Annotated in this window: 60 protein-coding genes (2 of these 60 only partly in view); 37 read left to right on the top strand and 23 right to left on the bottom strand. The window is 72.1% G+C overall.

The features are described 5' to 3' along the window. A protein-coding gene (locus tag ACFQVC_RS10955) for a D-Ala-D-Ala carboxypeptidase family metallohydrolase (protein WP_381829451.1) crosses the window boundary here: on the top strand, positions 1-35 show its final stretch. 703 nt of this gene lie to the left of the window's left edge; the window shows 35 of its 738 coding nt (coding positions 704-738); its start codon lies beyond the left edge, outside the window; the stop codon is at positions 33-35. A 19-nt stretch (positions 36-54) separates the two neighbouring features. On the opposite strand, the gene arsB is transcribed toward ACFQVC_RS10955, so the two are convergent. Continuing rightward, positions 55-1,170: an ACR3 family arsenite efflux transporter gene (gene arsB / locus ACFQVC_RS10950; RefSeq protein WP_381829449.1), complete on the bottom strand. Its 1,116-nt coding sequence runs from the start codon at positions 1,168-1,170 to the stop codon at positions 55-57. After that, a complete protein-coding gene (locus tag ACFQVC_RS10945) occupies positions 1,167-1,475 on the bottom strand; it encodes an ArsR/SmtB family transcription factor (protein WP_381829447.1) in 309 nt (102 codons plus the stop codon). Before ACFQVC_RS10945 ends, arsB begins: the two co-directional genes overlap by 4 nt. Positions 1,476-1,648: 173 nt before the next feature. On the opposite strand from ACFQVC_RS10945, the gene ACFQVC_RS10940 reads away from it, so the two are divergent. Both ACFQVC_RS10940 and ACFQVC_RS10935 read left to right on the top strand, forming a co-directional pair. Beyond that, positions 1,649-2,068, top strand: a complete 420-nt coding sequence (locus tag ACFQVC_RS10940; RefSeq protein WP_381829445.1) for an arsenate reductase ArsC — start codon at positions 1,649-1,651, stop codon at positions 2,066-2,068. 126 nt (positions 2,069-2,194) lie between these two features. Continuing rightward, on the top strand, positions 2,195-2,959 hold the full coding sequence (locus ACFQVC_RS10935) for a hypothetical protein (protein WP_381829443.1): 765 nt from the start codon (positions 2,195-2,197) through the stop codon (positions 2,957-2,959). A 118-nt stretch (positions 2,960-3,077) separates the two neighbouring features. Here ACFQVC_RS10935 and ACFQVC_RS10930 read toward each other — a convergent pair whose 3' ends face one another. Further along, positions 3,078-3,476: a DUF6223 family protein gene (locus tag ACFQVC_RS10930; protein ID WP_381829442.1), complete on the bottom strand. Its 399-nt coding sequence runs from the start codon at positions 3,474-3,476 to the stop codon at positions 3,078-3,080. A gap of 236 nt (positions 3,477-3,712) precedes the next feature. Here ACFQVC_RS10930 and ACFQVC_RS10925 point away from each other — a divergent pair, with 236 nt between their 5' ends. The 5 genes from ACFQVC_RS10925 to ACFQVC_RS10905 all read left to right on the top strand — a co-directional run bounded on the left by ACFQVC_RS10925 (position 3,713) and on the right by ACFQVC_RS10905 (position 9,490). Continuing rightward, entirely contained in the window at positions 3,713-4,828 is a 1,116-nt protein-coding gene (locus ACFQVC_RS10925) for a sensor histidine kinase (protein WP_381829440.1), read from the top strand. After that, positions 4,825-5,490, top strand: a complete 666-nt coding sequence (locus ACFQVC_RS10920; RefSeq protein ID WP_381829438.1) for a response regulator — start codon at positions 4,825-4,827, stop codon at positions 5,488-5,490. The genes ACFQVC_RS10925 and ACFQVC_RS10920 overlap by 4 nt, the downstream gene beginning before the upstream one ends. Positions 5,491-5,657: 167 nt before the next feature. Next, positions 5,658-7,007: a hemolysin family protein gene (locus ACFQVC_RS10915; RefSeq protein WP_381829436.1), complete on the top strand. Its 1,350-nt coding sequence runs from the start codon at positions 5,658-5,660 to the stop codon at positions 7,005-7,007. Then, complete coding sequence (locus ACFQVC_RS10910; RefSeq protein ID WP_381829434.1) at positions 7,004-8,023, top strand: hemolysin family protein; 1,020 nt, start codon at positions 7,004-7,006, stop codon at positions 8,021-8,023. The genes ACFQVC_RS10915 and ACFQVC_RS10910 overlap by 4 nt, the downstream gene beginning before the upstream one ends. Before the next feature lie 309 nt (positions 8,024-8,332). Further along, positions 8,333-9,490 carry an acyltransferase family protein gene (locus tag ACFQVC_RS10905; RefSeq protein WP_381829432.1) on the top strand — a complete coding sequence of 386 codons (1,158 nt, stop codon included), beginning with the start codon at positions 8,333-8,335 and terminating at the stop codon, positions 9,488-9,490. A 28-nt stretch (positions 9,491-9,518) separates the two neighbouring features. Here ACFQVC_RS10905 and ACFQVC_RS10900 read toward each other — a convergent pair whose 3' ends face one another. Continuing rightward, positions 9,519-9,992 carry a hypothetical protein gene (locus ACFQVC_RS10900; protein ID WP_381829430.1) on the bottom strand — a complete coding sequence of 158 codons (474 nt, stop codon included), beginning with the start codon at positions 9,990-9,992 and terminating at the stop codon, positions 9,519-9,521. Positions 9,993-10,075: 83 nt separating this feature from the next. Here ACFQVC_RS10900 and ACFQVC_RS10895 point away from each other — a divergent pair, with 83 nt between their 5' ends. Continuing rightward, a complete protein-coding gene (locus ACFQVC_RS10895; RefSeq protein ID WP_381829428.1) occupies positions 10,076-10,417 on the top strand; it encodes a PadR family transcriptional regulator in 342 nt (113 codons plus the stop codon). Between the two features lie 14 nt (positions 10,418-10,431). Further along, positions 10,432-11,112, top strand: a complete 681-nt coding sequence (locus ACFQVC_RS10890) for a permease prefix domain 1-containing protein (protein ID WP_381829570.1) — start codon at positions 10,432-10,434, stop codon at positions 11,110-11,112. A 22-nt stretch (positions 11,113-11,134) separates the two neighbouring features. On the opposite strand, the gene ACFQVC_RS10885 is transcribed toward ACFQVC_RS10890, so the two are convergent. Then, entirely contained in the window at positions 11,135-11,608 is a 474-nt protein-coding gene (locus ACFQVC_RS10885; protein WP_381829426.1) for a MarR family winged helix-turn-helix transcriptional regulator, read from the bottom strand. Positions 11,609-11,729: 121 nt separating this feature from the next. On the opposite strand from ACFQVC_RS10885, the gene ACFQVC_RS10880 reads away from it, so the two are divergent. Further along, a complete protein-coding gene (locus tag ACFQVC_RS10880) occupies positions 11,730-12,098 on the top strand; it encodes an HGxxPAAW family protein (RefSeq protein ID WP_381829424.1) in 369 nt (122 codons plus the stop codon). Positions 12,099-12,177: 79 nt separating this feature from the next. Here the strand turns inward: ACFQVC_RS10880 and katG are convergent, their stop codons facing one another. Then, complete coding sequence (gene katG, locus ACFQVC_RS10875; RefSeq protein ID WP_381829422.1) at positions 12,178-14,409, bottom strand: catalase/peroxidase HPI; 2,232 nt, start codon at positions 14,407-14,409, stop codon at positions 12,178-12,180. Between the two features lie 406 nt (positions 14,410-14,815). Between katG and ACFQVC_RS10870 the strand changes: the two genes are divergently transcribed. After that, positions 14,816-15,226 (top strand): Fur family transcriptional regulator, encoded by a 411-nt coding sequence (locus tag ACFQVC_RS10870; RefSeq protein ID WP_381829420.1) that lies wholly within the window; start codon positions 14,816-14,818, stop codon positions 15,224-15,226. A 35-nt stretch (positions 15,227-15,261) separates the two neighbouring features. Here the strand turns inward: ACFQVC_RS10870 and ACFQVC_RS10865 are convergent, their stop codons facing one another. The 3 genes from ACFQVC_RS10865 to ACFQVC_RS10855 form a co-directional block, all read right to left on the bottom strand. After that, the gene (locus ACFQVC_RS10865) at positions 15,262-16,035 is read right to left on the bottom strand and encodes a sulfite exporter TauE/SafE family protein (RefSeq protein ID WP_381829418.1); all 774 of its coding nucleotides are present in this window, start codon (positions 16,033-16,035) and stop codon (positions 15,262-15,264) included. A gap of 1 nt (position 16,036) precedes the next feature. Beyond that, positions 16,037-17,383 carry an enolase C-terminal domain-like protein gene (locus ACFQVC_RS10860; RefSeq protein WP_381829416.1) on the bottom strand — a complete coding sequence of 449 codons (1,347 nt, stop codon included), beginning with the start codon at positions 17,381-17,383 and terminating at the stop codon, positions 16,037-16,039. Positions 17,384-17,475: 92 nt separating this feature from the next. Continuing rightward, entirely contained in the window at positions 17,476-18,813 is a 1,338-nt protein-coding gene (locus tag ACFQVC_RS10855; RefSeq protein WP_381829414.1) for a gluconate:H+ symporter, read from the bottom strand. A 263-nt stretch (positions 18,814-19,076) separates the two neighbouring features. On the opposite strand from ACFQVC_RS10855, the gene ACFQVC_RS10850 reads away from it, so the two are divergent. After that, positions 19,077-19,838, top strand: a complete 762-nt coding sequence (locus tag ACFQVC_RS10850; RefSeq protein ID WP_381829568.1) for an IclR family transcriptional regulator — start codon at positions 19,077-19,079, stop codon at positions 19,836-19,838. An 82-nt stretch (positions 19,839-19,920) separates the two neighbouring features. On the opposite strand, the gene ACFQVC_RS10845 is transcribed toward ACFQVC_RS10850, so the two are convergent. Beyond that, positions 19,921-20,097, bottom strand: a complete 177-nt coding sequence (locus tag ACFQVC_RS10845) for a hypothetical protein (RefSeq protein WP_381829412.1) — start codon at positions 20,095-20,097, stop codon at positions 19,921-19,923. A gap of 244 nt (positions 20,098-20,341) precedes the next feature. Here ACFQVC_RS10845 and ACFQVC_RS10840 point away from each other — a divergent pair, with 244 nt between their 5' ends. Beyond that, positions 20,342-20,797: a tellurite resistance TerB family protein gene (locus ACFQVC_RS10840; protein ID WP_381829410.1), complete on the top strand. Its 456-nt coding sequence runs from the start codon at positions 20,342-20,344 to the stop codon at positions 20,795-20,797. Between the two features lie 93 nt (positions 20,798-20,890). Here the strand turns inward: ACFQVC_RS10840 and ACFQVC_RS10835 are convergent, their stop codons facing one another. The 3 genes from ACFQVC_RS10835 to ACFQVC_RS10825 all read right to left on the bottom strand — a co-directional run bounded on the left by ACFQVC_RS10835 (position 20,891) and on the right by ACFQVC_RS10825 (position 23,164). Beyond that, on the bottom strand, positions 20,891-21,877 hold the full coding sequence (locus ACFQVC_RS10835; protein ID WP_381829408.1) for a M56 family metallopeptidase: 987 nt from the start codon (positions 21,875-21,877) through the stop codon (positions 20,891-20,893). Positions 21,878-21,883: 6 nt separating this feature from the next. After that, a complete protein-coding gene (locus ACFQVC_RS10830; protein ID WP_381829406.1) occupies positions 21,884-22,285 on the bottom strand; it encodes a BlaI/MecI/CopY family transcriptional regulator in 402 nt (133 codons plus the stop codon). Between the two features lie 156 nt (positions 22,286-22,441). Continuing rightward, on the bottom strand, positions 22,442-23,164 hold the full coding sequence (locus tag ACFQVC_RS10825) for an ArsR/SmtB family transcription factor (RefSeq protein WP_381829404.1): 723 nt from the start codon (positions 23,162-23,164) through the stop codon (positions 22,442-22,444). A 386-nt stretch (positions 23,165-23,550) separates the two neighbouring features. Between ACFQVC_RS10825 and ACFQVC_RS10820 the strand changes: the two genes are divergently transcribed. Continuing rightward, positions 23,551-24,303, top strand: a complete 753-nt coding sequence (locus ACFQVC_RS10820; RefSeq protein ID WP_381829566.1) for a sulfite exporter TauE/SafE family protein — start codon at positions 23,551-23,553, stop codon at positions 24,301-24,303. A gap of 813 nt (positions 24,304-25,116) precedes the next feature. Here the strand turns inward: ACFQVC_RS10820 and ACFQVC_RS10815 are convergent. Further along, entirely contained in the window at positions 25,117-26,088 is a 972-nt protein-coding gene (locus tag ACFQVC_RS10815; protein WP_381829402.1) for a hypothetical protein, read from the bottom strand. A 2-nt stretch (positions 26,089-26,090) separates the two neighbouring features. Further along, positions 26,091-26,531 carry a hypothetical protein gene (locus tag ACFQVC_RS10810; protein ID WP_381829400.1) on the bottom strand — a complete coding sequence of 147 codons (441 nt, stop codon included), beginning with the start codon at positions 26,529-26,531 and terminating at the stop codon, positions 26,091-26,093. 195 nt (positions 26,532-26,726) lie between these two features. On the opposite strand from ACFQVC_RS10810, the gene ACFQVC_RS10805 reads away from it, so the two are divergent. Further along, a complete protein-coding gene (locus tag ACFQVC_RS10805; RefSeq protein ID WP_381829398.1) occupies positions 26,727-27,152 on the top strand; it encodes an STAS domain-containing protein in 426 nt (141 codons plus the stop codon). Between the two features lie 7 nt (positions 27,153-27,159). On the opposite strand, the gene ACFQVC_RS10800 is transcribed toward ACFQVC_RS10805, so the two are convergent. After that, complete coding sequence (locus tag ACFQVC_RS10800; RefSeq protein WP_381829396.1) at positions 27,160-27,678, bottom strand: MarR family winged helix-turn-helix transcriptional regulator; 519 nt, start codon at positions 27,676-27,678, stop codon at positions 27,160-27,162. A 221-nt stretch (positions 27,679-27,899) separates the two neighbouring features. Between ACFQVC_RS10800 and ACFQVC_RS10795 the strand changes: the two genes are divergently transcribed. The 6 genes from ACFQVC_RS10795 to pcaB all read left to right on the top strand — a co-directional run bounded on the left by ACFQVC_RS10795 (position 27,900) and on the right by pcaB (position 33,574). Next, positions 27,900-28,658, top strand: a complete 759-nt coding sequence (locus ACFQVC_RS10795) for a CoA transferase subunit A (protein WP_381829394.1) — start codon at positions 27,900-27,902, stop codon at positions 28,656-28,658. Then, positions 28,655-29,401 carry a CoA transferase subunit B gene (locus ACFQVC_RS10790; protein ID WP_381829392.1) on the top strand — a complete coding sequence of 249 codons (747 nt, stop codon included), beginning with the start codon at positions 28,655-28,657 and terminating at the stop codon, positions 29,399-29,401. Before ACFQVC_RS10795 ends, ACFQVC_RS10790 begins: the two co-directional genes overlap by 4 nt. Before the next feature lie 2 nt (positions 29,402-29,403). Further along, entirely contained in the window at positions 29,404-30,606 is a 1,203-nt protein-coding gene (locus ACFQVC_RS10785; RefSeq protein ID WP_381829564.1) for a thiolase family protein, read from the top strand. Positions 30,607-30,775: 169 nt separating this feature from the next. Further along, the gene (gene pcaH, locus ACFQVC_RS10780) at positions 30,776-31,516 is read left to right on the top strand and encodes a protocatechuate 3,4-dioxygenase subunit beta (RefSeq protein WP_381829562.1); all 741 of its coding nucleotides are present in this window, start codon (positions 30,776-30,778) and stop codon (positions 31,514-31,516) included. 1 nt (position 31,517) lies between these two features. After that, positions 31,518-32,108 carry a protocatechuate 3,4-dioxygenase subunit alpha gene (gene pcaG, locus ACFQVC_RS10775; RefSeq protein WP_381829390.1) on the top strand — a complete coding sequence of 197 codons (591 nt, stop codon included), beginning with the start codon at positions 31,518-31,520 and terminating at the stop codon, positions 32,106-32,108. Beyond that, on the top strand, positions 32,105-33,574 hold the full coding sequence (gene pcaB / locus ACFQVC_RS10770) for a 3-carboxy-cis,cis-muconate cycloisomerase (RefSeq protein ID WP_381829388.1): 1,470 nt from the start codon (positions 32,105-32,107) through the stop codon (positions 33,572-33,574). Before pcaG ends, pcaB begins: the two co-directional genes overlap by 4 nt. Positions 33,575-33,598: 24 nt before the next feature. Here the strand turns inward: pcaB and ACFQVC_RS10765 are convergent, their stop codons facing one another. Further along, positions 33,599-33,727, bottom strand: a complete 129-nt coding sequence (locus tag ACFQVC_RS10765) for a hypothetical protein (RefSeq protein WP_381829386.1) — start codon at positions 33,725-33,727, stop codon at positions 33,599-33,601. A gap of 51 nt (positions 33,728-33,778) precedes the next feature. On the opposite strand from ACFQVC_RS10765, the gene pcaDC reads away from it, so the two are divergent. The 5 genes from pcaDC (at position 33,779) to ACFQVC_RS10740 (ending at position 40,231) form a co-directional block, all read left to right on the top strand. Beyond that, positions 33,779-34,936 carry a bifunctional 3-oxoadipate enol-lactonase/4-carboxymuconolactone decarboxylase PcaDC gene (pcaDC, locus tag ACFQVC_RS10760; protein ID WP_381829384.1) on the top strand — a complete coding sequence of 386 codons (1,158 nt, stop codon included), beginning with the start codon at positions 33,779-33,781 and terminating at the stop codon, positions 34,934-34,936. Positions 34,937-35,267: 331 nt separating this feature from the next. Then, a complete protein-coding gene (locus tag ACFQVC_RS10755) occupies positions 35,268-36,647 on the top strand; it encodes an MFS transporter (RefSeq protein WP_381829382.1) in 1,380 nt (459 codons plus the stop codon). A 75-nt stretch (positions 36,648-36,722) separates the two neighbouring features. Next, on the top strand, positions 36,723-37,574 hold the full coding sequence (locus ACFQVC_RS10750; RefSeq protein ID WP_381829380.1) for a shikimate dehydrogenase: 852 nt from the start codon (positions 36,723-36,725) through the stop codon (positions 37,572-37,574). Positions 37,575-37,686: 112 nt separating this feature from the next. Continuing rightward, on the top strand, positions 37,687-39,480 hold the full coding sequence (locus ACFQVC_RS10745) for a bifunctional sugar phosphate isomerase/epimerase/4-hydroxyphenylpyruvate dioxygenase family protein (RefSeq protein WP_381829378.1): 1,794 nt from the start codon (positions 37,687-37,689) through the stop codon (positions 39,478-39,480). Positions 39,481-39,562: 82 nt separating this feature from the next. Beyond that, entirely contained in the window at positions 39,563-40,231 is a 669-nt protein-coding gene (locus ACFQVC_RS10740) for a TetR/AcrR family transcriptional regulator (RefSeq protein ID WP_381829376.1), read from the top strand. A 35-nt stretch (positions 40,232-40,266) separates the two neighbouring features. Here ACFQVC_RS10740 and ACFQVC_RS10735 read toward each other — a convergent pair whose 3' ends face one another. Together ACFQVC_RS10735 and ACFQVC_RS10730 are read right to left on the bottom strand one after the other, a co-directional pair. Next, positions 40,267-41,742, bottom strand: a complete 1,476-nt coding sequence (locus ACFQVC_RS10735; RefSeq protein WP_381829374.1) for a flavin-containing monooxygenase — start codon at positions 41,740-41,742, stop codon at positions 40,267-40,269. 102 nt (positions 41,743-41,844) lie between these two features. After that, entirely contained in the window at positions 41,845-42,789 is a 945-nt protein-coding gene (locus ACFQVC_RS10730) for an AurF N-oxygenase family protein (RefSeq protein WP_381829321.1), read from the bottom strand. Positions 42,790-42,868: 79 nt separating this feature from the next. On the opposite strand from ACFQVC_RS10730, the gene ACFQVC_RS10725 reads away from it, so the two are divergent. Together ACFQVC_RS10725 and ACFQVC_RS10720 are read left to right on the top strand one after the other, a co-directional pair. Continuing rightward, positions 42,869-43,618, top strand: coding sequence for a TetR/AcrR family transcriptional regulator (locus ACFQVC_RS10725; RefSeq protein ID WP_381829319.1), 750 nt, complete (start codon positions 42,869-42,871; stop codon positions 43,616-43,618). Between the two features lies 1 nt (position 43,619). Beyond that, positions 43,620-43,982, top strand: coding sequence for a DUF4873 domain-containing protein (locus ACFQVC_RS10720; RefSeq protein WP_381829317.1), 363 nt, complete (start codon positions 43,620-43,622; stop codon positions 43,980-43,982). Positions 43,983-44,065: 83 nt separating this feature from the next. On the opposite strand, the gene ACFQVC_RS10715 is transcribed toward ACFQVC_RS10720, so the two are convergent. Next, complete coding sequence (locus tag ACFQVC_RS10715; protein WP_381829315.1) at positions 44,066-45,721, bottom strand: alpha-amylase family glycosyl hydrolase; 1,656 nt, start codon at positions 45,719-45,721, stop codon at positions 44,066-44,068. A 201-nt stretch (positions 45,722-45,922) separates the two neighbouring features. Here ACFQVC_RS10715 and ACFQVC_RS10710 point away from each other — a divergent pair, with 201 nt between their 5' ends. The 8 genes from ACFQVC_RS10710 to ACFQVC_RS10675 all read left to right on the top strand — a co-directional run bounded on the left by ACFQVC_RS10710 (position 45,923) and on the right by ACFQVC_RS10675 (position 51,675). Beyond that, the gene (locus tag ACFQVC_RS10710; protein ID WP_381829313.1) at positions 45,923-46,792 is read left to right on the top strand and encodes an AraC family transcriptional regulator; all 870 of its coding nucleotides are present in this window, start codon (positions 45,923-45,925) and stop codon (positions 46,790-46,792) included. Between the two features lie 173 nt (positions 46,793-46,965). After that, positions 46,966-47,484, top strand: a complete 519-nt coding sequence (locus tag ACFQVC_RS10705) for a tyrosine-type recombinase/integrase (protein ID WP_381829311.1) — start codon at positions 46,966-46,968, stop codon at positions 47,482-47,484. 126 nt (positions 47,485-47,610) lie between these two features. Beyond that, positions 47,611-47,886 carry a hypothetical protein gene (locus ACFQVC_RS10700; RefSeq protein WP_381829309.1) on the top strand — a complete coding sequence of 92 codons (276 nt, stop codon included), beginning with the start codon at positions 47,611-47,613 and terminating at the stop codon, positions 47,884-47,886. Then, on the top strand, positions 47,879-48,487 hold the full coding sequence (locus tag ACFQVC_RS10695; RefSeq protein WP_381829307.1) for an RNA polymerase sigma factor: 609 nt from the start codon (positions 47,879-47,881) through the stop codon (positions 48,485-48,487). The genes ACFQVC_RS10700 and ACFQVC_RS10695 overlap by 8 nt, the downstream gene beginning before the upstream one ends. A 2-nt stretch (positions 48,488-48,489) precedes the next feature. Beyond that, positions 48,490-49,149: a hypothetical protein gene (locus tag ACFQVC_RS10690; RefSeq protein WP_381829305.1), complete on the top strand. Its 660-nt coding sequence runs from the start codon at positions 48,490-48,492 to the stop codon at positions 49,147-49,149. 195 nt (positions 49,150-49,344) lie between these two features. Next, positions 49,345-50,016 carry an ABC transporter permease gene (locus tag ACFQVC_RS10685; protein ID WP_381829303.1) on the top strand — a complete coding sequence of 224 codons (672 nt, stop codon included), beginning with the start codon at positions 49,345-49,347 and terminating at the stop codon, positions 50,014-50,016. A gap of 40 nt (positions 50,017-50,056) precedes the next feature. Beyond that, positions 50,057-50,734, top strand: a complete 678-nt coding sequence (locus ACFQVC_RS10680) for an ABC transporter permease (RefSeq protein WP_381829301.1) — start codon at positions 50,057-50,059, stop codon at positions 50,732-50,734. Continuing rightward, positions 50,731-51,675 carry an ABC transporter substrate-binding protein gene (locus tag ACFQVC_RS10675; protein ID WP_381829299.1) on the top strand — a complete coding sequence of 315 codons (945 nt, stop codon included), beginning with the start codon at positions 50,731-50,733 and terminating at the stop codon, positions 51,673-51,675. The genes ACFQVC_RS10680 and ACFQVC_RS10675 overlap by 4 nt, the downstream gene beginning before the upstream one ends. A 47-nt stretch (positions 51,676-51,722) precedes the next feature. On the opposite strand, the gene ACFQVC_RS10670 is transcribed toward ACFQVC_RS10675, so the two are convergent. From ACFQVC_RS10670 to ACFQVC_RS10660, 3 genes are all read right to left on the bottom strand, one after another. After that, positions 51,723-52,883 carry an ABC transporter ATP-binding protein gene (locus ACFQVC_RS10670; RefSeq protein WP_381829297.1) on the bottom strand — a complete coding sequence of 387 codons (1,161 nt, stop codon included), beginning with the start codon at positions 52,881-52,883 and terminating at the stop codon, positions 51,723-51,725. 36 nt (positions 52,884-52,919) lie between these two features. Continuing rightward, positions 52,920-53,552, bottom strand: coding sequence for a LutC/YkgG family protein (locus tag ACFQVC_RS10665; protein WP_381829560.1), 633 nt, complete (start codon positions 53,550-53,552; stop codon positions 52,920-52,922). Positions 53,553-53,626: 74 nt separating this feature from the next. Further along, positions 53,627-53,900: the 3' portion of a lactate utilization protein B gene (locus ACFQVC_RS10660; protein WP_381829295.1), read on the bottom strand. 1,205 nt of this gene lie beyond the right edge of the window; 274 of the gene's 1,479 nt are visible here — the last part of the coding sequence; its start codon lies beyond the right edge, outside the window; the stop codon is at positions 53,627-53,629.

The raw sequence follows: 53,900 nt of genomic DNA, 5'->3' as shown, positions 1-53,900 counted from the left end.
GCCGCTACTGGTCCGCTTCGAGCTGCGGCATCTGAGCGAGGTGCGCGTGCCGGGTCATGAACCCGGCCGGCCGGCGGTCCCGGAGAGCCTGGCGGTGGTGAACTTCCGCCGCCAGGCAAGGGACACGTGGACGAGCGCCACGAGCACCGGCACCTCGATCAGCGGGCCGACGACCCCGGACAGCGCCTGGCCCGACGTGACGCCGAAGGTGGCGATGGCGACGGCGATGGCCAGCTCGAAGTTATTGCCCGCGGCCGTGAACGCGAGGGTGGCGGTGCGGCCGTAGTTCAGGCCGATGACCTTGCCGAGGGCGAAGGTCCCGAACCACATGAGCGCGAAATAGACGAGCAGCGGCAGCGCGATGCGGACGACGTCCAGCGGCTGTGAGGTGATCGTCTTCCCCTGCAGCGCGAAGAGGATGACGATGGTGAACAGCAGTCCGTAGAGCGCCCAGGGGCCGATCTTCGGCAGGAACGTGGCCTCGTACGCCTCGCTGCCCAGCCTCTTCTCGCCGATACGGCGGGTCAGGAACCCGGCGAGCAGAGGGACACCGAGGAAGATGACCACGTTCAGGGCGATCTTCCACATGGAGATGTCGAGGGTCTCGCCCTGCCCGAGGCCGAGCCATCCGGGCAGGATGTCGAGGTAGAACCAGCCCAGGAGGCCGAAGGCCAGGACCTGGAAGACCGAGTTGAGGGCGACCAGGACGGCGGCGGCCTCGCGGTCGCCGCAGGCCAGATCGTTCCAGATGATCACCATGGCGATGCAGCGGGCGAGCCCGACGATGATCAGGCCGGTGCGGTACTCGGGGAGGTCGGGCAGGAAGGTCCAGGCGAGCGCGAACATCACCGCCGGGCCCACGACCCAGTTGACGGCCAGCGACGCGGCCATGAGCCTGCGGTCGCCGGTGACGGCGTCGAGCTTGTCGTAGCGGACCTTGGCCAGGACCGGGTACATCATGATCAGCAGTCCGACGGCGATGGGCAGCGAGATGCCGCCGATCTCCAGCTTCGCCAGGACATCGTTCAGGCCGGGGACCAAGCGGCCGAGTCCGAGCCCGAGGGCCATCGCCGCGAGGATCCACGCGGCCAGGAAGCGGTCGAGCGTCGAGAGCTTCGCGACGACCGAGGGTTCGTCCTCGACGGTCGCGGGTGTTTCGGTGCGGGTCACGGACAGGCCCTCTTGTTGGTGCCGGCGGTACGGGCGGTCTCGGCCAGCTCGGCGAACCGGTCGGCGAGCGAGGCGATGACGTCGGGGCGGAGCCTGTAGTAGGTGAAGCGCCCGCACGGCTCGGTGTCGACGACCCCGGCCTCGCGCAGCACCTTCAGGTGGTTGGAGAGATTGGTCTGCTTGGCGCCCGTCTCCTCTACGAGATGCGTGGTGCACAGCGTCTCGTGGGCGAGCAGGGTCACGATCCGCAGTCTGAGCGGGTCGGCGAGCACTCGGATCAGATCAGCTTCGACTGATGTCAGCATGGGCTGATACTGTCACATCAGTCAAGCCTGATGCCAGTCGGCGCTGATGCGTTCGGATCCTTGCTCGTCCCTGCGGATCCTTGCTCGTCCCTGCGGATCCCTGCGGATCCCTGCGGATCTCTACGGATCCACGCGGACCTGCCGGCTGCGCCCCCGCCGTGAAGGAAGTGGCCATGTCCTCCGCCCCGCTCGCCTCCGTGCTCTTCGTCTGCGTCCACAACGCCGGCCGCTCCCAGATGGCCGCCGGATTCCTCGGCCACCTGGCCGGTGACCGCATCGAGGTCCGCTCCGCCGGTTCCGTACCGGCGGACCAGGTCAATCCGGCCGCCGTCGAGGCGATGAAGGAGGTCGGCATCGACATCGGCGACCAGAAGCCCAAGGTGCTGACCACCGAGGCCGTGCAGGCGTCCGACTACGTCATCACCATGGGCTGCGGCGACGCCTGCCCGGTCTTCCCCGGCAAGCGCTACCTCGACTGGGCCCTGGAGGACCCGGCGGGCCAGGGCGTCGCGGCCGTGCGGCCGATCCGCGACCAGATCAAGGACCGGATCGAGGCCCTGATCGCCGAGATCGACGCGGCGCACAAGGCGTGACCGCCGCGTAGACCCGGGGCCGAGGCGCCTCAAGAGTCCAACTCCCGCCCCGTGTTCGTCCATGGCGGTCTCCCGCCTGCGCGGCCAGCCTGTCCTCAAGCTCTCCCCCACAGAGAGGACCTGTGCATGTCCGTTCTGACCTTGCGTCGATGTGCGGCAGTCGGCGCGGCAGCGGGGCTTTTGCTGTTCGCGGCCCAACCGGCGTCCGCGGACGTCGGTGGCGGCAATGTGTCCGTCGGCTGGCAGATGTCCGGCACCCCCTCCGCCGGACTGACCGACATCACTTTCCCGATCACCGTGAACCCCGCGACCGCCCACAAGAGCGGGATCTACTTCGCCCAGCAGTTCGGCTTCACCAACGCCCCTGACGTCGGCTACACCGGTCTGCAGCCGCGGGAGAACAGCGGCGGCAGCGAGCGGCTGTCCGCCCGGTTCTCCAGCTTCGTCGCGGGCTCGACCACCTCCGACCCGCTCTGCCACGAGGGCGCCGACGGCGGGCCCGGTGTGACCTGCGCGGTGGACTTCGACGCCGTCTACGGCCACCGGTACGACATCAAGGTCGAGCGGACCGGGAACGACACCTGGACCGGAACGGCCCGGGACACGGTCAGCGGCAAGGAGACCCACCTCGGCGCCTGGACGCTGCCCGAGGGAAGCGGCAATCTCCAGGGCTCCCAGGGCGGCTTCGTCGAGTACTACGCGGGGATTCCCAGCTGCGCGGAGATGCCGCGGTCCGACGTCGTCTTCGGGGGACCCACGTCCACCAACAGCGGCGGCCTGAGCGGCACTTCCAGGGCCAACTACGAGTACAGCGACTGCGTCGGCGAGTCCGGCTACCAGGCACAGGACGACGGAGCGGGCACGCACATCACCCGCGGCTTCGTCTCCTGAGCACCCTGGTGACTGGGCACCCGTGCGGCCTGCCCCCTGGGTATCCGTGCGGCCTGTGCCCCGCGCACCCATGCGGTCCTGTGCCCCGCGAAGTCGTGGGGCACAGGGCTCCGCACCGTCAACTGGGGCCCCCGCCACGGCGGGAGCGGGCCAGCGCGAGACCGCCGGCGGCCAGACCGATCGCCCCCACGACCAGGGCCACGACGCCCCCGGCGAGACCGTTGCCGGTACCGACACCGCCGTCGGCGGTGGCCACGACAAGGGCACCGAGGACCATGCCGACGACCGCCGCCGTCAGGGCCACGACGGCGCCCCTCCGCGCGGAGCCGATACCGATCCCGATCCGGCCGGCGGGGCGGGCGAGCGCCCGGCCGCCGATGACCGCACCGGCGAGCGCCACCAGGGCGCCGACGGTGGCCCCGAGGCGGCCGGTGCTCATGTCGTACACACTGGCGGCGGCCGGCTGGGCCGAGACGTACGCGGTCACGGGTGCGGCGAGCACGGATGACACTGACATGACGGGCTCCGTAAGTGGTCGGGCGGCCCGGGAGGGCCGGTTGTGGATGTGGTCCGAGCATGTCGGCCGGGGCCACCGCCGGTCGTCCGGCAGACGCGGACGATCCGTCCTGCCACCGCTGCCGCATCCGGCTGCCGCGGCCGCCGCAGGAACCGCGCGGATACCACGGATGCGGTAGCCGCCCGATCGCCCGCAGGCAGGACTCGCACGCGCGGGCATCCCGCTAGGGTGCGCGCATGGGCAGGGGGCGGGTGGGCGCGAGCGACTGGGCGATCGCCGTCGGCATGGCGGTGATCCTGCTGGTCACAGGGGTGTCGGAGGGGAAATCCGGCCCCCGTGTCGACCTGCTCGGCTATGCGCTCCTGGCGGCCGGCGGCCTGGCGCTCGTCGCGCGGCGCCGCGCTCCGGTGCTCGTCCTGGCCGGCACCGGACTGTGCGTGGTGGGGTACCAGGCGGCGGGTTTCGACGTGCCGGCCGTCGCGTACCTGTTCGCGGTGTACGCCGCCGTACGCGAGGGGCACCGCACCTTCACGGTGGCGGCGAGCGTGATCATGCTGGCGGCGCTGCCGTTCGCGGCCCTCGCCTCGGGTCTGCACGACACGGGGGAGGCGTTCGCACAGGCCCGCGGCGCCCTCGAACTGGCCTGGCTGGTCGCCGCCGGTGCCGCGGGGGAGGCGCTGCGGCAGGCGGAGCGGCGTGCGGACGAGGCCGAGCGCACCCGGGAGGAGACGGCGCGGCACCGCGCGGACGAGGAACGGCTGCACATCGCGCGGGAGTTGCACGATTCGCTCACCCACCAGATCTCGATCATCAAGGTGCAGTCCGAAGTCGCCGTCCATGTCGCGCGCAAGCGGGGCGAACAGGTGCCGGAGGCCCTGCTCGCCATCCAGGAAGCGGGCCGTGAGGCGACCCGGGAGCTGCGGGCGACCCTGGAGGCGCTGCGCGACGACGACACCATCCCGCCGCGCGGGCTCGCCCACGTCCCCGAGCTGGTGGAACGGGCCCGCTTCAGCGGTCTGGACGCCACGCTGACGATCGAAGGGCGACGAGGCGACGTACCCGCGGCCGTGGACCGGACCGGCTACCGGATCGTCCAGGAAGCGCTCACCAACATCGCCCGGCACGCGGACGCCGCCACCGCGTCGGTACGGATCGACTGGCGTCCGGACGTCCTCGCGATACGTGTCGACGACGACGGCAGGGCCACACCGGGCACCGCACCGACACCCGGCGTCGGCCTGCTCGGCATGCGGGAACGGGTCACCGCCCTCGGCGGCCGGCTGCGCGCACAGCCGCGCGACGAGGGCGGCTTCACCGTGCAGGCCGAACTCCCCGTGGAGCGGACCTCGTGATCCGCGTCCTGCTGGTCGACGACCAGCCGCTCCTGCGCAGCGGATTCCGCGCCCTCCTCGACCTCGAGGACGACATCGAGGTGGTGGCCGAGGCCGCCGACGGACAGGAGGGCGTGGCCCTGGCCGGGCGGCATCTACCCGATATCGCCCTCATCGACATCCGGATGCCGGTCGTCGACGGCATCGAGGCGACCCGGCGGATCGCCGCGGACCCGGCCCTCGCGCAGGTGCACGTCGTCATCCTGACCAACTACGGCATGGACGAGTACGTCTTCAACGCGCTGCGCGCGGGCGCCGCCGGGTTCCTCGTCAAGGACATCAGGCCCGAGGACTTCCTGCACGCCGTACGCGTCGCCGCGCGCGGCGACGCCCTGCTCGCGCCCGCCATCACCCGCAAGCTGATCAACCGGTATGTCACCCAGCCCCTCACTCCCGCCGTCGAGACGGGCCTCGAAGAGCTGACCAACCGGGAACGCGAGGCTGTCGCCCTGGTCGCCCGCGGTCTGTCCAACGACGAGATCGCCGACCGTATGGTGATCACGCCGATGACCGCGAAGACCCATGTCAACCGGGCCATGACCAAGCTCCATGCCCGTGACCGCGCGCAGCTAGTGGTCTTCGCGTACGAAGCCGGTCTGGTGGCCCCGGGCAACAACTCATGACGTCCCGATGTGGCGGGGGAACTCGCCCGCGCCGAGAATCGTTGCTTGAGTCCAGTTCGAGAACGGAGTCATGAGTTGTCCGCCAGACCGACGGACCCTCCGGGGCACAGTCCCGGACCATCCCGCCTGATGAAGGCTGATCGCGGCACGCGGCGGGGTGGTGTTCGATGAGTGCCGCACTCGGCCTCCTGGCCGTACTCGTCCTCACCGTGGGCACCGGCTATTTCGTCGCCCAGGAATTCGCCTATGTCGCCGCCGACCGGCTCGCCCTCGCCCGAGAGGCGGCAGCCGGGGACAAGCGGGCGGCCCGCGCCCTGAAGGTCCTGGAGCGGCTTTCCTTCATGCTGTCCGGCGCGCAGCTCGGCATCACCGTCACCGGCCTGGTCGTCGGTTTCCTCGCCGAGCCGTCGGTGTCCGCGCTGCTCACCCCCGCCCTGGACGGCACCGGCATGTCCGATGCCGCGGTCTCGACCCTGTCCGTCATCGCGGGCTTCGTGGTCGCCACGGTGCTGCAGATGGTCGTCGGCGAGCTCGCCCCGAAGAACCTCGCCCTGGCCGTCCCCGAACGCCTGGCGAAGTCCCTCGCCGCCTCCACGCTCGCGTATCTGAAGGTGGTCGGGCCCGCCGTGCACATCTTCGACGGCGCGGCCAACAAGATCCTGCGCAAGGCCGGCATCGAGCCCGTCGAGGAACTGCACCACGGCGCGAGCCTCGAAGAGCTCGGCCACCTCATCGGCGAGTCCCACGAGGAGGGTCATCTGCCGCGGCACACGGCCGAACTCCTCGACCACGCCCTGGAGTTCTCCGAGCGCACCCTGGACGAGGTGATGGTGCCGCGCGCGGACGCCGTCTTCGTCCGCGAGGGCGCGAGCGCCGCCGAGGCCGTGGAGCTGATCGCCAAGCACGGCCACTCGAACTACCCCGTCTTCGGCGACCACCCCGACGACATCACCGGCGTGCTCGGCGTCCGTGAGCTGATGCGGCTGCCCGCCGCCCGCTTCGAGCGCGCCCTGGCCGGGGAGGTGGCCCGGCGGCCGCTGCTCCTGCCCGACACGCTCCACCTGCCGGGCGCCGTGGCGCAGATGCGCGAGCGGGACGACGAGTTCGCGGTCGTCCTGGACGAGCACGGCGGCGTCGCGGGCATCGTCACCTACGAGGACATCGCCGAGGAGCTGGTCGGTGACATCGCCGACGAGAGCGACCGCGTCGTGCACATCGCCGTCCCGGACGGCGACGGCTGGCTCGTGGACGCAGGGCGCCGCCTCGACGAGATCGCCGACGCCACCGGCATCGACCTGCCCGAAGAAGAGGACTACGACACCGTGGCCGGCCTGGTCGTGGACCGCCTCGGCCGCTTCCCGGCCATCGGCGACCGGCTCACCGTCGCCCTGTCCGACGGCGACGAGGCCGCCATCGCCGTACTGCGCCTCGACCGGCATGTGCCCGAGCGGGTCCGTATCGAGCGTCTGTCGCGGCACCGCACGCACAGCTCCGCGGACGGGGAGGCCGGCGTATGAGCTTCCCCATGGCCCTTTTCGTGACGCTGCTCCTGCTGATCGGCAGTGGCTTCTTCGTCGCCGCCGAGTTCGCGCTCGTCGCCGCCAAGCGGCACCGTATGGAACAGGCCGCCGCCCAGGGCAGGCGCGGCGCCAAGGCCGCGCTCGCCGGGATGCGGGAGCTGTCGCTGATGCTCGCGGGCGCCCAGCTCGGCATCACCATCTGCACGCTTGGCCTCGGCTCGGTCTCCAAGCCGGCGATCTCCCATGCGGTCGACCCGCTCCTGGTGAAGCTCGGCCTGCCCGCCGGGCTCAGCTACGGCATCGCCTTCGCCCTCGCCATGATCGTGGTGGTGTTCCTGCACATGGTGCTCGGCGAGATGGCCCCCAAGTCCTGGGCCATCGCGCACCCCGAGCGGTCCGCGATGCTCCTCACCCCGGCGTTCCGCGCCGTGGTCACGGCGGTACGCCCGCTGATCTGGGTGCTCAACAAGGTCAGCAACGGCCTGGTGCGGCTGTGCCGGGTCACCCCGCGCGACGACCTCGCCTCGGTGCACAACCGCGAGCAGCTCACCCAGCTCGTCGAGGAGTCCGAGCGGCTCGGCCTGATCAGCAAGGCCGACTCCGGCCTGATCACCAGCTCGCTCACCGAGCCGCAGACCCCGGTGGCCGACCTGGTGACACCCGCCGGCCGGATCACCGCGGTCCCGGCGGCGGCCGATGTCGAGGAGATCCTGCGGGCCACCGCGGGCAGCGACCGCACCCGGCTCCTCGTCCTCGACGGCAACACCGTCCTCGGCTCGGTGCACGCCCGTGACGCCCTGGTCGCCCGCGCCGCGGGACGGCGGCTCGACGCCCGTCATCTGGCCCGGCCCGTACCGGAGCTGGGGCCCGGGGACACCGTCGCCCAGGCCGTCGACGAACTGCGCAAGCGCCGTGCGACGCTGGCCGTCATCTGCGACGACTCCGGCCGTCTGGCCGGCCTCGTCAGCCTCGACGACCTGCTCGCCCGCCTCATGGAGCCGCGCGCGGCCTGACGCCGGCTGCGCCGGTCCCGGCCTCCGCCCCGTCGCTCCGGGGCCGCCCCGGGTTCGACCCGCCGCCCCGGGTTCCGGCCCGGGGCGGCGCCGCGGACAGCTCGTGCCGGTGGCTGATTTCCACGGCCGGTGGCCGGTTTCTACAGGAGTGTCAAATTCCACATGCGACAGGGTTGTACGGCCCCCGGGCCCTGTGTCTAGGGTGCGGGGGATGTCTCTCAATCACTCCATGCCCGCAATCCCCGTAAGACGCAGGCGCACCCCGCTGGGTTGCCTGCGTGCCGAATCGGATTGCCTGTGGGAGGACTTGTGAGCGACACGCTGCGCCCGGCCGGACAGCGGAGCGCCCCGCTTCCCGCCGCCCGCACCGCCCCGCAGGCGGAACGCGCCCCGGCCACGGGGGAGCGCACCGCCGCCACCACGGGCCCGGCCGAGCCCGCCAAGCAACGCGACGCGTTCTTCGACAACGCCAAGTACCTGGCGATCGTCCTGGTCGCGATGGGACATGCCTGGGAGCCGCTGCGCGACGAGAGCCGTGCCGCCGCCGCGCTCTACATCACGGTCTATACGTTCCACATGCCGGCGTTCATCATCATCTCCGGCTACTTCTCGCGCAGCTTCGACGCCCGCCCCGACCGCCTCAAGCGCCTGGTCACCGGCATCGCCGTCCCGTACGTACTCTTCGAAGTCGCGTACTCGCTGTTCAAGAAGTGGGCCGACGACGATCCGGGCCACCCCATCAGCCTGCTCGACCCCTGGTATCTGACGTGGTTCCTGGGGGCCCTGTTCATCTGGCGGCTCACCACGCCGCTGTGGAAGCTGGTCCGCTGGCCCCTGCCGCTCTCCCTCGCCATCGCGGTGCTCGCCTCGGTGTCACCCGACATCGGTGACGACCTCGACCTCCAGCGGGTCCTGCAGTTCCTGCCGTTCTTCGTGCTCGGCCTGTGCCTGAAGCCCGAGCACTTCCAGCTGGTACGCCGCCGCGAGGCCCGCATCCTGTCCGTCCCGGTCTTCGCCGTCGCCCTGCTCTTCGCCTACTGGGCGGCCCCGCGCATGAACGCCGCCTGGTTCTACCGCCGCGACAGCGCCCAGGAACTGGCCGCGCCCGCCTGGAGCGGCGCCCTGATGACCCTCGCGATGTTCGGCTGCTCGATGGTCCTGGTGGCCTGCTTCCTGGCGTGGATTCCCCGGCGGCACATGTGGTTCACGGTGCTCGGCGCGGGCACGCTGTACGGCTATCTCCTGCACGGCTTCCTCGCCAAGGGCTCCCGCTTCTGGGACTGGTACGAGGTCGACTGGGTCCACACCCCGCTCGGCGCGATCGCCCTCACGCTCATCGCGGGCGCCGTCATCACGGTGCTGTGCACCCCGCCGGTGCAGCGCATGTTCCGCTTCGCCATGGAGCCGAAGATGGAGTGGGCGTTCCGGCGGGACGCGACGGCCATCGCGCGCGGCACGTCGAAGTAGCCCCTGGCCGACGGCGTACGCAAGGGGCTTACGCCGAGGTCGTGGACCCGGGGCGGACGATCATCAGGACGGTCACGACCGCCCAGAGGACGTTGAAGATCCCGGTGAGCATGGTCAGCCTGCTCGCCAGGGGGCGCGCGCCGTCCTGTCCCTCCGGGGCCTCGATCAGGGCGAGCAGATCCTCCTGGCCCGGCAGCACGGCCAGGGCGAGGAGGGCCCCGGCGCCCATGGTCAGCACGAGCGAGACGATCAGCCAGGCGTCGCCGAGTACGCCGAGTGCGGCGCCGGTGGCGAGCCCGAAGACCGGTACGGCGATCCCGGCGACGGCATAGCCGCGGCAGATCTTGTGCAGGACCGCGGCGATCGAGGCGGCCTTGCCGTCCGGGTCCCCGGAGTCGGAGGCCTGGAGCGCATAGCGCGGGAACATCGAGGCGGCCACGGTGATCGAACCGACGGCCAGGATCGCCACCAGGACATGCAGGGACAGCAGCAGCTTCGTCATGCGAACGCCTCCAGGGCTGACATGAATATATTGGCTACCAATACATACACTGTCTACGGTGTTCATGGGTAGGCTGTCTACCCATGAAGGCGGATGCGGTGCGAGGGCACCTGGACGGACTGTTGCTCGCGGTGCTCGAACCGGGCCCGTTGCACGGATACGCGATCATCGCCGCGGTGCAGCAACGCAGCGGCGGCGCACTGGAGTTGCGTACGGGCACGATCTATCCGGCCCTGAACCGGATGGAGCGCCTCGGTCTCCTGAGCAGCAGCTGGCAGGCCACGGGGGAGCGGCGACGGCGGTGCTACGAACTCACCGACGCGGGCCGGCGCAATCTGGCCGACGCGCGGACCGCGTGGAGCGAGTTCACCACCGCGATCGGCGCGGTCCTCAACCCCGCCGGGCCGGCCGGAGCCGCCCTGTGAACGCCACCGGCGAGATGACCGCCGGCCCCATCGACGACTATGTCGCGACTCTGACCGCCGCCCTGCGCGGCCCGGCCCGCGCCAAGGCCCGGCTGGTCGAGGAGATACGCGACGGCCTCACGGACACGCAGGCCGCGTACACGGACGCGGGCATCCCCGCGCAACGCGCGGCCCGCCTGGCGGTACGCGAGTTCGGCACCCCCGAGGAGCTGGTGCCGAGCTGCCAGCGCGAACTGACCATCGCCCAGGCGCGGCACACCGCCCGTACGGTCGCCCTCACCGCCCCGTTCCTGCTCGCCTGCTGGTATCTGGCCCGGACCGCCGGGCACGAACTCTCCGGACTGCCGCGCGCGGCTCAGCTGCCCGTCGTTCTCCTGGCCACTGTCGCCACCGTCGCCGCCCTGCTCTCCGCGGCGGCCCTCGCTGCCACCGGCGGGGCCCTCGCGCGCCGCCTTCCCACCCCTGACCGACTGCCCCTCGCGGTCGCGTGGGCGGGCACAACCGCCGGTGCGGCCATGGCGGTTGCGACCCTCGCGCTCGCCACCGCCGCCGTCCTGGCCACCGACTGGCCGCTGCTCGCCTGCGCCGGTGTGCTCGCGGCGGCGGCGCACGCCGTGGTGGCGGCATCGGCCCGCGACTGCCGCCGGTGCGTTCGGCGGCCGGCCGCGGAGCCCGCAGTCCGGGCGCGCGCCTGACCGTGTCCTCAGCGGCGGCCGCTCAGGGCGCGCACGACTCGTCGAGATAGACCCGTGCCAGATCGGCGGCGCGCGTGAACCAGTCGGCGATGACGGCGACTTCGTCGGGGGTGTAGTCCGCGAAGAGCTCCGTGAGCAGTGCGTTGTAGGGCTCGTAGACGGCGCGTACGCGCTCCGCGGCGGCCGGGACGGCGATGACGTGCACCCGGCGCCGGTCGGCAGGGTCGGGGCGGCGGGTCACGAACCCGCCGCGTTCCAGGCGGTTGAGAATGCCGGTCACCGCCCCCGTCGTGACCTGTGCCCGCTCGGCCAGGTCACCGGCGGTGACCGGGGTGTCCCCGGCCTCCAGGACATGCGCGAAATAGGCGAGGTCCGTGACGCTGAGGCCCAGATTCCGGGCGAACTCCTCACGCCCCGCGACATTCGTGGCCACGAGACCGTCCAGTGCCCTGAGCGCTTCCGAAGGGGTGGCGGCGGGGCGGGGCTTGCCCTCCATTGAAATTCCCTTAGCTTCTAAGATAAATTCCTCACTTACTAAGACATCGTAAGCCCGGAGCGAGAGCCGGCGGGCAGGCATCGTCCTGCCCGCACACCGGGCCTGCCCGAGGAGGCGGCGTATGAGCGGACAGCACGACGAAGGACACACCATCGCGGGCTGGGCGGGCTGTGCCACGGCCACGGCGGGGGCCGCCGTCACCGGTGCGGGCATCTGCGTCTGGAGCCCCGGAATCCCGCTCGGCATCGGCGTCATGGCGGTGGCCGTCCTCGTCACGTGGGTCCTGCACCTCTCCGGCTGGGGCAAGCCCCCCGGCCCGCGCCCCACGGACCAGCGACGCCTCACGGTCCGGGACCGCAGCGCGCTCAAGGGGCACGCCGACTGCGTCTCCTGCCGCCTCGCCGGACGCCGCCCCGCACCCGCCCCGGTGTCCGACCCTGTGGTGAGCGCCCCGAGCGGCGACAACGTGGCGGTGTCAACGGGGAGTTGAGACGGCCGATGCCGCCCGGACCGGCCGCGTGGGCCGGTCCGGACGGCATCGGAGAAGAGCCGGGCGGATCAGGAGTGGATCAGGACAGGTCGAACCGGTCCAGGTTCATGACCTTGTCCCACGCCGCCACGAAGTCCCGCACGAACTTCGCCTTGGAGTCGTCGCTCGCGTAGACCTCGGCGAGCGCACGCAGTTCGGAGTTCGAACCGAAGACGAGGTCGGCACGGGTGCCGGTCCACTTGACCGCGCCGGTGGCGCTGTCACGGCCCTCGAATGTGTTCTGGTCCTCGGACGTTGCCTTCCATGTCGTACCCATGTCGAGCAGGTTGACGAAGAAGTCGTTGGTCAGGGAACCCGGGGTGGTGGTGAACACGCCGTGGGCGGACTGCTGGTGGTTCGCGCCCAGGACGCGGAGGCCACCGACCAGGACGGTCATCTCGGGGGCGCTCAGGTTCAGCAGGTTCGCCCGGTCGAGCAGCAGATACTCGCCCGGAAGGCGGTTGCCCTTGCCGACGTAGTTGCGGAAGCCGTCGGCGGCCGGCTCGATCGCGGCGAACGACTCCACGTCCGTCTGGTCCTGCGAGGCGTCCACGCGGCCCGGCGTGAACGGGACCTCGATGTCGAAGCCCGCGTCCTTGGCGGCCTGCTCGACGCCCGCGGCACCGGCGAGCACGATCAGGTCGGCGAGCGAGACCTGCTTGCCGCCGCTCTGGGCCGAGTTGAAGGACTGCTGCACGCCCTCCAGGGTGCGCAGGACCTGGGCCAGCTGGTCGGGGTTGTTGACCTCCCAGCCGCGCTGCGGCTCAAGGCGGATCCGGGCGCCGTTGGCGCCGCCGCGCTTGTCGCTGCCGCGGAAGGAAGCCGCCGACGCCCATGCGGTGGAGACGAGCTGGGACACCGAGAGGTCCGTGGCGAGGACCTGGCTCTTGAGCGCCGCGATGTCCTCGGCGTCGATCAGCTCGTACGTCCGCTCGGGCAGCGGGTCCTGCCACAGCAGCGTCTCGGAGGGGACCTCCGGGCCGAGGTAGCGCACGATCGGGCCCATGTCGCGGTGGGTCAGCTTGAACCACGCGCGGGCGAAGGCGTCCGCGAACTCGGCGGGGTTGTCCTTGAAGCGCCGCGAGATCTGCTCGTAGACCGGGTCGAACCGGAGCGAGAGGTCGGTCGTGAGCATCGTCGGCGCGTGGCTCTTCGACCCGTCGTGGGCGTCGGGCACGGTGCCCGCACCCGCGCCGTCCTTCGGCCGCCACTGGTGGGCGCCCGCGGGGCTCTGGAAGAGCTCCCAGTCGTAGCCGAAGAGGATCTCGAAGAAGCTGTTGTCCCAGGTGGTCGGGGTGTTCGTCCAGATGCCCTCAAGGCCACTGGTGATCGCGTCGCCACCCTTGCCGGTGCCGAAGGAGTTCTTCCAGCCGAGGCCCTGCTCCTCGATCGAGGCGGCCTCGGGGTCGTTGCCGACGTGGTCCGCGGGGCCCGCGCCGTGGGTCTTGCCGAAGGTGTGACCGCCCGCGATCAGGGCGACCGTCTCCTCGTCGTTCATGGCCATCCGGCGGAACGTCTCGCGGATGTCGCGGGCCGCGGCGATCGGGTCCGGATTGCCGTTCGGGCCCTCGGGGTTGACGTAGATGAGGCCCATCTGCACCGCGCCCAGGGGGTTTTCGAGCTCCCGGTCGCCGGTGTAGCGCTCGTCGCCCAGCCAGGTGGTCTCGGGGCCCCAGTAGACGTCGTCCTCGGGCTCCCAGACGTCCTCGCGGCCGCCGGCGAAGCCGAAGGTCTCGAAGCCCATCGACTCCAGGGCGACATTGCCGGTGAGGATCATGAGGTCGGCCCAGGAGAGCGCCTGGCCGTACTTCTTCTTCACCGGCCAGAGCAGCCGGCGGGCCTTGTCCAGGTTGCCGTTGTCCGGCCAGCTGTTGAGGGGGGCGAAGCGCTGCTGGCCCGCGCCCGCGCCGCCGCGGCCGTCGCTGATGCGGTAGGTGCCCGCGCTGTGCCAGGCCATACGGATCATGAGCGGGCCGTAGTGGCCGAAGTCCGCGGGCCACCAGTCCTGCGAGGTGGTCAGGACCTCCGCGATGTCGCGCTTCACGGCCGGCAGGTCGAGGGTCTTGAACGCCTCCGCGTAGTCGAAGTCCTCACCCAGGGGATTGGCCACGGCCGGGTTCTTCGCGAGGATCTTCAGATTGAGGCGCTCCGGCCACCACTGGCGGTTGCCGCCGCCCTGGGTGGGGTGCGGGGCGCGCGTATGCGCGACCGGGCAGCCGCCTGTGTCCTCCGTCTTGGGGTCGGTCACAATTGCATCAGGGTTCTCAGCCATGGGAATCCTTCCGGACTAGGCGGATCACGGTGCCCCGGTACTGCGGGCGGTGGAACTGTCGGGGCGCGGGCCCCGGTTGACGGCGTGGGCCTCGCCGGAGGAGAAGCCTCGGTCGTCGCAAGCGGTCAGGCAGGGGGCCTCGCAGAGTGTGCAGTAGACGTCGGTGACGGCACCGCGCGACGCGCGTACGCCTACGCGATCCGGTGACACATCCGGTACCTCGGAGACGAGCCTCCCGGCACCGAGGCGGTCGCCGTCCCGGACCCCTGCCCGTACTGGAGTCTTCCTGTCCCTTGGCTATCGCAGGACCCGATCCTACGATGGACAGGATCCAAGTCAAGAAGTATGTGATACGTCCACCGGTGAACTTCGGACTTCCCGCCGGAACTTGAATAGGTGAGCCGATATGAGTGACCTGCTGGAGCGACTGCGGGGGCGTGGCTGGCGGATGACGTCCCAGCGACGCGTTGTTGCCGAGGTCCTCGACGGCGACCATGTGCATCTGACAGCCGACGAAGTGCATGCCCTGGCGGTACGCCGACTGCCGGAGATTTCCCGGGCGACCGTCTACAACACCCTGGGCGAAATGGTCTCCCTCGGCGAGGTCGCGGAGGTCTCCACCGTGGGCCGCGCCAAGCGCTACGACGCCAACGCCCACAGGGCGCACCAGCACTTGGTGTGCTCCGGCTGCGGGACCATCCGCGATGTCCATCCGCACGGCGATCCGCTGGACGACCTGCCGGTGGAGGAGCAGTTCGGCTTCACGGTGTCCGACGTCGAGGTCACCTACCGAGGGCTCTGCCCGTCCTGCGCCTAGGAGTTGGGGGCGTCGCACACGGCCGCCCGTATCTGTCAGGCCGCCCCCGCCTCGTACCAAAGGGACGCGGCGAGCCCGAGTCCGGCGACGGCGATGGCGATCCGCAGCGGCTTCTCCGGCAGCCGCCGTACGAGCACCGGACCGAGGCGGCTGCCGGCCAGGCAGCCGAGGGCGAGGGCCGCGGCGGCGCCCCAGTCGACGGGGGCGAGGAAGGCGTAGGCCACGGCGGCGGTGACGTTGGCGGCGCCGGTCGCGATGTTCTTGACCGCGTTGGTCACCGGCAGCGGTTCGCTCGCGGACAAGGAGAGCACCGCCAGCATCAGGACGCCCGCCGCGGCGCCGAAGTACCCTCCGTACAGGCCGACAAGCAGCACCGTGCCGGCCAGCGCCGGTGAGGTGCGCGCGCCCGGGGCGGCGAGGCGGGGCAGCCGCGCCGCCCACCGGCGCAGCGGCTCGCGCACCAGGATCAGCACCGAGCCGAGCGCGATCAGCCACGGCACGATGAACTCGAACGCCGCCGACGGGGTGCCGAGCAGCAGCGCCGCCCCGAGCGAACCGCCCACCGCCGCAAGGACCCCGAGGCGCAGCAGGCGGCGGCCCTGGCCCCGCAGTTCGGCCCGCGAACCGGCCGCCGTGCCCAGCGTGTTGCTGAACAGGGCGACGGTGTTGGTCACATTCGCCGCCACCGGCGGAAGTCCGGCGGCGAGCAGCGCCGGGTAGCTGAACAGCGACGCCAGGCCCGCGACCGAACCGGCGAGCCCCGAGGCCGCGCCCGCCGCGACGAGCAGGGCGGCCGAGCCGTACTCCACGTCAGCGCACCAGGCAGGGCCGCTTGCCGTCGAACTGCCAGCCGGGGACGAGGTATTGCATCGCCGCGCCGTCGTCCCTGGCCCCGAGTGCCTTGTCGTTGTACAGCTCGTGCGCGGCGAGGAGCCGGTCCATGTCGAGGGTGACGCCAAGGCCCGGCGCGTCGGGAACGGCGATCTCGCCGCCGGTGATGCGCGGGGGCGTGACGGTGAGCCGCTCCATGCCCTCCTGCCAGATCCAGTGCGTGTCGAGGGCGTTGTACTCGCCGGGTGCCGCGGCGCCGCAGTGCACCACCATCGCCAGCGAGATGTCGAAGTGGTTGTTGGAGTGGCAGCCCCAGGTCAGACCCATCGCGTTGCACAGCTGGGCCACCCGCACCGAGCCCTGCATGGTCCAGAAGTGCGGGTCGGCGAGGGGAATGGAGACGGACTGCAGGCTCAGGGCGTGGGTCAGCTGCCGCCAGTCGGTGGCGATCATGTTGGTGGCCGTGGGCAGTCCCGTGGCGCGCCGGAACTCGGCCAGGATCTCGCGCCCCGAATAGCCGTCCTCGGCGCCGCAGGGGTCCTCGGCGTAGGCGAGCGTGCCGACGAGCGGGCGGCACAGCTCCACCGCCTCGCGCAGCGACCACGCACCGTTGGGGTCGAGGGTGATACGGGCCCCGGGGAAGCGGTCCTTGAGCGCCCGGACCGCCGCCACCTCCTCGTGGCCCGCCAGGACGCCGCCCTTGAGCTTGAAGTCGCGGAAGCCGTACAGGTCGTGGGCGGCCTCGGCCTGGCGCACGATCGCCTCGGGGGAGAGGGCCTCCTCGTGCCGGATGCGGTACCACTCCACCTCCGCGTCGGGCTCGCGGGCGTACTCCAGGTCGGTGCGGTCCGGGTCGCCGACGTAGAAGAGATAGCCAAGGACCCGTACGGACGCGCGCTGTTGGCCGTCGCCGAGCAGGGCGGCGACCGGTACGCCGAGGTGCTGGCCGAGCAGGTCGAGCAGCGCCGACTCGACGGCGGTGACGGCGTGCACGGTGGTGCGCAGGTCGAAGGTCTGCCGACCCCGGCCGCCGGCGTCGCGGTCGGCGAAGCGGGCACCGATCTCGCGCAGCACGCGCTTGTAGTCGCCGACGCGCGCCCCCACGACCAGGGGCCCGGCGTCGCGCAGCGTCCGGGTGATCTTCTCGCCGCCCGGGACCTCACCGAGCCCGGTGCGGCCCTCGGAGTCGGTGACGACGACGATGTTGCGGGTGAAGTACGGGCCGTGGGCGCCGGAGAGATTCAGCTCCATCGAGTCACGGCCCGCGACGGGGTGGACGGCGAACGCGGTGACGGTGGGCTGGGTGCGGGGTGTCGCGGTGTTCATCAAGGTCCTTGCGGCTCAGGTCGGTTGGGGCCGGATCGGATCGGCTCGGGTCGGTGCGGGTGGCCCGGGTCTGTGTGCCGGTGCGAAGGGCATCAGAGGCCGAGGGCGTTGAGCACCCCTTCGAGGGCCAGCACCCCGCCCAGGCCCAGGACCGCGAGCACGGTCGTATAGGTGGTGCGGGCCTTGATCGCGTCGATCACGGAGAGGTTGAAGTACTCCTTGAACATCCAGAACCCGGGGTCGTTGACGTGCGAGAAGGCGATCGAACCGCAGGAGACGGCGAGCACCATGACCTCCGGCTGCACGCCGCTGCCCGCGAGCAGCGGAAGGACCACGCCCGACGCGGTGACGACGGCGACGGTCGCCGAGCCGAGTGCCACACGCAGGATGGCGGCTATGAGCCAGGCGAGGATGACCGGTGAGATCGACCAGCCGTCGGTGGCGTCCTTGATGTAGTCGGATATCCCGCCGTCGACGAGCACCTGTTTGAACGCGCCGCCGGCCCCGATGACGAGCAGGATCATCGCCATCGCCGATGCCGCCGACTTGCAGGAGTCGGCGACCTCCGACAGGCTGCGGCCGATTCGCGGACCGAACGCCCACATCGCGAGGAGCAGGGTGAGCAGCAGCGCGATGGGCGCGGAGCCGATGAAGGCGACGAAGTGCAGGAACGGATTGCCGTGCCCGGCGGCCATATCGGTCACGGCGGCCCCGGCGATCAGCACCACGGGGAAGAGCGCCACGGACAACGACCAGCCCATGCCGGGCATTTCGGAGTCCTCGAAGACCCGCTCACTGACCAGGCCCTTGGGCAGCTCCGGGTTCATCCGCCGTACGAAGGGCAGCCGCGGCCAGACCAGGGCGATGAGCGCGCCGATCGGAACGGCGATGAACAGGCCGTAGAACAGCGTCAGTCCGGCGGAGGCATGGAAGGTCGCGGCGACGGCGGTGGGCCCGGGGTGCGGCGGCAGGAAGCTGTGCATCGTGGACAGGGCGATCGACATCGGCAGGCCGACCCACAGCAGACTGGCCCCGGTGACCCGGACCAGGGTGAACGCGACCGGGACGATGATGACGAAGGCGACCTCGTAGAACATCGTCACGCCGATGAGCATGGCCGCGACGACCATCGCCACCTGCACCCAGCGCGGGCCGAAGGAGTCGAGGAGCCGGCCGGCGATGCGCTGCGCCGCACCCGAATCCCCCATGACGCGGCCGACCATGGCGCCGAGCCCGATGGTCAGCATGGTGTCGCCGATCTGGCCCCCGATGCCCTCGGAGAGGACCTCGGGGATCTCGGCCACGGGGATGCCACGCACCAGGGCGACGCCCACCGCCACCAGGAGCAGAGCGGCGAAGCCATTGAGTTTCAGCCGGGTCATGAGCAGCAGCAGGACCACGACGCTGATCCCGACGACGAGCAGAGGCAACGTCAGTTCTCCTTCGAACATGGCGCAGGCCCGCAGATCGCGGGCTCGATTCCATCCGGATATCCAGACGGCGTCTATATATGGGAACGGAGATTAGATTCGTGAACCTGACGGGGTCAATGGGTGTGCGGCGGCCGATTTACGATCGGTCCATGACGCAGAGCAGGGGGGCGCGGCCCGCGACGGAGAACGCGGGGGCGCGTGCGGGAAGTGCGGGCCCGCGTCCGCGAGGTGCGCGTGCGGAAGGTGCCGGGGCGCGTGCGGTGAAGTCGGCGGCGCGCACCGTCGCCCTGCTCGAACTCCTCGCGGAGCGGGGCGATCGGCCCTCGCGCCTGGACGAACTGGCCGAGGCGCTCGGGGTGCCGCGCAGCAGCATGTACGAACTGCTCCGCACCCTCATCGACTGCGGCTGGGTGCGCACCGACACCACCGGCTCGCTCTACGGCATCGGTATCCGGGCGTTGCTCACCGGCACCAGCTATCTCGACAGTGACCAGCGTGTCCGGGCGATCCGCCCCTATCTCGACGAGGCCTCGGACGCGCTCGGCGAGACCATCCACCTGGCCCGGCTCGACGGCTCCGACGTCGTCTACCTCGCCACCCGCGAGTCCCACGAGTACGCGCGCACGCTCAGCCGGGTCGGCCGGCGGATCCCCGCCCACGCGGGCGCCCTCGGCAAGGCGCTGCTCGCGGAGCGACCCGACGGTGAACTACCCCTGCCCGCCGACCCGTTGGCGGCCCGCACCGAGAACACCCACACGGACCGGGCCGCCCTCGTCGCCGACCTGGCCCGGATCCGTGCACGCGGCTACTCCGTCGACCGCGAGGAGACCGTGACCGGTATCGCCGGCTTCGGCTTCGCCCTGCGCTATACGGCGCCCGCGGTGGACGCGATCAGCTGCTCGGTGCCGGTGGCACGGCTCGACGCGGACCACGAGGCCCGGATCGTTGCCGTCATGCGGGAGATCCGGACGAAGATCGAGGCGGCGCTGCCGCCGGTCAACGGCGCGCCCGACTGGCGCTGAGCGCCCCGGCCCAGGCCGAGCACCTCCGGCCCGCTCCGGGCGCCTCCGGGTCACGTCGAGAGCCCCCGGCCCCCGACTGCCGTCATTCCGCGACGAGTTCGGCCAGAGCGAAGAGCCCCCGCATGAACGCCGCGGTGAACACCAGGGCGGCCACGATGACCGCCGCGAGCACCGCGGTGTCGTAGCGGGTGCGCCGCACCTTGGCGACCGGCACCCGCGAGAACAGCCCCGCGCCGCCCGGTACTTCGTCGTCTTCCATGGTGCGACTCACTCCAGCGATCTCTTGGCAGGGGACCGGAAACGGCGTCCGGGGGCGGGAACTGAGGGTGGCTACCGGAAACAGGAAAGAGCATGGCCCTGTGAAGGCCCGGTGTCGAGGCTGTGAATCGGCTGGGGAGGGGGATCGGACACCCCTGGGGCTCGCGGGCGCGCCCCACCTGTTAACTTCTACAGTGTTGTAGAAGTAAGCCGTTCCGGATCGTACGGAGAACCACGGAGAACTCATGGGCCTGCTCGACCGTTTCAAGGAAACCGCCACCCAGATGCAGACGCAGCTGGTCGCGAAGAAGAACGACCTCAAGAGCGGTGCCTTCCGCGACGCGTCCATGGCGATGTGCGCCCTGGTCGCCGCCGCCGACGGCACCATCGACCCCTCCGAGCGCCGCAAGGTGGCCCAACTCATCGCCACCAACGACGTGTTGCAGAACTTCCCTGCCGACGATCTGCAGCGCCGCTTCGACGGCAACTGCGACAAGCTGTCCGCCGACTTCGACTTCGGCCGGGTCAGCGTGCTGCAGGAGGTCGCCAAGGCGAAGAAGAAGCCCGCCGAGGCCCGCGCGGTGATCCAGATCGGTATCGTCATCGGCGGTGCGGACGGTGACTTCGACAAGGACGAGCAGCAGGTCGTACGCGAAGCCTGTTACGCCCTGGATCTGCCGCCGCACGAGTTCGGCCTCTGAGCGGCGCGTGACCCGGCAGGACGCCCGCCGGGACCGCCCGAACCGTGTTCGGCGGAACCGCGTCCGGCCGAACGCGGCCCGCCCCGGGGGGAGTTACAGCGGCGTCGCGGCTTGCAGCACCTGGAACAGCGCGACCGCGGCGTTCGCCGACGACATCGCCGACAGCGCGGTGCCGACGGCCGCCGTCCGGGCGGCGAGCCCGACCGCGGTCCACAGCGGCGGCCAGCTCCGCACCGCGGGCGCGGGACCGAGAAGGGCCGCCACGCGGCGCGGAACCGGGCCCGGTGCGGCCAGGGCGGGCAGCGCGGGCGCCGGCCCCGGGCGGGAGATCAGGGCGGCCCTGCCGATGGCACGGGCCACGGCCCTGCGGCTGCCCACGGCGTGTGCCGCGTCCTCGTCGGCCCAGCGTTCGGCGCTGTAGACGACGGCGGTACGCAGGGGCAGCAGGAACGGGTTGGCGCGGGCGGCGAGGCGGACCGCCAGCAGGAAGCGGTGGTGGCGGGCGGCGAGATGGGCGCGCTCATGGGCGAACAGGGCCCGCCGCTCGGGGGAGTTCAGGCCGGCGAGCATCCCGGTGGTGACCACGACCCGGCCGCCGGGCCGCCGCGTCCGCCGCGGCCGCTCACGGCGACCGCGCCCCGGGGCGGGCCGCCCCTTGGCGGGCAGCGCGTAGGCGTACGCAGCCGTGTCCGGCAGTACGGCGATGGGCGTATCGGGCAGTCCGGCGAGGGCCGCCCGAGCACGGCGGCGTACCCGGTGCTGGCGCCACAGCGCGACGGCGCAGGCCACGGCGACGGCGAGCAGCGCGGGGATGGCGGCCCGCCCCGCGATCTCGTCATAGGGCACCGCGTCCCGTACCTCCTGGTCCGACCAGCCGTCGGGCAGGGGGTTGCCGGGCAGCTGCGCGGTACCCACCACCATCAGCAGACACAGGCACAAGGTGCTGCACACGGCCATCACACCGGCCACCCAGGACAGCAGCCGGGTGCTGGTGCGCGGATGCAGATGCTGCTGGGCGAGGCGCGCGATCGGCCAGGCCGTCAGGGGCAGGACCAGCGGCAGGAAGACGAAGACCCCCACAGCGCCTCAGCTCTCCGGGTCGTCCTCGGCGGCCGCGCCGAGGAGGCCGCGCAGAAGCTCCTCGTCATCGGGCGACAGGGTGGTCACGAAGCTGGCGAGCACGGCCTGCCGGTCCGCCTCGGCATCGAGCATCCGGCGCATGCGCAGCGCCGCGAGGCCCGCCTCGTCGGCGGCCGACGTCCACACGAAGGCCCGCCCCTCCCGCTTCCGGGTCACCGCTTCCTTGGCGAGCAGCCGGGTCAGGATGGTGATGACGGTGGTGTACGCGAGGTCCGAGCCGAGCCGCTGCTGCACCCAGCCCGCGGTCACCGGTCCTGGGGCCGCACGCAACGCGGACAGCACCTGTGCCTCCAGCTCGCCCTGCCCCCGCCGGGAACGCTGCTCCCCGTCGTCTCGGTGCCGTGCCATGTCCGCCTCCCTCCGGCCGTACCCGCCACCGCGTGTGGCGTACGGCGGCCCATCGTAATCGCCGGCCTCCGGGCCGCTGCGGGCCGGGACCGTCAGCCGGTGTGAGCGGGGGAATCCGCGGCGCGGTCACGCGGTGGCCGCTGCGGGCCGGGGCCGTCAGCCGGTCGGCGTGGGGGATTCCGTGGTGAGGCCGAGGTGGTCGCGGAGGGCGCCGCGTCCTGTGGCGGTGAGGGCCACGGCGCGCGTCGTGCCGACGGGAAGGATCCAGCCGGCGTCGAACGCGTGCCGGCACAGAGCGGCACCGAGGGCGCCGGCCAGGTGCGGGCGGCGTTCCGTCCAGTCCAGGCACGACCGTACGGGCGGCCGGCGCGTGTCCTTCCAGGGCGTGATGCCGAGCTCGCCGAACCAGGCCTCTCCGGCGCCGGTGACCCTGAGCCCGTGCCCCCACTCCAGGAAGCCTCGCCGCGTCAGGCCGTCGGTGATCGCCACGCCTACGGTGCCGGCGAGGTGGTCGTAGCAGGTGCGGGCGTGCGCGAGGGCCCGGCGGCGCCCGGAGGCCGAGAGCGACCGGGGCGGTGAGGGGCGGTCCGGCGCCATCGAGGCGAGACTCTCGAGCAGCTCCGCGACATGCGGGCCGGCGAGCCGCACATAGCGGTGCCGGCCCTGACGTTCCTCGGCGAGCAGCCCGCCGCGCACCAGTTGGTGCAGATGCCCGGTCGCGGTCGGTGCGGACACTCCCGCATGGCGGGCCAGTTCACCCGCCGTCCACGCCCGGCCGTCGAGCAGCGCCCAGCAGAAGCTCGCCCGCGTGGCATCGGCCAGGAGCCCCGCCACAGCGGCCAGATCGGGGCCCGCCCCACGGCTGCGCTGATCGTTCATGCCGCCCATTCTCGCAACGCCACCCTTCGGCCATCGCCGAAGCATCCGATTCCTATGCTCGGCACCATGAACGCCACCCGCACCACGAGCACGACGCACGCGGCGACCGGCCGGGCCCGCACGGTGAGCCGCGCCCTCCCGGTGCCCCGGGCCGGCACCGGGAGTGCCGCTTGCTCCAAGAGCCCTGCGTGCAAGGGGAGTTCGCCCCCCGGTGCGGTACGCGCCCGCTCCGCCGAGCGCTCCGCGGGAAGTCCGGTATACACCTGCGGGTGCGTCGTGGCTGGTCGCGCAGTTCCCCGCGCCCCTTTGGGGCACGACGAACCGCACCGGGCTTCCCCGAAGCCGTTTGGCCCTGCCCGCCGTGAGTTCGCGTGACGCCGGGGGAGATGGTGGCCGTCTTCGGGGCGGGGGTCGGGGCCGGGGCCGTCAATACCGCTGTGGGGTCGGGGACGTTGATCACGTTCCCCGTGCTCCTCGCGACCGGACTTTCACCGGTGACCGCCACCGTGTCCAACGCGCTCGGCCTGGTTCCCGGTGCGATCAGCGGGGCCATCGGCTACCGCAAGGAGTTCGGCGGTCAGGGCAGGCGCATCCTGAAGTTCGGCGCGGGCGCCCTGCTCGGGGGATTCGCCGGCGCCACGCTCCTGCTCGCCCTGCCCGCCTCGGCGTTCGAGACGATCGTGCCGGTCCTGGTGGGCCTCGCCCTCGTCCTGGTCGTCCTGCAGCCCTGGATCAGCGGGAAGCTGCGGAGGCGCCGCGAACGCACCGGCGGAACCGCGTGCCCCGACGGCGGGTTGCCGCTGTTCGCGGGGCTGACGCTCGCCAGCGTCTACGGCGGCTACTTCGCCGCAGGCCAGGGCATCATCTACGTAGCCCTGATGGGCATGCTCCTCGACGACGGCCTGCAGCGCCTCAACGCCGTCAAGAACGTGCTCGTAGCCCTCGTCAACACCGTCGCCGCCCTCTTCTTCCTCGCTGTCGCGGACTTCGACTGGGCGGCCGTGGGCCTGCTCGCCGCCGGCTCGGCCATCGGCGGCCAGTTCGGGGCCGCGGTGGGCCGCCGCCTCAGGCCTGCCGTGCTGCGCGGACTCATCGTGGCCGTCGGCACGGTGGCCATCGTCCAGCTGGCGCTGAGGTGAGCGACAAGGCGGGCGGAGAAGGACTGCGCGGCCGCCACCGTCCCCTACTGCCCGGCCGGTGGCGGCCGCAGGCGCGGCAGATGTGTCTCCCCAACACCTGTGCGGCGCCTTCCCGCCCTCACGGCCTCGGCCGGGGGAGCGGGAGGTGCCCGGCCGGGAGCGCCGCGAGAGCGCGAGGGGGCGGGAGCCGCCGCACCTGGTTGCCTCAGGGGGCGAGGCTCCGGCCGATGTCGCCAGCGTACGGCGGGAGTTGGCGCCACGGACCGCGTCTGCGGGTGGTGCGGAAGTACAACGGGCGCAGCCAGGGGGCGCCTTCGGGCAGCGGTGGTGACGGTGGCCGGGAGGGCGCCCGGGACCGTGGCCGGGAGGGCGGCCGGGACTGCGGTCGTGACGGCGGCCGGGAGGGCGCCCGGGACCGTGGCCGGGAGGGCGGCGGGGACGGCGGTCGGGAGAGCGGCCGGAGCCGTGGTCGTGGTGGTGGCCGGGAGGGCGGCCGGGACCGTGGTCGTGACGGTGGCCAGAACCGTGGCCGGGAGAGCGGCCGGGAGAGCGGCCGGGAGGGCGGCCGGGACTGCGGTCGTGACGGTGGCCGGGAGGGCGGCTGGGACTGCGGTCGTGACGGCGGCCGGAACCGTGGCCGGGAGAGCGGCCGGGAGGGCGGCCGGGACTGCGGTCGTGACGGTGGCCGGGAGGGCGGCTGGGACTGCGGTCGTGACGGCGGCCGGGAGGGCGCCCGGGACCGTGGCCGGGAGGGCGGCGGGGACGGCGGTCGGGAGGGAGGCCGGAGCCGTGGTCGTGGTGGTGGCCGGGGCGTCAGCCGTGGTCCGTTCCCGGTGGTGTCTCCTCGGCGGGAGCCGGCAGTGGCGTGCCGGGGCTCAGCCGCTGGGTGAGGGTCTCGCCGACGGGCGGGCCGGAAGGGCCCGGCGGTTCGATGCCGAGCTGGGCGGCCAGGTCGTTCGTGTGCAGGCGGGCGGCCGCCTCGACGAGCCGGGCATAGGTGTCCGCGGCGCCGCGCACGCGATGTCTCGCGGTCAGCGCGACGGCGACGGCGACCGGGGCGGCCGGCCACCACCACGCGGCGAGCGGTGCGTACAACAGGGCCCAGCCGCCCAGCGTGGTGGCGCGGGCGAGGGCCTGCTCGGCCGCGGTGATGTCGGCACGCGTGGTCTCGGGGAGGAGGAGCCATACGTGCGGCCACACCAGCGGCAGGTCGAGGTGGTCGTCGCGATCCAGGCGTACGGCAGCAGCATGGATGCGGTCGCCGCTCCAGGTGGGGCGGTCGGGCTCCTCGGCGGCGACGCGCCGCATCGCGTGGTGCGCGGCCCGGCGCGGCGCGGGGTCGGCCCGGCGCCCGGAGCGGGCCAACGCGCGTGCGTCGGCGTCCAGTTGGCGGCGGTATTCACGGGCGGCGGCGGCCCAGCGGGCGCGGCGCCGGGTGACGAGCCCGCGGGCCCAGCCTCGCAGCGGGGCCGGCCAGGTGCGCCAGTCGGCGGCCAGGGCGGCGCCCTTGACGAGCGACCCAAGACCCTGCGCGGCAAGGCCGACGGCCGCCGCGGCGGCGAGCACCGCACCGAGCAGGATCACCTGTCCGCCCACCGTGGACGCGGCGGGGGCCTGGGCCCACTCGGTGATCCGGCCGGTGAGGCGGCGGTGGTCAAGGGCGTGGGCCTGGCCGAGTACGCGGGCCGCGGTGGCGGCGGCCAGGAACAGCGCCCCGGGCAGGACCAGGAGCGTCAGCCAGCGCTCGGCGAGCTTCTGGCCCAGGGCGTTGAGGAATCCGCCCACCGCTACAGCCGTTCTCTGCGCAGCGGCTCGCCGCTGATCCGGCACGGCGGGGCGGACACGGCGGCAGAGGACGAGGCAGGGGCAGGGGCGCCGGGGCTGCCCTGGCCGTCGGGCCAGGCGTAGCGCGCGCACCGGCCCGTCGGGCACAGCAGCACCCAGGTCCCGGGCACGGGAGCGTCGAAGCCGCTGAGGTTCGGGCCCCGCGCCTGGCCGTGCAGACCGGCGGCGTCCCCCGCGGCGAGAAGTGCCTCGTGGAGCGCGCGGAGGCGCTCCCCGGCGGGCGCGCCGGTGCGCAGCGCCCCCAGCGCGCGCTCCAGCGGTTCGGGGCCTTCGCTGCCGTAACGCTCCAAGGTCGTACGGATGTAGTCCAACTGGTCACAGACATAGGCGACTTCTTCGCGTTCGCGTGCCTGAGTGCCACAGCCGTCGTGCCCGTCGTCCACCTCGTACCCCCGCTCGCGTCCACACCCCGCGTACTGTCCCGATCATGCTGGCCGAACTCGGGGCGACCGTACAGCGGAACCGGAGCTTTCCTCATTGACGGGACGAAAGAACCGTGGTCGTCTCACTTCGGCCGGATACCGCATACCGCGAGTGCGGGGTGCGGCCGCTCCCTACGATGTCCGGGTGGAGGTGCGATGAGCGCACAGGCCCGGCGCGCGACGGTCGCCGAACTCTCGAGCAGTGACGGTTGTGTGGTGCTGCGAGTCAGCGGCGAACTGGACCACACGGCCGAGCAGACCTTCCTGCGCGCCCTGGGTGCCTTCGTCGAGAACGGGCACCGGCATCTGATCCTGGATGTGACCGCGCTGACGTTCTGCGACTCCCGCGGCCTGGGCTGTCTGCTTGCCGTGCGGTGGCTGCTGCGCCGCCGTGAGCGCCTCGTCCTGCTCGCGGGTGCGGGGCGGCGTGTCACCGAACTCCTTGCCCTGACCGGCAGTTCGGATCTGCTTCCGGTCCACAAGACGGTCGGGCAGGCCCTCGCCGTGCTGCCCGCCGAGCACCGCCCGCCCTGGCCGCCGGTGCCCGATCGTCCCACCGCCCCTGTGGACGGGGCGAACTGACGGCGTCTCAGGACGCCGACTGCACCGCTCCGTGCAGCACACCCTGCTCCGCCGCCGCGCTCCGCGTGACCCGCACACCCTGCTCCGCCGGATTGCGCAGCCCTTCGGCCGCGTCGGCGACGCGCTGCAGGAGTTCGAGGAACGTGGACTGCTCCTGCGGGTCGAGCGGCGCGAGGAAGATCTGGTTCATCCGGGCCGTGCGGCCGGAGAGCCTGCGGTGTGTGCGCCTGCCCTCCTCGGTGGCGCACAGCACCGAACGGCGCCCGTCCTTCGTGTCGCGGACCTTGTCGACCAGGCCGCGGCCGACCAGACGGCGGACCACTTCGGCGACGGTGGAGCGGTCGAGGCCGACCCGCTCGCCCACGGTGCGCTGGTCGAGCCCGTCCTCGCCGGCGAGCGCGTTGAGCACGGCGAACTGCGGTGACGTGACGTCCTCCGAGACGATGGTGGTCCACAGCAGGGTGTGTGCCTGCTGCAGCCGCCGGGCCAGATGGCCCGGGTGCGTACTGAGGTCGAGCGCGGGCACGGCAGTCCTCCCGTCGGGTGGGCACCGGCCCGGCCGGCTCCCTGAATGCTCCTTGTACTGAGGGTCTTGACCCTGCGCTGTCATGATGCCACACTTCCGGCTTGTAGAGAGATAGTCAGTGCACTGAGTAATTTCTCGGGGTGTCGACAGGGGTGCCCCCGGAGCACCTCGCCCCCGGAGCGCCGCAGTGCGCCGGGAGCAGAAGGGTCGGGAGCGGAAAGATGGACAAAGTGGTGGCTTCGGCTGCCGAGGCGGTGGCCGATGTCCGTGACGGTGTGTCGTTCGCGGTCGGCGGTTTCGGGCTCAGCGGTGTGCCGAACACACTGATCGAGGCGGTGTACGACACCGGGGCGAGTGGACTGGCGGTGGTGTCGAACAACTGCGGCGCGCTGGAGTCCGGCCTCGCGATCCTGCTGGCGGCCGGGCGGATCGCCCGTGTCACCGGCTCCTACATCGGCGCGAACAAGGAGTTCGCCCGCCAGTACCTCGCCGGTGAGCTGGAGGTCGAACTGATCCCGCAGGGCACCCTCGCCGAGCGGCTGCGCGCGGGCGGCGCCGGTATCCCCGCCTTCTACACCCCCGCTGGCGTGGGCACCCAGGTCGCCGAGGGCGGGCTGCCCTGGCGCTACGACGGCCAGGGCGGCGTCGCCCTGGCCTCACCGCCCAAGGAGGTACGCGACTTCGACGGCGTGGACCACGTCCTGGAGCGGGGGATCCGCACCGACTTCGCGCTGGTGCGGGCAGCGAAGGGCGACCGGCACGGCAACCTGGTGTTCAACAAGTCCGCGCGCAACTTCAACCCGCTGGCCGCGATGGCGGGACGGGTCACGGTCGCCGAGGTCGAGGAGCTGGTCGAGCCCGGTGCCATCGACCCCGACCAGGTGCATCTGCCGGGCATCTTCGTGCAGCGGGTCGTGGCGCTCACCCCCGCGCAGGCGGCCGACAAGCGGATCGAGCAGAGGACGGTGCGGCCCCGGTGAGCTGGAGCAGGCAGGAGATGGCCGCCCGCGCGGCCCGTGAGCTGCGTGATGGCGAGTATGTGAATCTGGGTATCGGGCTGCCGACGCTGATCCCCGGGCATCTGCCCGAGGGTGTGCGGGTGGTCCTGGAGTCGGAGAACGGCATCCTGGGCACCGGCCCTTACCCGTATGAGGACGAGGTCGACCCGGATCTGATCAACGCGGGCAAGGAGACCGTCACGGTCCTTCCCGGGGCCGCGTACTTCGACTCGGCGCTGTCCTTCGGCATGATCCGCGGCGGCCATATCGATGTGGCCGTGCTCGGCGCGATGCAGGTCTCGGCCCGCGGTGACCTCGCCAACTGGGCCGTGCCCGGCAAGCTGGTGACCGGGATCGGCGGCGCCATGGACCTGGTGCACGGCGCCCGCCGGGTGATCGTCACCATGACCCACACCGCCAAGGACGACAGCCCCAAACTCGTCGAGGAGTGCACCCTGCCCCTGACCGGCAAGGCCTGCGTCGACCGCATCATCACCGACCTCGGCGTCCTCGACATCACCGACGACGGACTGCTCCTCGTCGAATGCGCCCCCGGAGTCACAGCCGCCGAGATCACCGCGCGCACGGCGGCGACGCTGCGTATCGACGACGGCGTACGGGCACGGGACGGCGAGGGCCGTGCGCCCGGCGCGGGAGCGGCCGCCGCGTCCGGACCGGGTGCGGCCGATGCCGCCGGCGCGGCCGGGGAAGGAGCACGACGATGAGCCTGCGGGACGTCTACATCCTCGATGCCGTCCGCACCCCGGTCGGCCGCTACGACGGCGCGCTCGCGACCGTCCGCCCCGACGACCTCGCGGCCCACGCCATCCGTGAACTTCTCGCCCGTACACCCGACTTGGACCCGTCCCGGATCGGCGATGTATACCTCGGCAACGCCAACGGCGCGGGCGAGGAGAACCGCAACGTCGGCCGGATGGCCGCCCTCCTCGCCGGGCTGCCCGTCACGGTTCCCGGCGTGAGTGTCAACCGGCTGTGCGCCTCCGGGCTCGAGGCCGTCGTGCAGGCCGCGCGGGCCATCGCGCTCGGTGATCTCTCCGTCGCCGTCGCCGGGGGAGTGGAGTCGATGACCCGCGCCCCGTACGTCCTGCCCAAGAGCGGGAAGGCCTTCCCGGCGGGGCACGCCGAGCTGTACTCGACCACGCTCGGCTGGCGCATGGTCAACCCGCGGATGGACCCGCAGTGGACCGTGCCGCTGGGCGAGAGCGCCGAACTCATCGCGGAAAAGCACAAGATCAGCCGCGCGGAGCAGGACGCCTTCGCCCTGCGCTCCCACGAGAAGGCAGCACAGGCCTGGCGCGACGGCCTCTTCGACGCCGAGGTCGTGCCGGTCGACGTGCCGCGGCGCAAGGGCGACCCGGTGGTTTTCGCGCGCGACGAATCCATCCGCGAGGACGGCTCACCGGATGCCATGGCGCGGCTGAAGCCGTCGTTCCGGGCCGAGGGAGGCACGGTCACCGCGGGCAACTCCTCGCCGCTGAACGACGGCGCCGCCGCGCTGCTCCTCGTCGACGAGGAGGGACTGAAGGCCAGTGGCCGTGAGCCCCTCGCCCGGGTGTCGGCTTCCGCGGTCACCGCGGTCGAACCGCACTACTTCGGGCTCGGCCCCGTCGAGGCGGTACGCCGTGCAATGGCCAAAGCGGGAAAGGGATTTGACGATCTGTCGACTCTGGAGCTGAACGAGGCGTTCGCGGCCCAGGTGCTCGGCTGCCTCGCCGAGTGGCCCGAGTTCGACCCGGCGGTCCTCAACCCGCTCGGCGGCGCCCTGGCCCTCGGCCATCCGCTCGGCGCCTCCGGTGCGCGGCTCGCCGGCACCGTCGCCCACCAGCTGGCGCGGCGCGGCTCCGGCACCGGCGTGGCGACCCTGTGCATCGGCGTCGGCCAGGGCCTCGCGCTCGTACTGGAGCGGTAGACGACCCGGTCCTTGTGCTGGGGCGGTAGACCGCCCGGTCCTCGTACTGGAGCGGCAGACAAGGGAGTTGACCATGATGAGTGTGAGTGACAGCGGGACCGGAAGCGCAGCGCGGGCCGTGCCCCGGCCGCGCACCGGGCCCGAGAGCCAGGCCGATATCGACCGGGAGATGACGGCCCTTCGCGAGGCCTACGAGAAGAGGGTCGCCGAAGGCGGACCGCGCAGCCATCACCCGGACCGTGACTACGCCCCCTACCGCTCAAGCGCCCTGCGCCACCCCGGGCAGCCGCTCGTCGCCATCGACGCGGGCAAGGACCCCGAGGCCGTGGAGCTGGTCTCGCCCGCCTTCGGCGTCACCGATGTCACGGCACTGGACAGCGACCTCACCCGGCAGCACCAGGGCGAGCCGCTCGGGGAGCGCATCACCGTCGGCGGGCGGCTCCTCGACCGTGCAGGGCGGCCCGTACGCGGCCAGCTGATCGAGCTGTGGCAGGCCAACGCCTCCGGCCGCTACGCCCACCAGCGCGACCAGCACCCCGCGCCCCTCGACCCCAACTTCACCGGCGTGGGCCGTGTGCTGACCGGCGACGACGGCTCGTACAGCTTCACCACCATCAAGCCGGGCGCCTACCCGTGGCGCAACCACACCAACGCCTGGCGGCCCGCGCATATCCACTTCTCGCTGTTCGGCAGCGCGTTCACCCAGCGCCTCGTCACGCAGATGTACTTCCCGGGCGATCCGCTGTTCGCCCACGACCCCATCCTGCAGTCCGTCACCGACGAGTCCGCGCGCCGGCGCCTGGTCGCCGCGTACGACCATGAACGGTCCACGCCGGAATGGTCGTTGGGCTACCGCTGGGACATCGTGCTCGACGGCCCCGCCGCCACCTGGATCGAGGAGGGCCGCTGACATGACGTCCGCCACCCCCGCACTGCCCACGCCGTCCCACACGATCGGCCCCTTCTACGGCTACGCGCTGCCCTTCCCCGGCGGTGCGGACATCGCTCCGGCCGGGCACCCGGACACGGTCACCGTGCACGGCCTGGTCCTCGACGGCGACGGTGCCCCCGTCCCCGACGCGCTCCTGGAGTTCTGGGGCCCGGGGCCCGACGGTGAACTGCCGCGCACCGGCGGCTCGTTGCGCCGCGACCCGGTGACCGGCGGGTTCCTGGGCCGCAACGGTGTGGACTTCACCGGCTTCGGCCGCGTACCCACCGACGCCGACGGCCACTGGGCGGTGCGCACCCTGCGCCCGGGGCGCCGCGGCGCCGCCGCTCCCTACCTGAGCGTGTGCGTCTTCGCGCGCGGACTCACGCACCACCTGTTCACCCGCGTCTACCTGTCGGACGACGCCGGTGCCACGGCCGGTGACCCGCTGCTCGCCGCGCTCCCGGCCGAGCGGCGTGCGACCCTGCTCGCGGCCCCCGAGCCGCATGCCACCTATCGCTTCGACATCCGGCTGCAGGGGGCGGCCGAGACGGTGTTCCTGGAGTTCACATGACGCACGACGAGCAGCCCGGTGCCGACGGCCGGTCCGGTGGCGACGGCCAGTCCAGTGCCGACGGCCGGTCCGGTGCCGACGGCCCTGACGGCGACCGTCTCGACGAGCACTGCCCCGACGTCGGCCTGCTCGCCCCGGGCCGTGCGGGCTCGGCCGCCGAGGCCGCCACATCCGACACCGCGTTCCTGCAGGCCATGCTCGACGCCGAGGCCGCACTCACGCGGGCGCAGGCGGCGCTCGGCCTGGCGCCCGCGCGGGCGGCGGACGCGGTCACGGAGGCCGCCCGCGCCGAGCGCTTCGACGTACGGGGCCTGGCGGTGCGCGGCCGCTCCGGCGGCAACCCCGTGATCCCGCTGGCCGCCGATCTCGCCGCCGCCGTACCCGCCGACTGCGCCCCGTATGTACACCGCGGCGCCACCAGCCAGGACATCCTCGACACGGCCGCGATGCTGGTCGCCGACCGGACCCTGGCCCTGACCTGCGCCGAACTGGAGCGCACCGCCCAGGCGTTGGCGGCACTCGCCGCCCGGCACCGCGACACCCCGATGCCCGGGCGCACCCTCACTCAGCACGCCGTTCCGACCACTTTCGGCCTGAAGGCGGCGGGCTGGCGCGCACTGACACTCGACGCCCGGGACCGGCTGCGTGCCGTACGCGCCGTCCTCCCCGTCCAACTGGGCGGCGCCGCAGGGACGTTGGCGGCCTTCGACGCCTACGCCGCGGCGGCCGACAGGCTCACGGACGGGCCCACGGACGGGCCCGTGGGCCCGCGGCTCGCCGCCGCGTACGCCCGGGAGCTCGGCCTCGCCGAACCCGTGCTGCCCTGGCACACCCTGCGTACCCCGGTCGCCGACCTGGCCGGGGCGCTCGCCTTCGCCACCGGCGCACTGGGCAAGGCCGCCGCCGATGTCCTGGTGCTCTCGCGCACCGAGACCGGCGAGGTGAGCGAGGGCGCGGGCGGCGGGTCATCGGCCATGCCGCACAAGGCGAATCCGGTACGCGCCACGCTGATCGCGGCCTCCGCGCGCCGCGCACCCGGGCTCGCCGCCACCCTCTACGCATCGGTGGCCGCCGAGGACGAACGGCCCGCCGGGGCCTGGCACGCGGAGTGGGAACCGTTGCGCGACCTGCTGCGCCTTGCCGGGGGAGCGGCACAGGACGCGGCGGAACTGGCCACGGGCCTGTGCGTCCACCCCGAGCGGATGCGGGCCCATCTCGGCCTGACCGGAGGTCTGATCGTCTCCGAGCGCCTGTCCGCCGCCCTCACCGACCGGGTGGGCCGGGCCCGCGCCAAGGAACTGGTGACGGACGCGGCCGCGAAGGCGCGCACCGGCGACGGCTCGCTCGCCGAGGCCCTCGCCGCCGAACCCGCCCTGCGCGGGCTCGACTTGGAAGCCCTCACCGACCCCGCCCGGTACACCGGAGCCGCCGCGGCCCTCACCGACCGTGCCCTGAAGCGGAGTTGAACCGTGGCACCCGGCCGGGCCCGATCAGCCGCCCTCGCACAGCACAAGGGCACACACCCCGTACAGCACAAGGGCACACACCCCGTACAGCACATGGACGTACACCCCGCACAGCACAAGGACACACACCCCGTACAGCACATGGACATACACCCCGTACAGCGCAAGGACAGATAAGCCATGACGGACGCCAGGACCGGAGCCATGACGGAAGCCGTTACGGAAGCCGTGCCGGAGACACTCCACCACCGCGGCGAAGGGCCGGCCCGAGGCCCCGCGGTGCTGCTCGGGCCCTCGCTCGGCACCTCGACCGCCTTGTGGGACGCGGTGGCGCCGGAGCTTAGCTCCGCCTTCCGTGTCGTGCGCTGGGATCTGCCGGGACACGGAGCGTCGCCCGCCGGGCTGCTCGCCCCGGGTGCCACCGTCGAGCGACTGGGCGCGCTGGTACTGGAGTTGGCGGACTCGCTCGGCCTTGAGCGGTTCCACTACGCCGGGGTCTCGCTGGGCGGCGCGGTGGGACTCTGGCTCGCCGCCCACCACCCCGAACGCATCGACCGCCTCGCCGTGATCTGCTCGTCCGCGCACTTCGGCCCGCCCGGACCATGGCGTGAACGGGCGGCGCTGGTACGGGAGTCGGGCACAGCGGCGGTCGCCGACACGGCGCCGGAACGCTGGTTCACGCCTGCGGGCCGTGGCGGCGACCTCGCCCGCCGCCTCGTCGACGATCTGCGCCGCACCGACCCGGACGCGTACGCCGCCTGCTGCGACGCGCTGGCCGCCCTCGACCTGTGCGCCGACCTGCCCTCGGTCACCGCACCCACCCTGGTGCTCGCCGGCCGCGACGACCCCGCAACTCCGCCCGAGCACGCCCGCGAACTCGCGGACGCCGTGCCGGGAGCGGCGCTCACCGAACTCGCCGTGGCCTCCCATCTCGCCCCCGCCGAGCGGCCCGCCGCCGTACTCGCCGCCCTGCGCGGACACTTCGAGGCCCCCGGGCCAGGCCGCGGCATGGACACCCGCAGGGCCGTCCTCGGGGACACACACGTCGACCGGTCGCAGCAGCGCACCACTCAACTCACCGCCCGGTTCCAGGACTTCATCACCCGCTACGCCTGGGGCGAGATCTGGACCGACCCCACTCTCGGCCGCCGTGAGCGCAGCCTGGTCACCCTCACCGCCCTGACCGCCCACGGGCATCTGGACGAACTGGCCATGCACGTAAGGGCGGCGGTACGCAACGGCCTCACCCCCGAGGAGATCGGCGCGGTGCTGCTGCAGGCCGGGGTCTACGTCGGCGTACCCGCGGCCAACGCGGCGTTCGCCGTGGCCCAGCGCGTCCTGGAGGAGGACGGCGAGCTCTGAGCCGGCAGGCCGCATGACGATCGGCCCGCACGGCGATGTAGATCGGCCCGCACGGCGATGTAGATCGGCCCGCACGGCGCCCGGGACAGGCGCCCGGGGAAGGGCACCCAGGACAGGCCCCCAGGAAAGGGCACCCACGGCAGGGCGGCGGAATGTTACGCCCGGATGTATTGACACCGCTGAGACCTCCGGGCAGCATTCCCCGCAAGTTAATTAACTATCTAGTGCGTTAACTGCATACGTCAGGATGCGGTCGCACATCCCCCGGCGCCCCCTCTCCGAGAGCCGCCGCCCTTCCTGCCTTCCCCTGCCTCTCTCCCGAGGAGCCCTCGTGCCAGCTCACCCGGAAGCCGCCCAGGTGCAGTCGCCGCCACCCGGCGGAAAGCCCCGTAAGGCAGCCTTCGCCGCCTGGATCGGCAGCGCGCTCGAGTACTACGACTTCTTCATCTACGGCAGCGCCGCGGCCCTGGTCTTCCCCAAGGTGTTCTTCAACCCGGACGACCCCGCCACCGCGACCCTGATCTCGCTCGCCACCTTCGGTGTGGCCTACGCGGCCCGCCCCATCGGCGCCCTGTTCCTCGGCCACTTCGGCGACCGGGTCGGCCGGCGCACCGTCATGGTCTGGACGCTCGTCCTGATGGGCCTGTCCACCTTCCTCATCGGCTGTCTGCCGACCTACGCCCAGGCCGGCACCGTCGCCCCCGTACTCCTCGTCCTGATGCGCGTCCTGCAAGGCCTTTCCGCGGCGGGTGAGCAGGCCGGCGCCAACGCGATGACCCTGGAGCACGCACCGGAGCGGCGACGCGGCTACTACACCAGCTTCACGCTCAACGGCACCCAGGCCGGGCAGATTCTCGCGACCCTGGTCTTCATCCCGGTCGCCGCACTGCCCGACGAGCAGCTCTACACCTGGGGCTGGCGCATCCCGTTCCTGCTCAGCGCCCTGGTCGCGGTCGCCGGTTACATCATCCGCCGCACTCTCGACGAGACGCCCGTCTTCCAGGAGGCGACCGCCGCCAAGGACGTGGCGAAGCTGCCGCTCGCCGAACTGCTCGCGAACCACTGGGCGGACGTGCTGCGCGTGATCGCCTGCGCTCTGATCGCGACGGTCAGCACGATCTTCTCGGTATGGGCCCTCGCCTACGCCACCGGCGACGACGTGGGGCTCGGCAAGACCGGCATGCTCTGGGTCAACGGCAGCGCCAACGCGGTGGCCCTGCTCGCCATCCCGCTGTGGGCCAGGCTCTCGGACCGCATCGGCCGCAAGCCCGTCTTCCTCACGGGAGCGCTCGGCTGCGGCGTCATGATCTTCGTATACCTGTGGGCCATCTCCACGGGCAGCTACCCGCTCGTCTTCGTCACCGGTGTGCTGTTCTTCGGCGTCGTCTACAGCGCGGCCAACGGCATCTGGCCCTCCTTCTACGGCGAGATGTTCCCCGCGCGGGTGCGGCTGTCCGGGATGGCCATCGGCACCCAGATCGGCTTCGCCGTCGCCGGGTTCGCGGTGACCTTCGCCGAACAGATCGCGGGCGCCGACGGCTCCGACTGGCTGGGCGTGGCCATCTTCACGGCCTCCATCTGCGCGCTCTGCGCCGTCGCGGTGGCGACCGGCCGCGAGACCCACAGGGTCCCGACGGCACAGCTCGGTTCGCGGGCGGCCACACGGCCGGGCGCCGAACCGTCCGGGGTGCGCGAGTCCGCCGCTCTCTGAGCCCTCGGCCCTCAGCCCCCGGTTCCCGTCCCCGGTTCCATTCCCCAACTCCCCCCACCAGGAAGGCGTCCACAGGTGCCCTCGTACCTCACCGGCCTGATCGGCTCCGGCATCGGACCTTCGCTCAGCCCCGCCCTGCACGAGCGCGAAGCGGGCCGGCACGGCATCCGGCTGCTCTATCGCACCCTCGACCTCGACACCCTCGGGCTCGCGCCCGAAGGTGTGGGGGAGCTGGTGCGGGCCGCCCGCCTCCTGGGTTTCGACGGCCTGAACATCACCCATCCCTGCAAGCAGCTGGTCATCGAGCATCTGGATGAACTCGCCCCGGAGGCCGCGGAGTTGGGGGCCGTGAACACCGTGGTCTTCCGTGGCGGGCGCGCCGTCGGGCACAACACCGACGTCACCGGCTTCGCCAAGGCCTTCGCCCGGGGCCTTCCGGACGCGCCGGCCGGCCATGTCGTACAGCTCGGCGCGGGCGGCGCCGGGGCGGCCGTGGCGCACGCCCTGCTCACCCTCGGCGTGGACCGCCTGACCCTGTGCGACACCGATCCCGTACGTGCCGCAGCCCTCGCCGACGCGCTCGTCGCGCGCTTCGGCGAGGGGCGGGCGGCGCCCGGCGTGACCGCCCAGGTCGCCGATGCCGACGGCCTGGTGCACGCCACACCCACCGGTATGGCCGCCCACCCCGGCCTGCCGCTGCCCGCCGTCCTGCTCCGGCCGGGACTGTGGGTCGCCGAGGTCGTCTACCGCCCCCTGGAGACCGAACTCCTCCTGGAGGCAAGGGCGTTGGGCTGCCGCACACTCGACGGCGGGGGCATGGCGGCCTTCCAGGCGGCCGACGCCTTCCGGCTGTTCACCGGCCTCGCCCCGGACCCCGAGCAGATGCTCGCCGACCTCACGGGGCTCGCGGCAAGCCCGGTGCACTGAGGCCCGGCGGCGAGCCCGTACTCGTACCAGCACCCGCACCTGTACGCGTGTCCGTACTCGTAGAGACCAGGACCGTGCGGCCGTCGCCTTCCGCCGTCCCAAGGAGGACAGCATGCGCAAATCCATCGCCACCGTGTCGCTCAGCGGCCCGCTCTCCGAGAAACTCACCGCCATCGCCGCCGCGGGCTTCGACGGCGTCGAGATCTTCGAGAACGATCTCCTCGCCGCCCCGCAGAGCCCGGAGGAACTCCGCCTGCGCTGCGCGGACCTGGGCCTCGGCATCGACCTCTACCAGCCGTTCCGCGACTTCGAGGCCATCCCCGACGACGGCCTGTCCGCCCGCAACCTGCGGCGCGCGGAGCGCACCTTCGACCTCATGGAACGGCTCGGCGCCGACCTGCTCCTGGTCTGTTCCAGCGTGGACCCGCGCGCCGTCGACGACGACGCCCTCGCCGCCGCGCAGCTGCACACCCTCGCCGACCGCGCACAGCGGCGCGGCATCCGGATCGCGTACGAGGCACTCGCCTGGGGACGGCACGTGCGTACGTACGACCACGCCTGGCGCATCGTCGAGCGCGCCGATCACCCGGCGCTCGGCCTCTGCCTGGACAGCTTCCACCTCCTGTCCCGTGGCTCGGACCCGAAGGGCATCGCGGACCTGCCGGGCGAGAAGCTGTTCTTCCTGCAGCTGGCGGACGCGCCGCTGATGGCGATGGACGTCCTGCAGTGGAGCCGGCACCACCGCTGCTTCCCCGGGCAGGGCGGCTTCGACGTCGCGGCCGTGGTCGGGGCGGCGGTCGCCGCGGGCTACCGGGGACCGCTCTCCCTGGAGGTGTTCAACGACGTGTTCCGGCAGGCCGGGGCCGCCACCACCGCCGTCGACGCGCTGCGCTCGCTGCTCGTCCTGGAGGAGCAGGCCGGTCTCGCCGCGCCCCCCGCGCCGGTGGTGCCCTCGGGCTTCGCCTTCGCCGAACTCGCCGCCGCCGACAGCGAGCCGGTGCGCGGACTCCTCGGGGCGCTCGGCTTCGCGCGCACCGGGCGGCACACCTCGAAGCCGGTCGAGCTGTGGGAGCAGGGCGCGGCCCGCATCCTGCTCAACACCGGCGGCCACAGCCGTGGCGGTCCCGCCCTGACCGCCATCGGCCTGGAGACCCCCGGCCCGGCGGGCGCCGCGCAGCGCGCGGAAGCGCTGCTCGCCCCCGTGGTGCCGCGGCGCCGGGCCACGGGCGAGGCGCCCCTCGACGCGGTCGCCGCCCCCGACGGCACGGAGCTGTTCTTCTGCCGCACCGGTCACCCCGACCACCCCAGCTGGACCGGTGACTTCGCCCCCGCGCCGTGCGAGACGACGGACACCGCCACCGCCCTGCACATCGACCACATCGCGCTGACCCAGCCCTGGCACCAGTTCGACGAGGCCGCCCTCTTCTACCGCAGCGTCCTCGGCCTGGGTGCCGACGAGAGCCTCGACCTCGCCGACCCCTACGGCCTCTGCCGCAGCCGGGCCGTCGCCGCCCCCGACGGCGGTGTGCGGATCGCCCTCAATGTCGCACCCGGCCCCGACACGGACGGCGCCGGGCCCCAGCACATCGCCCTGGCCACGGACGATGTCATCGCGGCCGCCAGGTCGGTGCGGGAGCGCGGCGGAAGCCTGCTGCCGATCCCCGCCAACTACTACGACGACCTGGCGGCCCGCTTCGACCTCGATCCGCAACGCATCGACACACTCAGGGAGTTGGGCATCCTCTACGACCGCGACGACAGCGGCGAGTTCCTGCACTGCTACACGGCCACGCTCGGGCGGGTCTTCTTCGAACTGGTCCAGCGGGGCGACGGCTACCGGGGCTACGGAGCGCGCAACGCCGGGATCCGCCTCGCCGCACAGCAGGCCTGCCAGCACAGCGCATGATCCACGGGAGGCGGCCCCCGGCCGGCCCGGCGGCCCCGACGTTAGACTGGCCGACGCCGGACCGTCCGTACCGAGGAGCCGCATGGCCGCCGCCGTACCCCCGTCGACGCCCGCGCCGACGAAGCCCGCCAAGCGCACCCGGGACAAGGCCAGGACGCAGGCGGAGATCCTCGACGTGGCCACCGAGGAGTTCGCCCGGCTCGGCTTCACCGGCGCCCGCGTGGACGAGATCGCCGCCCGGATCCAGACCACGAAGCGGATGATCTACTACTACTTCGGCAGCAAGGAGCAGTTGTTCACCGCGGTCCTGGAGCGGGCCTACGCGGTGATCCGGCGCCAGGAGCAGCAGCTCGACGTCGACGATCTCGACCCGCTCGCGGCGATCCGGCGCCTCGCGGAGCTCACCTTCGACCACCACGAGGCGCACCCGGACTTCATCCGTCTGGTCAGCATCGAGAACATCCACGAGGCCGAGCACATCGCCTCGGCCTCCAGCCTCGGCTCCCTCAACTCCCCGGCCATCGAGGTGATCGGCCGGATCCTGGAGGACGGCCGTGAGCAGGGGGTGTTCACGGCCGATGTGGACGCCGTCGACCTGCACGCGATGATCAGCTCGTTCTGCTTCTTCCGCGTCGCCAACCGGCACACCTTCCGCACCCTCTTCGGCCGCGACCTCACGGAGGCCGCCCGCAGGGACCACTACCGCACGATGCTGGGCGACATGGTGATCGCGTATCTGACGTCGAAGTGAGCGCGTAACCGGGGCCGAAGCAGGCCGCCCCGCCCCTACGAGTCCCTCGTCCACGCGAAGTCCCGCTCCCGTGCCTTGCGGGTCTTCATCCGGTAGCGCCATGAGAACCCGGGCCACACCGTGCGGTTCACGCCCTGGGCGTCGAGATACCAGCTCTGGCAGCCGCCGGTGGACCAGACGCCCTCCGACAGCTTGCGCTGGATGTCACGGTTGAAGCGGTCCTGCACCTCGGGGCGTACCTCGACCGTGGTGGCGCGGCGTCGGCCGGCCGTGCGGATCGCGTCGACGACATAGCGGGACTGTGACTCGATCATGAACACCACGGAGTTGTGGCCGAGCCCGGTGTTGGGGCCGAGGAGGAAGAAGAGGTTCGGGAAGCCGTTGACGGTGATGCCCAGATGGGTCTGCATGCCCTCGGTGTCCCAGAGCTTGCCCAGGTCACGGCCTGCGGCCCCGGTGATGTCCAAGTGGTCGAAGGCGTCGGTCACATGGAAGCCCGTACCGAAGACGATCGCGTCCACCGGGTGCTCCACACCGCGCTCGTCCACGAGGGAGCGCTCGCGGACTTCGGCGATGCCGTCGGTCTCGACGTGTACGTGCGGCCGGTTGAGGGCCGGGTAGTAGTCGTTGGAGATCAGCACCCGCTTGCAGCCCATCGTGTAGTCGGGCGTGACCTTGCGGCGCAGGACGGGGTCGGTGATGTGCTTGGCGATATGGCGGCGGGCGATGGCCTCGCCGGCCTTCATCAGGCCGGGGTGCCCGTTGAAGCCGACCGCGCGGGCCTCCAGGAGCGAGTAGAGCAGGGCGCGATACGCCCGCTGGGTGGCGGGCAGGGCGCGGAACATGGCCCGGGTCCAGCGCGGCATGGCGTGGTCCGGCTTCGGCATGATCCACGGGGGAGTGCGCTGGAACAGCTTCAACTCCGCGACCTTCGGGGCGATTTGCGGCACGAACTGGACGGAGCTGGCCCCGGTGCCGATCACGGCGACCCGCTTGCCGCTCAGGTCGGCGTCGTGGTCCCACTGCGCCGAGTGGAACGCAGGGCCGGTGAACTTCTCAAGACCCGGCAGCTTCGGCACCTGCGGGATGTGCAGCGCGCCCACGCCGAAGACGAGGAACTGCGCGGTGAACTCGTCGCCGGAGCGCGTGGTGACGGTCCACTGCGCGCGGTCCTCGTCCCAGTGCGCGGAGACCATCTCCTGGCCGAAGCGGATGCGTTCGCGCAGCCGGTGCTTGTCGGCGACGCCGCGCAGATACGCGAAGATCTCCGGCTGCCGCGAGAACGAACGGGTCCACCCGGGATTCTGCTCGTACGAGAACGAGTACATGTGGGACTGGATGTCACAGGCGCAGCCCGGGTAGGAGTTGTCCCGCCAGGTGCCGCCCACCTCGCGCGCCTTCTCCAGGATCACGAAGTCGTCGATGCCTGCCTTGCGGAGCTGGATCGCCTGCCCGAGCCCGGCGAAGCCGGTCCCGACGATCACCACCTTCGCCGTCTCACGCGTTCCCATACGGTTCCTTTCAGGGCTGCACTTCGGTGCTTCGTGCTTCGTGCTTCGTGCTTCGTGCTTCGGATCGTGGTTCATGCCTGGCCGACGCCGTACGCGGGCGGCTCAGGGCAGCAGATACGCCTTGCGCCACAGCGGCTTTCCCGGCGGCCCGACGAGGCCGGCGTCGTCGAGGAACGGCATGATGCGCTCGCCGCCGAAGAGGAGCGTCGCGCGGTAGTGCGGGTTGGCGTGCGCGGTGCGCCAGGCCTCCTTGGGGTCGAGGCCGACCGCGGCGTAGGCGTCCGGGTGGATCAGGCTGCGGGAGATGAAGTACGACACCAGGGCGATCGTGAACTGCTGGTAGCGCCGCTCGGCGCGGCCCAAGTGGCCTACGCCGCGCAGGACTTCCTCGCGGGCGTAGGTGACATGCCGGGCCTCCTCCATGATGTGGATGCGGTTCACCATCCGCATCAGCGGCTGCACGGAGTCGGCGGCGGCCATCTCGCGCTGCAGCCGGTCGAGGACCTCTTCGGCGACCAGGATGGAGCCGTACATGGCGGGTCCGTAGGCGAGCGTGGGGAGCAGCTTCGCCAGCTTGTGGACATAGGGCTGCGGGCCGTAGGCGGGACAGCCGATGCGCTCGACGAAGCGGGCGAACATCGTGACGTGCCGGCACTCCTCGGCGATCTCCGTCAGCGCGTACTGCGTATGGCGCTTGGTGGGGTCGCCGTTGTAGGCGGCCTTCAACAGCATCTGCATCAGCAGGATCTCAAACCACAGGCCGACGCTGGCGATGGTCGCGGCCTCGTGCCTGCCCAGTTCCAGGCGCTGTTCCTCGCTCATCCGGTCCCACATCGGGGTGCCGTAGAGGGAGACGCGGTGCGGAAGCATGAAGCCCTTGCCCTCGGCCAGGGGTGCGGCCCAGTCGATGTCGACCTCGGGGTCGTAGAACTTCTTCGCCGACGAGGCCAGGAGCCTGGCCGCCGTCTTCTCCCGGTCGGGCACGGGCGGCTGGGGCTTGGTGCGGGGTTCGGCGCGGGGCGTGTCTTGGGGCAGTGCTCGGGCCATGGCGGCTCACTCCTCGGGGATGCCCAGAACCTGTTACTCGAAGTAACAGTTACCGGAAGTAGCATGTAACCTGGCTCGTGTGGGAGTCAAGGGCGGACCTCAGGGACGGACGGCCGACGGCCGCAAGGAGCGCTGGCGGTCCCATCGGGCCGCGCGCCGCGAGGAGTTCATCGATGCGGCGCTGCGCGCCCTGACCAAGTACGGCCCCGAGCTGCGCGTCGACAAGGTGGCCGCGGAGGCCGGGGTCAGCAAGCCCGTGCTGTACCGCCAGTTCAGCGGCAAGACCGATCTCCTGGAGGCGCTGCACGAGCGGGCCACGGCGCTCCTGATCGAGCGCCTCGTCCCGGCGTTCGACAGCTCGCTCGCCCCGGTCGCGCAGGTGCGCGGCGCCGTCGACGCGTTCTTCTCGGTCCTCGACGAACACCCCAACCTGTACTGGCTGGTGAGCCGCACCATCCCCTCGGGGCCGAGCCGCGAGGGCACCGGCGTCCGGCGCGGCAAGGCCCTCGCCGCGACCACGCTCACGCAGCTCTTCGACGAGTATCTGCATGCCTTCGGGCTCGACACCCGGGGTGCCGAGCCGATGGCACAGGTGATCGTCGGCATGGTCCACCACACCGCCGAGTGGTGGCTCGAGAGCAAGTCCATGACCCGCGAGGAGGCCGTCGGCTTCCTGACCCCCGTGGTGTGGTCGGCCATCGACGGCTTCCTCGCGCAGCAGGGCGTCCGTATCGACCCGGATGTGCCGGTCAGCCCCGACGACATCCTGTCCGGCCTGCAGCGCAGGCCCACCTTCCGTCCACCGCGAGCAGCCCACGAGGAGTCATGACATGGCGTACGAACAGCAGGGCCCGCACGAGCGGTCGAGCGACCGGCACCCCGACGAAGAGGTCCGTGAGCACGAGCATGACGACGACGGCTACAGCGGCGCCGCCATGCTCGTCCTCGACGACGAGGAGCGGTCCGTCGAGGTGCGCCTGCGCGGCCACTTCCAGCCGATCGACGGCCGCTACCACTGGTACGGCAGGCTCGGGGCCGACGCGGAACTCGTCAACTCCCTCGGCGGCAAGCGAGGTTCGGTGCTGATCCGCACACCGCAGGGCGAGGCCCGCGGCGAGCTCTCCGATCCCGACCCGTGGGACCGGTACCGGATCACGGGCACGAGCACGCCGCCTTTCGCCGTCGACTGTTAGCCGAAGACTGACGGCCGTCGACTGTCGGTCGATGACTGTCAGCTGACGTCTGACGTCTGACGTCTGACGGCTGACGGCCGCCGTCAGCCGTTCAGATCGAAGATCCCGTACGCGAATCCCGCGGCGCTCACCGTGTGCGTGCCGAGAGACACCCCCGCGGCCTCGAGTGCGGGCGCGGGCCGCACCCGCGGGTCGTCGAGGGTCACCGTGGCAGGCTCCCTGCGCGGGTTCACCACCACCAGGTAGCGCCCGCCGCGTACATACGCGAAGGGATGGCCCAGGTGCAGGATCTCGACGTCCGACGCCGTGCCGAACTCCGGCGCGGCCGAGCGCAGCGCGATGAGCCGGCGGACCAGATGCAGCAGTGAGGACGGGTCGGCGCGCTGGGCTGCGACCGTGGGGCGGCCGGGCGACGGGTCGACGGGCAGATAGAGGCGCTCGGCGGGCGCCGTGGAGAAGCCGGCGTTCGGGCCGTCGTCCCACTGCATCGGGGTGCGGGACCCGGCCCGGTTGTAGCGCGGCCCGAGGACGCTGCCCTCGGTGTCCGGCAGGTCCGGCACGTACCGCATCCCGATCTCGTCGCCGTAGTAGATCGCCGGCAGGGTCGGCCAGGTCAGCTGGAAGGCGAAGGCCGCGGGCAGCTGCTCGGCGGTGCGCGGGCCGCAGTTGAGGCGCGCGAAGTCATGGTTGGCGGTGGGCAGCGCGGTGTGGCCGCTGCTCCCCAGGGCGTCCGTCACCTCCCGCCAGGCCTCGGCGAAGATCTGCGGTGAACCGGCGCCCGAGGCGTCGAAGAAGCAGTCGACCGGGTCCCAGCCGTCGTGGTCGGTGCCCGCGCGGTTGTTCCACAGGGAGCGCAGCGGCCGGCCCTCGGTGGGCCCGCCGAACTGCAGGAAGAAGTCGGCGTGGAAGCCCGCGGGCACGGACACCGCCGGGTCGCCCCACTCGGAGAGCAGCACCGCCCCGGGGTGCGCGGCGTCGAGCCAGTGCCGCAGCTCGGTCCACACGGCGGCGGTGGCCCGCTTGTCCGGGTCGTCCTTGACGAGCGAGGACGCCATGTCGACGCGGAACCCGGCGAGCCCCAGGCGGAGCCAGTGGTCCATGATCTCGCGCAGGGCGGCCCGGTTGGCACGCGGCCCCTCGGCGTCCACGCCCTGCCGCCACGGCTCGGCCGGGTCAGGCCTGGCGTAACCGAAGTTGAGGGCGGGCTGCGAGTCGAAGAAGTTCGGCAGATACCCGCCGGGGCGGGAACCGGGCGAGGCCACGAAGCCTTCGGGGAGACCGGCGGGAGAGCCATCGTGGAGGCCGCCGGGCGGACGACCCGGCACACCACCGGGCAGGCCTTCACCGGCCCAGATGTAGCGGTGGTCGCCGGGGTCGTCCGCCGACGCACGGAACCAGGGATGCCGGTCGGAGGTATGGCCCGCGACCAGGTCGAGCAGCACCCGGATGCCGCGCCGGCCCGCCTCGTCGACGAGCTCGGCGAGGTCGTCGCCGGTGCCGTAGCGCGGTGCGACGCTCAGATAGTCGCTGATGTCATAGCCCGCGTCGCGGAACGGCGAGGCGAAACACGGGTTGAGCCAGACGGTGTTGATGCCGAGCCAGGCCAGATGGTCCAGGTGCTCGGTGATGCCGTTGAAGTCACCGATGCCGTCGCCGTCGGAGTCGGCGAAGGACTGCGGATAGATCTGGTAGAAGACGGCGTCGGCCAGCCAGCCGGGCACGGGGCGGAACGGTGTCATGGGGGCCAAAGTGCCTTTCCCGAGGGGGGCGTTGACGGCGGAGAAATGATCAGCTCTTCGAGAGTGGCGGCGATGAGGGCCCGCGTCCACCACGCGGCCGGCGGAGCCTGCCGCGCACCCGACCCGAGCGGGCACAGAATGTCGGGTCGGCCGAGGTGGCCGCTGCCTAGCGTGAAGAGCGTCAAAGGAAGGAGGCCGGGAGTGCTGGAGCAGCTCAACCAGGCCATGGAGCACATCGAGCGCAACCTCGATCAGCGCATCGAGGCGGCCGAGCTCGCACGGATCGCCGTGACGTCGGAGTATCACCTGCGGCGGATGTTCTCGGCGCTCGCGGGCATGCCGCTGTCCGAGTACATCAGGCGCCGCCGGCTCACCGTCGCGGGCGCCGAGGTGCTCGCCGGCGGCGAGACACTGCTCGACATCGCGGTGCGCTACGGCTACGGCTCGGGCGAGGCGTTCGCGCGGGCGTTCCGAGCCGTGCACGGTGTCGGGCCCGGCGAGGCCAGGCGCGACGGCGCCGCGCTCCAGGCACAGCCCCGGATGTCCTTCCGCCTCATCATCGAAGGGAGCAGCAGCATGCGATACCGGGTCGTGGACAAGCCGGAGTTCACCGTGGTGGGACCGAAGGCACGGATCCCCCTCGTGCACGAGGGCCTCAACCAGGCCATGGTCGACTTCGTACGCGGCATCGGCGCGGACACCCTGGAACAGCTGGAGAAGCTGTCCGACCAGGAGCCGCGGGGCATCGTCTCGGTCAGCGACAACCTGGACCCCAGCCGGGCCGAGGGCACCGAACTCGACTACTACCACGGGGTGGTGACCCACGCCGAGGCCCCCGACGGCCTGGCCACGCTCACCGTCCCGGCCGGCACCTGGGCGGTCTTCGAGACCTCGGGGCCGGCGCCGCAGGCCATCCAGTACCTCTGGCGTGATGTGTTCACCCAGTGGTTCCCCTCCAACCCGTACCGGAGCAGGCCGGGCCCGGAGATCCTGCGCACCCGCCTCTCCGCCGACGGCACGGAGGCCGAGGCGGAGCTGTGGATCCCGGTGGAACGGGCCGCTCAGGACTGAGAGCCCGAGGGGGGGAGCGGCCGGGGCGCCGCCCTCGCGTCGGCCGCCCCCCTCGCAATCCATGGAAAAATAGTGTGCCAAGCATCAAGATCGTCTCCGGTCGGAAAGGTCATATGGGGGATATCGGGGAGTCCGGCTCTCCGCCACAGGGGGCGAGGTACCCGAGGCCGCCAGTGGCGCAGGCCCAGGCCGAGTGGGTGTGGTCGACGCTGTGGAGTGCGGCGACGGCGGCGGACGCGCCGGACGAACTGGTGCGCCTGGCGGCGATGGTGGGGATCGTGCGGGTGTCGCGGGCCCGTCGCGCCGAGGTCCTGGCACTCACCACCGGCTCGTATCGGCCGCGCGCGCGGCGGCTGACGGTGGCGCGCACGAAGTGGGGCCGGATCCATACGGTCCCGGTGGACGACGATCTGCACGCGGTGCTCAGGAAGTGGATGCGCGTCCGGGGGCGATTGGTCGAGGCGCATGTGGAGGGCGGCGCAGTGGACGCGCTCTTCGTGACGGTGCACCACACGATGTGGCGGGGCGCGCGCGGTGCGGTGACGAAGCAGGTGGGGCTTCCCCTGGATGAGCAGGGCCTGTTGCTGTCGTGGAAGCGGTGGGCGGCCCGCACGAACGCGGAGCAGGCCGGCCGGTACGGATGGGTACCGCTGCCCACCCGGTTCGAGCAAGTGCGGCGGGCCTGGGGCTGAACGTGCGGCGGAGCGTCCCGCCCCGCCGGGAAGACACCGGGTGTCACACCAGGGGCCCCTCGGCGCACTACTCATCATGAGCGGCGCACCCGGCGCCGTCGTGAACCGGCTGAGGCGGAGAGCGTGATGAACGTAGCGCTGGCGGCAGTTGCCAGTACCGCATGTGTGTATGGGATGCGCGCGGTCCTCGTATGGATCACCGGGCGCACCCAGGTGCAGTTGGCCAGGATCGCCCGGCAGGGGACCATCGAGCAGGTGCGCGCGCTGCCGCCCGGCAGCAGGCTTTCCGAGCGCCGTCGCGGTGGGGAGGGAGATGGCGTGCTCGTTATCGAGACAGGCGTTATCGAGACAGGCGACGTCGAGACGGGCGACGTGGTCCCGGGCCATCGTGCCCATGCCTAGCGGCGGCCAGGACGCGGGGAGTTCGCCGGCTGTGCCGCTGACCCGGCCGCGCCCGCGCCGGAGCCCCGCGCACCCGTCGGCGGTGACGGCGTCGGACTCCATGGTGCGGGTGGACTTCGCCCAGTACTACGCCCAGCACATGGTGCGGCTGACCCGTTTCGTGATGCGCCATGGCGCTACCGCGCACGAGGCCGCCGATGCCGCGCAGGCCGCGTTCACGGCGGCCTTCCCGCAGTGGGCGGCGATCGAGCGCCCGGCTGCCTGGCTGCGCACGGTCGCGGTGCGGCAGTTCCTGAGGCGGCCCGGCCCTCAGGAAGCGCCGGTGGGCGAGGTACCCGATGAGCCGGCCGGGTGCGGCCCCCTCGACGAGGTGATGGTCAAAGAGGAGGGGCGCCGGGTTCTCGCCGCGCTGAGCGGGCTTCCGATGCGGCAGCGCTGTGTCATGGCCTGGCACCTGGACGGCTTCTCCCACGGTGAGATCGCCGATGCGCTGGCCATGAGCCCCGCCGCGGTCCGGCAGAACCTGCACCGCGCGCGTACGGCCCTGAAGCAGGCGCTCATCACGACCACCGGCTCTCCTCGGCCCGAAGGAGGTGTTTAGCCATGGAGTCCATGGAGTCTCCGGACCCCCGCTTCGGCCGTGAACCGGACCGACGGCACCAGGACGAGGAGGGAACAGACCTCGACGCGCTCCTGGCAGGGGCGGACGCGGAGATCGAGGCCGCCCTGGAGTCCGGTCTCGACCTCGACCGTGGACGGGCTGCCGTGTTCGCCACCGCTCTCCAGCCGTCCGAACGCCCCTGGGAGGCGCTGTGGTCGGCCCCGGGCACGGCGTCGCACCGCCTCACACCCGACGTATGGCATCTCGTCAGGCGGCTCGTCGACATGCGGGCGGGTCTCATCCGGCTGCGGCGACTGTGCGGTGACAGCCTGCTCACCCACCAGGGAGCGGTATCCGCGCGCCAGTGGCTGGACGCGTGCTGGGCCCACGTCGACGTGCTGCGCATCCAGCTGATCCACCGCCGCGTGGCACAGGAGGAAGCGGTGGCCGCTCTGGAGCGAGTGGCCCTCCTGCTCACGGCTCTCGGCGACTCGCTCCCCGCCGCCCCTCAGGCCGGAGCCGGCGGGCCCGCGGAAACCGGCGCCGCCGAGGCCCGGGAGCTCTGCCTGCGCCTCAACCGGGCAAGCAGGCAGGTACAGCACGCGGTCGCCGCGCTCATCGCACCGGCCGGCGCCGAAGCGTGCGATGCCGGCGTGAACTGATCCGCGGCGGGTGGCCATGCTCCTGGCCGGTTGGCCTGCCAGGGGCTGCACCGATACCCGGACTCGGGGCGGGCGGCGTAGGGCGGCCATACGACAAGTGCCTTACTCGCTTCCCGCCCCGCTTCCGCTCGCCGCCGTGCCCCGTACGGGCCAGCAACGCGCGCCTCCCGCCCCCGGCCGGGCTGCAATGGACGGGTGACCGCGCCCCCGGACGACTGCCTCGCGCGCAACGAATGGATCTGCGGTGACTATCTGAGCACCCGTCGCCAGATCCTCACCGACGCGGTCCTGCAGCACCTGGAACTCACCGCGCTCTCGGTCGCCATCGCGCTGCTGCTCGCCGTGCCGCTGGCCCTGCTCGCCCGCCGTTACAACGCAGCCGCGGGCCCGGTCCTGGCCCTCACCACCATCCTGTACACGATTCCGTCCCTGGCCATGTTCTCGCTGCTGCTGCCGCTGTACGGCCTGTCCGCGGCTCTGGTCGTCGCCGGCCTCGTCCTGTACTCGCTGACCCTTCTCGTCAGAAACATCCTCGCGGGCCTGCGGGCGGTGCCCGAGGAGACCCGGCAGGCCGCGAAAGGCATGGGCTACGGGCCCGTACGGCTGCTGCTCACCGTGGAGCTCCCGCTGGCCCTGCCGGCCGCCATGGCAGGGCTGCGGATCGCCACGGTCTCCGCCGTGTCCCTGGTCACCGTCGGCGCGATCGTCGGCTACGGCGGTCTCGGCAACCTCATCTACGCCGGGATGAACACCTACTTCAAGGCGCAGGTGCTCACCGCGTCCGTGCTGTGCGTCGTCATCGCCATCGCCGCCGATCTGCTGCTCCTGGGCGCCCAGCGCCTCCTCACCCCCTGGCAGCGCGCATGAGGACCCCGGCAGTGCGGACCCCGACCGAGCGGCGGCACGCATGAAGACCCTCACCGACGCCTGGAACTGGCTCACCGACGGCGCCCACTGGTCCGGCGCCGACGGCGTCTGGCACCGGCTCACCGAACATCTCGTCCTGACCGTCGTCTGTCTGATCCTGAGCTGTCTGATCGCCCTGCCGATCGCGCTGGTACTCGGCCATCTCGGCAAGGGCGGGGCGCTCGCCGTGAACATCTCCAACGTCGGCCGCGCCGTGCCCACCTTCGCCGTTCTCGTCCTGCTGCTGCTCACCCCGCTCGGCAAGTACGGGGAGGGCCCCACCGTCGTCGCCCTCGTCCTGTTCGCCGTGCCGCCGCTGCTCACCAACGCCTACGTCGGCATGCGCGGTGTTGACCGCGACGTGGTGCGGGCCGCGCGGGGCATGGGGATGACAGGGCCGCAGATGCTGTGGCGGGTGGAGCTGCCGCTGGCCCTGCCGATGATCGTCAACGGGGTGCGGATCGCCGCCGTACAGCTGGTCGCCACCGCCACGATCGCCGCGCTCGCCGGCGGCGGCGGACTCGGCCGGATCATCACCGCGGGCTTCAACCTCGCCTCGACCCCGCAGGTCGTGGCGGGTGCCGTCCTGGTGGCCGCGTTCGCGCTCGTCGTCGAGGGCCTCTTCGAGGTCGCCGAGCGCCTCGCACCCGGCTGGGCCCGCGGAAAGGCGGCGGCATGAGACGACCACGCCCGCTCCTCGCCCTCACCGCCCTGGTGGCCCTGCTCGCCGGCTGCACCACCGGGCCTTCCCTGGAGAACCAGGGCGAGGTCACCGCCCCGCCCGGCGACAGCCACCGGCTGACCGTGGGCTCCGCCGGGTTCACCGAGAGCGATCTGCTCGCCCAGCTGTACGCGCAGCTCCTGACCAAGCAGGGGTACGCGACCACGCTGCTCTCCGTCGCCAACCGCGAACTGTACGAACCGGCCCTGGAGAGCGGCCAGATCGATGTCGTACCCGAATACGCCGCCACCTTCGCGGACTGGCTCAACGCCAAGGCCAACGGCGCCGACGCCGAGCCCGTCGGCTCACCCGACCTGGACGCCACCATGAAGGCCCTGCGTGCGCTCGCCGCCCCGCGCGGTCTGTCCGTCCTCGACCCCGGCAAGGCCGTCGACCAGAACGCCTTCGCCGTGACCGCCGCCTTCGCCGAGGAACATGACCTCAAGACGCTCAGCGACCTCGGCAGGTCGGGTCTCCCCGTGCGGCTCGCGGCCGGTGACGAATGCGTCCAACGCCCGTACTGCAAACCGGGGTTGGAGAAGACATACGGCATCGACATCACCGGCGTGGACCCCAAGGGCGTCGGCACCACGCAGGCCAAGCAGGCCGTCCAGAACGGCCAGGACCAGATGGTGCTGACCACGACCACCGACGCGACGCTGGACGAGTTCGGCCTGGTGCTGCTCAAGGACGACAAGAAGCTGCAGAACGCCGACTACATCGTGCCCGTCGTCAACCGCTCCCGCGCCGGCAGCGACCGGGTCGCCAAGGCCCTCGGCAAGCTCAACGACGTACTGACCACCGCGGATCTGGCGTCCATGAACCAGCAGGTGGACAGCTGGCGGCGGCTGCCGGAGGACGTGGCCGAGGCGTATCTGAAGGAGAAGGGCCTGCTGTAGCGGTACACCTGCTGCAGTGCCACCTGTTGAAGCGGGAGCCGCGGGGGCTACGCGTCCGCCACCGAGTCGAAGTCGACCTCGTCCCGCGCGACGCCCTGCGCGTCCGCGTCCACCGAGCGGCGCAGCGCCTCGTGCAGCTTCGCCGGAGTGAGTACGCCGAGGAAGCGGGCGCCGTCCAGGACCGCCACCCAGCCCGCGTCGTGCTGCAGCATCACGCCGAAGGCCTGCTTGAGCGGGGCGCCCACCGGCACCCAGGAGTTCATGCGGTGGGCCAGGTCGCCGACCGTGCCGCCGTCCGCGAGCGCCAGCTCGTCGACGCCCGCCCAGCCGTGCAGCTCACCGGCCTCGTCCAGGACCACCGTCCAGCGGGCGCCCTGCGCGCGCAGTCGGGCCCCGGCGGCCGTGGCGGATTCGTCGAACCGGGCGAGCGGCGGCTGCTCCAGGTCGTCCGGCTGGATCTCCGTCACCGAAAGCCGCTTCAGGCCGCGGTCGGCGCCGACGAACTCGGCGACATAGGGCGTGGCCGGGTTGCCGAGGACCGCGCCGGGGGTGTCGAACTGCTCGATGCGGCCCTGTCCGTACACGGCGATACGGTCGCCGAGCCGTACCGCCTCCTCGATGTCGTGCGTCACCATCAGGACCGTCTTGCGCACCGCGGCCTGCATCTTCAGGAACTCGTCCTGCAGCTGCTCGCGCACCACCGGGTCGACCGCGCCGAACGGTTCGTCCATGAGGAGCACCGGCGGATCGGCGGCGAGTGCCCTGGCCACGCCCACGCGCTGGCGCTGGCCGCCGGAGAGCTGCTCGGGGTAGCGCGCGCCGTAGGTCGTGGGGTCGAGGCCGACCAGGTCGAGGAGTTCCGCGGCGCGTGCCTTGGCCTTCGACCGCTTCCAGCCGATCAGGGCGGGCACGGTCGCCGTGTTGTCGAGGATCGTGCGGTGCGGGAACAGGCCGACCTGCTGGATGACATAGCCGATACGGCGGCGCAGCTTGACCGGGTCGACCGTGGAGATGTCCTCGCCGTTGACGTAGATCCGCCCCGACGTCGGCTCGATGAGCCGGTTCACCATCATCATGGTCGTGGTCTTGCCGCAGCCGGAGGGGCCGACGAGCGTGACGAGTTCGCCCTTGTCGACCTCGAAGGACAGATCGTCCACGGCCGTGGTGCCGTCCGGGTAGCGCTTGGTGACCTGTTCGAACCGGATCATGACCTCACGCTAGCCGCGTGCTCCCGGCTCCGCTCCTCAGGATCCGCCGCTCACCAGGACCACTTCCAGGGTGCGCGGCCCGTGCACTCCCTCGACCCGGTCGAGCTCGATGTCGCTGGTCGCGGAGGGGCCGGAGATCCAGGTCAGCGGGCGGGCCGGGTCGAGGCGTGCCAGGGCCTGGGGGACCGAGGAGACGACCTGCCCGGGGACGTGGACGACACAGATGTGGTGGTCGGGGACCAGGGTGATACGGCGGCGGCCCTGGTCGGGGGAGCCGTCGAGGACGAGGGTGCCGGTCTCGGCGATGGCGACGGCGCAGCCGGTGACGACGCTGTCGACCCGGTCGAGGTCGTCCGGTGTGTTCGCGGCCCGGTCGTGGATCCGCACCGGGTCGGCGGCCTTGAGCCAGTAGGGCGGGAGGCCGGGCGGTACGACGACGGTCCGGGAGCCGTGCTCGGCGAGCAGCCGCATCAGGAGTTCGGCGAGCCCGTGCTCGTCGGTGCGGTGCACGATCGCGCGGTAGTCCGCCAGGTTCTCGGCGAGCAGGTCGACGGTCTGCGCGGTCGTGCGGTCGCCGTGCTCGGGCAGATACGAGCGGTCGACGGCCATGTCGTACGGGGTGTCGTCGGCCGGTACGTCCGCCAGCGCACGCCGTACCCGCCCCAGGATCCGGTCCCTGCTGTTGCTGCCCCTGCGGTTGTCGCTCCTGCTGTCGCTGGGGCCCGTGTGCGTGCTCGGGGTGCTCACCGCTGTTCGTCCTTTCCGCCGCCGGTACGGCGCCACCAGTCGCGGAACGACTCCGCGGGTACGGCCGGCAGCTCCCGGCTCGCGCCCCACGCCCGGCCGGGGCCCGGCAGCCGGCGCGGGTGGAAACGCCGGGTGCGGGCGGCGAGCCGCTGCCCGGTGCCCAGGACCCCCGGACGGCCGAGGGCCCATCCGGCCGCCCGCATCGCGGCCCGCTCGGCGGCATGTCCCTTCGCGGGCTTCAGGGTGACCTTGGCGCCGTGCCGGGTCACC

This window comes from Streptomyces monticola, from assembly GCF_042665355.1.
Lineage (GTDB): Bacteria > Actinomycetota > Actinomycetes > Streptomycetales > Streptomycetaceae > Streptomyces > Streptomyces monticola.
This window is presented reverse-complemented; position numbering and strand designations above follow the sequence as displayed.

What these genes read in the sequence shown, in the direction of transcription:
- ACFQVC_RS10845 (WP_381829412.1), bottom strand. Translation starts at nt 20,097, where the DNA reads ATGGAAGACGACGAAGTACCGGGCGGCGCGGGGCTGTTCTCGCGGGTG.
- ACFQVC_RS10700 (WP_381829309.1), top strand. Translation starts at nt 47,611, where the DNA reads ATGAACGTAGCGCTGGCGGCAGTTGCCAGTACCGCATGTGTGTATGGG.
- ACFQVC_RS10805 (WP_381829398.1), top strand. Translation starts at nt 26,727, where the DNA reads ATGAGCGCACAGGCCCGGCGCGCGACGGTCGCCGAACTCTCGAGCAGT.
- katG (WP_381829422.1), bottom strand. Translation starts at nt 14,409, where the DNA reads ATGGCTGAGAACCCTGATGCAATTGTGACCGACCCCAAGACGGAGGAC.
- ACFQVC_RS10745 (WP_381829378.1), top strand. Translation starts at nt 37,687, where the DNA reads ATGCGCAAATCCATCGCCACCGTGTCGCTCAGCGGCCCGCTCTCCGAG.
- ACFQVC_RS10930 (WP_381829442.1), bottom strand. Translation starts at nt 3,476, where the DNA reads ATGTCAGTGTCATCCGTGCTCGCCGCACCCGTGACCGCGTACGTCTCG.
- ACFQVC_RS10840 (WP_381829410.1), top strand. Translation starts at nt 20,342, where the DNA reads ATGGGCCTGCTCGACCGTTTCAAGGAAACCGCCACCCAGATGCAGACG.
- ACFQVC_RS10680 (WP_381829301.1), top strand. Translation starts at nt 50,057, where the DNA reads ATGAAGACCCTCACCGACGCCTGGAACTGGCTCACCGACGGCGCCCAC.
- ACFQVC_RS10825 (WP_381829404.1), bottom strand. Translation starts at nt 23,164, where the DNA reads ATGAACGATCAGCGCAGCCGTGGGGCGGGCCCCGATCTGGCCGCTGTG.
- ACFQVC_RS10900 (WP_381829430.1), bottom strand. Translation starts at nt 9,992, where the DNA reads ATGACGAAGCTGCTGCTGTCCCTGCATGTCCTGGTGGCGATCCTGGCC.
- ACFQVC_RS10715 (WP_381829315.1), bottom strand. Translation starts at nt 45,721, where the DNA reads ATGACACCGTTCCGCCCCGTGCCCGGCTGGCTGGCCGACGCCGTCTTC.
- ACFQVC_RS10895 (WP_381829428.1), top strand. Translation starts at nt 10,076, where the DNA reads ATGAAGGCGGATGCGGTGCGAGGGCACCTGGACGGACTGTTGCTCGCG.
- pcaG (WP_381829390.1), top strand. Translation starts at nt 31,518, where the DNA reads ATGACGTCCGCCACCCCCGCACTGCCCACGCCGTCCCACACGATCGGC.
- ACFQVC_RS10860 (WP_381829416.1), bottom strand. Translation starts at nt 17,383, where the DNA reads ATGAACACCGCGACACCCCGCACCCAGCCCACCGTCACCGCGTTCGCC.
- ACFQVC_RS10820 (WP_381829566.1), top strand. Translation starts at nt 23,551, where the DNA reads ATGGTGGCCGTCTTCGGGGCGGGGGTCGGGGCCGGGGCCGTCAATACC.
- ACFQVC_RS10670 (WP_381829297.1), bottom strand. Translation starts at nt 52,883, where the DNA reads ATGATCCGGTTCGAACAGGTCACCAAGCGCTACCCGGACGGCACCACG.
- ACFQVC_RS10940 (WP_381829445.1), top strand. Translation starts at nt 1,649, where the DNA reads ATGTCCTCCGCCCCGCTCGCCTCCGTGCTCTTCGTCTGCGTCCACAAC.
- ACFQVC_RS10675 (WP_381829299.1), top strand. Translation starts at nt 50,731, where the DNA reads ATGAGACGACCACGCCCGCTCCTCGCCCTCACCGCCCTGGTGGCCCTG.
- ACFQVC_RS10730 (WP_381829321.1), bottom strand. Translation starts at nt 42,789, where the DNA reads ATGGCCCGAGCACTGCCCCAAGACACGCCCCGCGCCGAACCCCGCACC.
- ACFQVC_RS10720 (WP_381829317.1), top strand. Translation starts at nt 43,620, where the DNA reads ATGGCGTACGAACAGCAGGGCCCGCACGAGCGGTCGAGCGACCGGCAC.
- pcaH (WP_381829562.1), top strand. Translation starts at nt 30,776, where the DNA reads ATGACGGCCCTTCGCGAGGCCTACGAGAAGAGGGTCGCCGAAGGCGGA.
- pcaB (WP_381829388.1), top strand. Translation starts at nt 32,105, where the DNA reads ATGACGCACGACGAGCAGCCCGGTGCCGACGGCCGGTCCGGTGGCGAC.
- ACFQVC_RS10915 (WP_381829436.1), top strand. Translation starts at nt 5,658, where the DNA reads ATGAGTGCCGCACTCGGCCTCCTGGCCGTACTCGTCCTCACCGTGGGC.
- ACFQVC_RS10935 (WP_381829443.1), top strand. Translation starts at nt 2,195, where the DNA reads ATGTCCGTTCTGACCTTGCGTCGATGTGCGGCAGTCGGCGCGGCAGCG.
- ACFQVC_RS10885 (WP_381829426.1), bottom strand. Translation starts at nt 11,608, where the DNA reads ATGGAGGGCAAGCCCCGCCCCGCCGCCACCCCTTCGGAAGCGCTCAGG.
- ACFQVC_RS10690 (WP_381829305.1), top strand. Translation starts at nt 48,490, where the DNA reads ATGGAGTCCATGGAGTCTCCGGACCCCCGCTTCGGCCGTGAACCGGAC.
- ACFQVC_RS10945 (WP_381829447.1), bottom strand. Translation starts at nt 1,475, where the DNA reads ATGCTGACATCAGTCGAAGCTGATCTGATCCGAGTGCTCGCCGACCCG.
- ACFQVC_RS10910 (WP_381829434.1), top strand. Translation starts at nt 7,004, where the DNA reads ATGAGCTTCCCCATGGCCCTTTTCGTGACGCTGCTCCTGCTGATCGGC.
- ACFQVC_RS10870 (WP_381829420.1), top strand. Translation starts at nt 14,816, where the DNA reads ATGAGTGACCTGCTGGAGCGACTGCGGGGGCGTGGCTGGCGGATGACG.
- ACFQVC_RS10890 (WP_381829570.1), top strand. Translation starts at nt 10,432, where the DNA reads ATGACCGCCGGCCCCATCGACGACTATGTCGCGACTCTGACCGCCGCC.
- pcaDC (WP_381829384.1), top strand. Translation starts at nt 33,779, where the DNA reads ATGACGGAAGCCGTTACGGAAGCCGTGCCGGAGACACTCCACCACCGC.
- ACFQVC_RS10795 (WP_381829394.1), top strand. Translation starts at nt 27,900, where the DNA reads ATGGACAAAGTGGTGGCTTCGGCTGCCGAGGCGGTGGCCGATGTCCGT.
- ACFQVC_RS10695 (WP_381829307.1), top strand. Translation starts at nt 47,879, where the DNA reads ATGCCTAGCGGCGGCCAGGACGCGGGGAGTTCGCCGGCTGTGCCGCTG.
- ACFQVC_RS10740 (WP_381829376.1), top strand. Translation starts at nt 39,563, where the DNA reads ATGGCCGCCGCCGTACCCCCGTCGACGCCCGCGCCGACGAAGCCCGCC.
- ACFQVC_RS10735 (WP_381829374.1), bottom strand. Translation starts at nt 41,742, where the DNA reads ATGGGAACGCGTGAGACGGCGAAGGTGGTGATCGTCGGGACCGGCTTC.
- ACFQVC_RS10830 (WP_381829406.1), bottom strand. Translation starts at nt 22,285, where the DNA reads ATGGCACGGCACCGAGACGACGGGGAGCAGCGTTCCCGGCGGGGGCAG.
- ACFQVC_RS10880 (WP_381829424.1), top strand. Translation starts at nt 11,730, where the DNA reads ATGAGCGGACAGCACGACGAAGGACACACCATCGCGGGCTGGGCGGGC.
- ACFQVC_RS10925 (WP_381829440.1), top strand. Translation starts at nt 3,713, where the DNA reads ATGGGCAGGGGGCGGGTGGGCGCGAGCGACTGGGCGATCGCCGTCGGC.